The sequence below is a fragment of the Amycolatopsis circi genome (assembly GCF_003385235.1).
In the GTDB taxonomy this organism is placed as follows: Bacteria; Actinomycetota; Actinomycetes; order Mycobacteriales; family Pseudonocardiaceae; genus Amycolatopsis; species Amycolatopsis circi.
In genome coordinates this window covers 1-42,493 of sequence record NZ_PQIA01000082.1, presented here as the reverse complement: position 1 = coordinate 42,493, position 42,493 = coordinate 1, and the positions used below count along the sequence as shown (strand labels likewise).

Below are 42,493 nucleotides of genomic sequence, written 5' to 3'. Positions count from 1 at the left end.
CTCGACGGGCATGCGGTGAGGATGGCGGGACTGGGGGCGCCGGGGCGACTGAATTCGGGTCGGGGGCTGCCGCTGTGACCTGGTTCGGCGCGGTTGTGGACAATGGGGGTGTGAGCACCGATCCTTCGCCGTCCGAGTCCGAGGTCGAGCCGTCTGCGGAACCGCCTGAGCAGGAGGCTGCCGAGGGAGCTGCGCCGCTGCCCAAGCGGCGGGTCTGGGTGGTGTTCGCGGTCGCCGCGCTGCTCTGGGCGATCGACCTGATCACCAAGAACCTCGTGGTCGCCAATCTCGAGGGCAAGGAGCCCAAGCCGATCCTCGGCGGGCTGATCTACCTGCAGGTCATCCGCAATCCGGGCGCCGCGTTCTCGATGGCGACCGGCATGACCTGGGTGCTCGCGCTCGTCGCGCTCGGCGTCGTGATCGCGATCGTGTGGATCTCGCGCCGGCTGCGCTCGGTCGGCTGGGCGATCGGCCTCGGGCTCGTCCTCGCCGGCGCGCTCGGCAACCTCACCGACCGGTTCTTCCGCGAGCCCGGACCGCTGCGCGGGCACGTCGTCGACTTCATCTCCGCGTTCGCGCCCAACGGGCAGGGCTTCGCGATCTTCAACATCGCCGACTCCGCGATCTGCGTCGGCGGCGCGCTGATCGTGCTGCTGTCCCTGCTCGGCAAGGACTACGACGGCACCTCCACCCGCGGCAAGAAGAAGGAATCCGAGTGAGCGGGCGCATGCTGCCCGTCCCCGACGGGCTCGACGGGATGCGCGTCGACGCCGGGCTGGCCAAACTGCTCGGCCTCTCCCGCACCGTCGTCGCGGACCTCGCCGCGGCAGGCGACGTGCTCCTCGACGGCCGTCCGGCGGGCAAATCGGACCGGCTTTCCGCGGGCGGGCTGCTCGAGGTGACGCTGCCGGAACCAGGACGTCCGGCGGAAATCGTCGCGGCACCGGTCGACGGCATGAAGATCCTGCACGATGACGACGACATCGTGGTGATTTCGAAACCCGTCGGCGTCGCCGTGCACCCCAGCCCCGGCTGGACCGGCCCGACGGTCGTCGGCGGACTCGCCGCGGCCGGGCTGCGCATCTCGACGTCCGGCGCGGCCGAACGACAGGGCGTCGTGCACCGGCTCGACGCGGGCACCACCGGGGTGATGGTGGTGGCGAAGAGCGAACACGCGTACACCGTGCTGAAGCGGGCGTTCAAGGAACGGACCGTCGACAAGGGCTACCACGCCGTCGTGCAGGGCCACCCCGACCCGACGCGCGGCACCATCGACGCCCCGATCGACCGCCATCCCCGGCACGACTACAAGTTCGCCGTCGTCGCGGGCGGACGGCCGAGCGTCACGCACTACGAAGTGGTCGAGGCGTTCCGGGCGGCCTCGCTGGCACACGTGAAGCTGGAAACCGGGCGTACTCATCAGATCCGCGTGCACTTCTCCGCGCTGCGCCACCCGTGCGCCGGGGACCTGACCTACGGGGCGGACCCGGTGCTGGCCCAGAAGCTCGGCCTGACGCGGCAGTGGCTGCACGCGCGGACGCTGGGTTTCGCGCACCCGGCGGACGGCCGGTGGGTCGAGTTCGAGGCGGAGTATCCCGACGATCTGGCCAAAGCGCTGGAGATCCTGCGCGACGGGAACTAGGGACCTCGTGAGTGTTTTTGCCGGTTCTAACCGGCAGGAACACTCACGACGTCTTCCATCGCCTGGCTGCAGTAGCAGCGCCGTCCGCGCAGGTGCGCGGCCGGGCTGCCGCTCGTGTGCTGGCTGAGTGCTGCTCGCAACCCTTGTGAGTGGCTAGGCCGGTTAGAACCGGCGGGAACACTCACGAGTCCGCTAGCCGACGGCCCAGGTCAGGGTGCGCTCGTCCGGCTCCGGCCGGGGACTCCAGCGCACCGAGACCACCCGCGTCGCGGTCGGAAGGACGTAGACGGTGTGCCCGCCGAGCGTCTCGCCCGGCTGGACGCCGATCTTGTGCGGCGGCCGGGACGTCAGCGAAACCGGGGCCTTCGCGACGGTCTCGCCGCTGTCGGTGACCAGCTCGAGATAATTGTCCGGCAGCGAGGCGAACGGAATCGGCCCGCGATTGGTGATCTCGGTGTGCACGACGACCGCGCGCTCGCCGTCCTCGAGCCGGTAGCCGGCCGCGCCGAAGAGGAAGTCCGCGGGATCCTGGACTTCCAGCAGCTGCACGGAAAGCTGCTCGCCTTCGAGCCCCTGCGACTGCATCGTCTCGCCGATCCGCCCCTGCTTGGCCGGCGCGGCGGCGGGCCGGGGTTCGTCGCCGCGGGCCCAGGAAGCGGTCTGCGGGACGCCCCACGTGCTGACGGCCGGGTCCGGAGCCGGGTACGGCCCTGACTGTCCATTGTAGACGTTCGTAGGGGCCTGGCGCGGCAGGCCGGTCTGCGCGGGGGAGTAGGCGCCGGACATCCCGTTCGGCCCGGGGGGATACGCGCCGGAAATCCCGGCCGGTCCGGGAGCGTACGCACCGGAGACTCCGGGCATCCCGGGCGGGTAGGTGCCGGTGGTCCCCGGTCCGGGCAGGCCGTGCGGTCCCGGCGAACCTGGTCCGGTCGCGGGAATCCCGGTCTGCCCGGGTGGATACGCACCGGAGGTCCCCGGTCCGGGCAGGCCGTGCTGGCCGGGGGGATGCGGGCCGGAATGTCCCGGCATCCCGGCCGATTCGGGTATCCCGGTCTGCCCGGTCTGCCCGGGCGGGTGCGGGCCGGACGCGCCGGGAGAGCCGCCCGGCATCCCGGGCGGCGGCGCCATCCCGCCCGAGGCCGGAATCCCGGACGACGCCGGACCGTTCGGCATCGGCGCCGCGGGCGGACCGGAGGGCATGGAGCCCGGTGCCGAAGCGGGGCCGGACGGCATCGAGCCGGGCATCCGGGGAGCCCCCTGCATCGGCGCGGCGGGGAACGGCGCCGACCCGGGCCCGCCGGGATACCCCGGAGCCTGCGGCCGCTGCCACGACGCCGGAGCCGCGGAGATCGCCGCGCGGAGACCGTTGGGGTCGCTTTCGACCCCGACCAGCAGCGGCAACCCGCTGCCGGACAGCGCGACCAGCCGGTACGCGACCTCCCGCGGATCCATCCCGACCTTCGCCGCCAGCTCGTGCACAGCTCCCTTGCCCAGCTCGGCGAGCGCGGCGAGCAGGCGGATGTCTGCGGGATCGGTCACGGCCACTCCGGCAACGCTACCGCCTCGCCCGCCGGACCCGGCCGCACCACCGCGCCCGGCGCGCCCCGCCCGGCCGCAGCAGTCCGCGGACCCAGGAAGGTACCCAGGAAGGTACCCAGGAAGGTACCCAGGAAGGTACCCAGGAAGGTCTAGCCAGCACTTCGCCTTCCCCGCCCGGACCCGACCGCAGCGGACGGCGTAGCCAAGCCCAACCGGTGTTCGCCGTGCCGCCGACGCACTACGCACCGCAGCCGACCGGCCACGGAGTTCCATGCCACGGCACTCCCGTACGCCCGCCGAGGGACCGACCGTCGCGGGCACGGGCGTCCGCACCCCCGTCTCGATTAGGGTCGGAATCGCACCTTCTCCGCCTACCCTGGGGGTCCACGCCGATGTCCGTCGTTTCCGATCTCGCCGACGAGTTCGTCGAGGTGTCGTTCGACCACGAACCGCTCGACGCCGCCATTCTCGGCATCCGGCCGGACGCGCCGGGGCTCGGCGATCCGTCGGCCGCGGCGGAGGCGGCGTTCCGCGAGAAGATCGTCGCGATTCGGGAGCGCGTCGACGCCGTCGATCCGGCCGGGCTCGAAGAAGCCGATCGCGTCACTCGCGACGTCCTGCTCAGCTCCGTCGACGGAAACCTCGACCGGATGGACAGCCGGATCGTCGACTTCACCGTCACCGACCTGTTCGTCGGGCCCGCGTCGGGGCTCCTGTCCGCGCTGCCGATGGTCACGGTCACCGCGGAAACCGCCGAGGCGCATCTCGGGCGGCTCGCCGAGATCCCCGAGTATCTCCGCGCCGTCGCGCAACGGCACCGCGACGGGATCGCCGCCGGGCTCCTGCCGATCGAACGCCTGGTCAAGGCCGCGATCGCACACCTCGACCGCTACCTCGCCGAGCCCGAGAACGACCCGCTGCTGCGCCAGCCCGCCCCGGACGACGAGTTCGCCGCCCGCCGCGAGCAGATCCTCAACGACGTCGCCCGGCCCGGCTTCCGCGAGTACCGCGACTTCCTCGAGGCCGAGGTCCTCCCGCACGGCCGCCCGGACGACAAGGCCGGCGTCTCCTGGCTCCCCGGCGGCGACGAGATCTACGCCCGGCTCGCCCGCACCCACACCACCAGCAACCGCACCCCGCAGGAGCTGCACGACACCGGCCTCGCGGTGATCGCCGGCCAGGTCGAGCAGTACCAGGCCCTCGGCGAGCGCGTGTTCGGCACCCGTGAGCTGCCGGAGATCTTCGAGCGCCTGCGCACCGACCCGAAGCTCCGCTGGACGAGCGCCGAAGACCTCCTCGAAACCGCCCGCACAGCGATTTCCCGTGCCGAGGCCGAGGCGCCGAACTGGTTCGGCCGCATCCCGCAGCACCCGTGGACCGTCGAGGCGGTGCCGGAGGATTCCGCGCCCGGCGCGCCCCCGGCGTACTACATGCCGCCCGCCGCCGACGGGTCCCGCCCGGGCGTCTACTTCGCCAACACTCACCAGGCCACCGAGCGGTTCCGGCACACCGCCGAAGTCATCGCGTTCCACGAGGCGATCCCCGGCCACCACTTCCAGCTCAGCACCGCGCTCGGCCTCTCCGACCTGCCGCTGCTGCGCCGCATCGGCAACTTCACCGCGTACGCCGAAGGCTGGGGCCTCTACACCGAGCGCCTCGCCGACGAGATGGGCCTGTACTCCGAGGACGTGTCGCTGCTCGGCATGCTGACGATGGAGTCGATGCGGGCCGGGCGGCTGGTCGTCGACACCGGCCTGCACGCGCTGGGCTGGAGCCGCCAGCAGGCGGTCGACTACCTGGTGGAGCACACGCCGATGGCGCGGGTCGAGATCGAGGCCGAGGTCGACCGGTACCTCGGCTACCCGGGCCAGGCGCTCGCGTACCTGGTGGGGCGGCTGGAAATCGAGCGGCTGCGCAAGCAGGCCGAGCAGCGGCTCGGCAGCCGCTTCGACATCAAGGCGTTCCACGACACGATCCTCTCCGGCGGCTCCCTGCCGCTGTCGGTGCTGGACGCCGTGGTCACCGAGTGGGTGGCTGGCCACGGCGACACCGTCCTGGGCCTGGCCGACGAACTGGTCGAGCTGTCCTTCGAGCGGGAACCGCTGGAGCGCACCGTCCTCGGCCTCCCGGGCGACCACACGAAGCTCGCCGACCCGAGTCTCGCCGCGGCCGAGCGCGACCGGGCCAAGTATGCCGCGATCGCCGAGCGCGCCGACGCGATCGACCCGGCCGGGCTGACCGCGTCCGAGGTCATCACCCGCGAAGTGGTGCGCACGCACGCCCGCGGCGCGATCGACGCGATCGACTCGCGGCTGTCCGGCTTCGCGGTGAGCGACGGTTTCAGCTCGCCCGCGCTGAACCTGATGACGATCCTCCCCGCGCTGACCCCGGACGACGCGAGCCGGGCCCACGACTACCTCAGCAGGCTGGCGGCGATCGGCGGCTACCTCGACGGCGTGATCGAGGCGCAGCGGGCGACCGTCGCGGACGGGTTCGCGCCGCCGGACTTCCTGGTGCGCATCGGAATCGAATACGTCGAGCGGTACCTCGCGAACGAGGAGGGCGACCCGTTCCGCGTCACGCCGACGGTCGAGGTCGAGGGCTTCGCGGCGGAGTGCGACCGGCTGCTCGCCGAGGTCGTGCGGCCCGCGTACCGGCGCTACCGCGACTTCCTCGCCGAGGAGGTGCTGCCGGTTTCGAAGACGGACAGCCAGCCGGGCATCAGCCACCTGCCGGGCGGGCTGGAGAAGTACCAGGGCCTGATCCGCGTGCACACCACCACCGACCGCACCGCGCAGGAACTGCACGACACCGGGCTGCGGATGGGCGAAAAGCTGGCCGAGGAGTACCGCGAACTGGGCGCCCGCGTGTTCGGCACCGAGGAACTGGCGGAGATCTTCGACCGCCTCCGCAACGACCCGGAGCTGCGCTGGCGCGACGGCGAGGAACTGCTGGAAGGCGCTCGGGCGGCCGTCGTCCGGGCGGAAGCTGTTGCCCCGCAATGGTTCTCCCGGGTGCCGGACGCGAAGTGCGCGGTCGAGCCGGTCCCGGAGGCGGACGCGGCGAGCGGCACCATCGCCTACTACCTGCAGGCCGCGTTCGACGGTTCCCGCCCCGGCACGTACTACGCGAACACCTACGAGGCGAATTCGCGGCCGCGCTTCACCAGCGAGGGGATCGCGTTCCACGAAGCCGTTCCGGGCCACCACTTCCAGCTCACGTTCGCGCAGGAACTCACCGATCTGCCGCTGCTGCGCCGGATCGCGCCGTTCAACGCCTACATCGAGGGCTGGGGCCTGTACGCGGAGCGTCTCGCCGACGAGATGGGCCTGTACTCCGACGACGTTGCCCGCTTCGGCATGCTCGCGCAGGACTCGATGCGAGCCGGACGGCTCGTGGTCGACACCGGGCTGCACGCGCTGGGCTGGAGCCGCCAGCAGGCGGTCGACTACCTCGTCGAGAACACGCCGATGGCGAAGATGGAGATCGAGGCCGAGATCGACCGGTACGTCGCGAATCCGGGCCAGGCGCTGAGCTACATGGTGGGACGGCTGGAAATCCAGCGCGTCCGCGCCGAGGCCGAAAAGGCGCTCGGCGACCGGTTCGACATCCGCGCGTTCCACGACGTCATCCTGGGCAACGGAATCCTCCCGCTGTCCGCTTTGGACACCGTCGTCGGCGCGTGGATCGCGGAGGTCTCCGCGTGACCTGGCTCGACCTTCCGGCCGACACCCTCTTCGGCCTCGACAACCTGCCCTACGGCGTCTTCTCGCACGGCGAGCGGACCCGTCGGGCGGGCGTCGCGGTCGGAGACCAGGTGCTCGACCTGAGCGCGGCGGCCGAGGAGGAGTCCTTCGGCCGCCTGCTCGGCGCGGGCGTGCTGAACCCGTTGCTCGCCGCCGGTCCGGAGACCTGGGCCGACGTGCGGGCGCGGGTCCGCGAATGGCTCAGCGAACCGCGCCACGCCGACCGGATCCGGCCGCATCTGGTGCCCCGCAACGAAATCACGAGCCATCTGCCGGTGGAGGTCGCGGACTACGTCGACTTCTACTCCAGCGAGCAGCACGCGCTCAACGCCAGCCGGGTCTTCAGCGGCGGCGACGATCTGGTGCCGCCCAACTGGAAACACCTGCCGATCGGCTACCACGGCCGGGCGGGCACGGTCGTCGCGTCCGGCACTCCGGTGATTCGCCCGGCGGGGCAACGGAAACCGCGCCAGGCGACCGAACCGTCGTTCGGGAGTTCCAGACTGCTCGACTTCGAGGCCGAGGTCGGCTTCGTCGTCGGCGTGGGGACCGAACTGGGCGCTCCGGTGCCGGTCGACGAGTTCCCCCGGCACGTGTTCGGTGTCTGCCTGGTCAACGACTGGTCGGCGCGCGACCTGCAAGGCTGGGAAATGCAGCCGCTCGGGCCGTTTCTCGGCAAATCGTTCGCGACGTCGATGTCACCCTGGCTGGTTCCGCTCGCCGCACTGGAGCACGCTCGGGTGCCGCAGCCCGCGCAGGATCCGGAGCCGTTCGAGTATCTGCGCGCGGCCGAATCGTGGAGTCTCGATCTGGCGCTGGAAATCCGGATCAACGGCCACCTCGTGTCCAGCCCGCCGTTCGCCACGCAGTACTGGACGGCCGCGCAACAGCTCGCGCACCTCACGGTGAACGGCGCGAGCCTGCGCACCGGCGACCTGTACGCGTCCGGCACGGTCACCGGCCCGGCCAAGGACCAGCGCGGCTCGCTGCTGGAGCTGAGCTGGGGCGGTCGCGAACCGCTCGCGCTCGGGGACAGCGGCGAGACGCGGAAGTTCCTGGAGGACGGCGACGAGGTCGTCATCAGCGCCTCCGCGCCAGGTCCGGCCGGCGCCCGGATCGGGTTCGGCGAGGTGCGCGGGACGGTGGCGCCCGCTGTGGTGTGACCCACGCCGTAGCGCCGTCACCCGAGCGGCCGCATAATGAGCAAACGCTTAGTCACAGTCGACCGGCACGGGAATGAGGGATCGATGAGGATCGGCACCGGCGTCAGCTACTCGGGCGGGTTCGCCGAAAGCGTCGCGGACATCGTGGAGCTGGAACGCGTCGGGCTCGACATCGTGTTCGTCCCCGAGGCCTACAGCTTCGACGCGGTGAGCCAGCTCGGTTATCTCGCCGCGAAGACCGAGCGCGTCGGGCTGATGTCGGGCATCTTCCAGATCTACACCCGCACCCCGAGCCTCACCGCGATGACCGCGGCCGGGCTGGACTTCGTGTCCGACGGCCGCTTCACCCTCGGTCTCGGCGCGTCCGGCCCGCAGGTCATCGAGGGTTTCCACGGCGTGAAGTACGACGCGCCGATCGGCCGCACCCGCGAGATCATCGAGATCTGCCGCCAGGTGTGGAAGCGCGAGCGCGTCGTGCACGACGGCAAGCACTACACGATCCCGCTGCCCGCGGACCAGGGAACCGGCCTCGGCAAGCCGCTCAAGCTGATCAACCACCCGGTGCGCGAGCGGATCCCGGTCGTGCTCGCCGCGCTCGGGCCGAAGAACGTCGCGCTCGCCGCCGAGGTCGCCGAGGGCTGGCAGCCGATCTTCTTCCACCCGGAGAAGGCCGCCGACGTCTGGGGCGCCTCGCTGGCCGAGGGCAAGGCCAAGCGCGACCCGGAACTGGGCGAGCTGGACGTGTTCGCCGCGCCGCCGCTGGCCATCGGCGACGACGTCGACCACTTGCTCGACTGGGTGCGCCCGGTGTTCGCGCTGTACATCGGCGGGATGGGCGCGCGCGGCAAGAACTTCTACAACACGCTGGCCTGCAACTACGGCTACGAGGCCGAGGCGAAGAAGATCCAGGACCTGTACCTCGACGGCAAGAAGGAAGAAGCCGCCGCGGCGGTCCCGACGGAGCTGCTGCGCGCGACGTCGCTGGTCGGTCCGGCGGGGTACGTGAAGGAGCGGCTGGCGGCGTTCAAGGAGGCAGGGGCGACGACCCTGGCGGTCAACCCGCTGCAGCCCGGACGCGAGGCGCGAGTGGCCGCCGTCGCCAAGCTGAAGGAGCTGCTCGGATAGGTCCGGTATGATGCGGGCCACTGGGGTGTGAAAAAACCGCACTTTGGGTCGATGCCGCCGTCGAAATGCCGTCAACTCCCCGCGCGGGGCGCGAATTCGGGAGTAAGAACGGGTTCAACGGGGAATCCGGGCGGGGCGAAAGCGAGGTAGACCGGGCTGTGCGCAGAATCGAAGGATCCGCCGCCGCGGTGCTGGACGTCGGATCGTTCAGTGCCCGGCTTGTCGTGCTCGAACCCGGCGGATCCCCGCTCGACCCGGCGTTGACGCACCAGACCCGGCTGCGGCTCGACCGCGAACTCGACGCCGACGGACGGCTCAGCGAGTGCGGCATCGCGGCGATCGCGAAGGCCGTTTCCCGCGGGATGGAATTCGCTCGCGAGCACGGCGTCAAGGACGTGTTCCCGCTGGCCACGTCCTCAATCCGGGACGCGGTCAACTCCCGCGAAGCGGTCCGCGAGGTCGCCCGCGAAACCGGCGTCGAACTGCGCTTCCTGTCCGGCCGTCGGGAGGCGGAGCTGACCTACGTCGGCGCGCGCCGCTGGTACGGCGCGTCCGGCGGCCCGCTGCTGGCGCTCGACATCGGCGGCGGCACGGTCGAGCTGTCCGCCGGAGCCGGCGAACAGGCCACTTTCGCGCGGTCGCTGCCTCTGGGTGCCCGGTCGGTCACGCGCGACTGGCTGCCCGCCGAGCCGCCGGTGCGCAGCAAGCACGTGCGTGCGCTGCGTGACCACGTGCTGGAGGAAGTCTCCGCCGCCCTGGGCGACGTGAAGGACGAGCTGGCCGAACACCGGGTGGTCGGCTGCTCGAAGGTGCTGCGGCAACTGGCCCGATTGGCGGGCGACCGCCCGGGCAAGGCCCGCGAGCTGCACCTGGACGACGTGCGCGCGTGGATCCCGCGGCTGTCAGCGATGCCGTTCGCGCGGCGAGCGCAGCTGCCGGGGATTTCGCGCCAGCGGGCGCAGCAGGCACTCGGCGGCGCGGTCGTCGCGGAAGCCCTGCTGACGGTCGCGGGCGGGAAGCTGACGATCTGCCCGTGGTCGACGCGAGACGGGCTGCTGCTGACGTTGTTGGACCAGCTCACGGACGCGACCGGTAAGCAACGTTCGCGTCCGGCCGCGTGAACTCCCTGGTGCGAGGGCGATAAACCGGGTATCCCGGAACCATGACCCAGCGCAGCGAATTCCGTCCCCGCGACCGGTCCGAGGACGACGACGAGGACTTGCCGTTCCCCGCGCGCCGGAAACGCGAACTGCCGGACTCGGACGAGCTGCCCGGCGAGGTGGCCAACGCACCGGGGCCGGATCTGAGCCCTTCTCGGACGGATGAGGTGCCTCGGGTGCCGGGTACGGAGGAAACGCCGTCGTGAGTGGCAATCCCGGTTAGAACCGGGATTGCCACTCACGAGTCAGCTTCGGTCGAACTGTCGTACCTTCGAGGCGTCGCGGCGCTTCGGTGCCCGCCCGATCGGCTGGACCGGCGCGGGCCCCGGGTCCAGTTTCGGGATCGGCAGCTCCACCGGCTCCTCGGCCAGCGTGAACCGCTCGCCGTGGTGGATCAGGTCCAGCGGCGGTCCGTTGAGCACCCGGTACGTCGCCGCGTCGTGCTGGATCGACACCTGGAACCGCGTTTCGCGGAAGGCGAGGCGGAAGGTGAGGCCGCCGAGTTCGTCCGGCAGTCGCGGCGCGAACGACAGCTGGCCGCCGTAGTCGCGGAACCCGCCGAATCCGGCCACGGCCGCTTGCCAGGCACCGGCCAGGGACGCCATGTGCAGGCCGTTGCGGACGTTGTTGTGCACGTCGTGCAGGTCGGTCAGCGCGGCTTCGGCGAGGTAGTCGTACGCCAGCTGCAGGTGCCCGACCTCCGCCGCGATAACCGCTTGCGTGCCCGCGGACAGCGAGGAATCCCGGACGGTCCGTGCTTCGTAGTAAGCGAAGTCGCGGGCTTTTTCCTCCGGGCTGAACGAATCGCCGCACAGATGCAGGGCGAGCACGAGGTCGGCCTGCTTCACGACCTGCTTGCGGTACAGGTCGAAGTACGGGTAGTTCAGCAGCAGCGGGTAGAAATCCTCGTCGGTGGCGGCGAAATCCCACTCGTCGTGCTGCAGGAAGCCTTCCGACTGCGGGTGCACGCCGAGTTCCTGGTCGTACGGCAGCGCCATCGCATCCGCCGCGGCGCGCCAGGAATCGATCTCCGCAGTGTCCACTTCGAACTGTTCGGCGACGTCCGGATGCCGCCGGCACACGTCGGCCGCGGCGAGCAAGTTCCTGCGCGCCATCAGGTTCGTGTAGACGTTGTTGTCCGCCACCGCCGAGTACTCGTCAGGCCCGGTGACGCCGTCGATGCGGAAGTGCCCGTGGTGGTCGAAATGCCCGAGGGACGCCCACAACCGCGCGGTTTCCAGCAGCAGTTCCGCGCCGCAGGTGCGCTCGAAATGCGTGTCCTGGGAGGCGTTCACGTACCGCACGACGGCGTCGGCGATGTCCGCGCTGACGTGGAAAGCCGCAGTGCCCGCTGGCCAATAAGCGGAACATTCGGCCCCGTTGATGGACCGCCACGGGAAAGCCGCGCCGCGTAACCCGAGCTGGGTCGCGCGCTCTTTCGCTTTGTCTATTGTGGAGTGTCGCCAGCCGAGCGCGTCACGGGCGGCGTCCGGCATCGTGTACGTCAGCACCGGCAGCACGAACGTCTCGCTGTCCCAGAACGCGTGCCCGTCATAACCCGGCCCGGTGAGGCCTTTCCCCGCGATAGCACGGGTTTCCCCGCGAGCCCCGGCCTGCAGCAGGTGGAAGAGCGCGAACCGGACGGCCTGCTGGAGTTCCGGGTCGCCGTCGATCTCGATGTCCGAAGTGGCCCAGAAGTCGTCGAGGAACTGGCGTTGCTCGGCGGCAAGGCCCTTCCAGCCGGTCTGGCGGGCGCCCGCGAGCGCGGCCTCGACCTGCGCGCGCAGCGCGGGAGCGGATCGTTGCGCGGACCAGCCGTAGGCGAGGAATTTGGTGACCCGCAGCCGTCCGCCCTTGGGCACGTCGACCGCGGCGGTGAGCCGGGCGAGGTCTTCCTCGGCGTGGATGCGCGTGCGCAGGCCGTCGTCGACCTCGATTTTGTGGTCCATCGCGGCGGCGACGCGCAACCCGGACATCCGCGTCTGGTGCACCAGCACGGCCTGGTAGCCCGCGGCGTGGCAGAACTCGCCGACCAGCGGCGCGTCGAGCGCGGCGGCGACGCGCGGGTCGTGCGTGTCGGACTCGACCGGTTCGTTGGCCAGCAGGTCGGACTGCACGACGAGCTGCAGGTCCTCGTCGAGCGGTTCGACCTCGTAGCGGATCGCGGCGACCGCACGCTGGGTGAAGGACACCAGCCGTTCGGTGGTCACCCGCACGCGCCTGCCGGTGGGGGAGGACCATTCGGTGACGCGGCGCAGCGTGCCCCGGCGGAAGTCGAGCACGCGGTCGTGCGCGGTCGCGATGCCGTAGCGCATGTCCAGCGGCTCGTCCTCGACCAGCAGCCGGATGATCTTCCCGTCAGTCACGTTGACGACGGTCTGGCCTTCCTCCGGGTAGCCGTAACCGCCTTCGGCGTAGGGAAGTTCGTGCTGCTCGTAGAAACCGTTGAGGTACGTGCCCGGCAGCCCGCGCGGCTCGCCCTCCTCAAGGGTGCCGCGCAGGCCGATGTGTCCGTTCGACACCGCGAAGGCGGATTCGGTGCGCTGCAACGCTTCCACGTCGAGGCCGCGCCAGCGCAGCTCCCACGGCGAGCATTCGTAACCGAGTTCCGTCACTTGTCCTCCAGCAGGTCGGCGAGGTCGTCCACCACGACGTCGGCGCCGTGCGAGCGCAGAGCGTCCGCCTGGTTCTCCCGGTTCACGCCCACGACGTAACCGAAACCGCCGGCCTTGCCCGCCTGGACGCCGGATTGTGCGTCCTCGAACACGACGGCCTGCTTCGGATCCACGCCGAGAGCCTTGGCCCCGGCCAGGAACGAATCGGGCGCTGGCTTGCCTTTCAGGTGGTCGCGGCGGATGACCAGGCCGTCGACGCGGGCTTCCACGAAGCGGGACAGGTCGGCCGCGTCGAGGACTTTGGCGCCGTTCGCGGACGAGGTGACCACAGCGATCCTGAGTCCGGCTTCCTTCGCTGCTTCCAGGTAGCGCACGGAGCCTGGGTAAGGGTTTACGCCGCGTTCGTCGATGATCTTCAGGACCAGTTCGTTCTTGCGGTTGCCGATGCCGTTCACGGTCGGCGCGTCCACGGCGTCGTCCGGGGTGCCTTCGGGGAGTTCGATTCCGCGGGAGTGAAGGAATTCCCGTACGCCGTCGGCTCGCGGGCGGCCGTCTACGTAGGTCGCGTAGTCGGCGTCGGTGAATTCTTGGAAGTTCGCGGCGTCCCGGGAGCGCAGGTATTCGTCGAACGTCCGTTTCCACGCCTCGCGGTGGAGCACGGCCGTCCCGGTCAGTACGCCGTCCAGGTCGAAGAGGCAGGCGGTGATGGTGTCGGGCAGTCCGATCATGCCTGCAAGGTACCGGTCTCGGGGGAGGTTTGCGGGCTGTTGGGGGTTCGGCTCGTCGCCTGGCGGCGACATTGCCTCGTTGGTTGCGTGGGGCACCCCGTTGCCCATTGTGCTGACGGTTCGGGGGTGCTTGTCAAGGCGGGAAAGATGCCTTGACAAGCACCCCCGAACCGCAGGGAGGCTTCGTATCGGGGTGCGGGGGTGGTGTGGGTGCCTCGATTGTTGGGTGCGTTGGTTGCGGTCGCGGTCGGGTGGTCCGTGAAGGGCTCCTTGAGGGAATCTGAGTCTGTGAAGGGGCCCCTCACGGACAGTTGAGGGTCGTGAGGGGAACCCTGAGGGACTCAGAGTCTGTGAGGGTTCCCCTCACGGAACGTCAGGCGGCGCCTACGCGGCGGTCGAAGACCAGGCGTTCCGCAGCGCGCAGGCCGACGCTGATTGCGCCGGTTAGGACGCCGTCGTCGCCTAGTTCGCCTTGCACCACAGTCGTGGTGAGTGGGGTGAACGCGCGAAGTGCTCGGTCGATCGGCTCCAGAAGCAGGTCTGCCGCCGTTCCGACGCCGCCGCCGAGCACGATCAGTTCGGGGTCGATTACCGCGGCTACCGAAGCGACTGTGTACGCGAGTCGGTCTGCCTCCGCGGAAACCGCGCGTTGGGCCAATTCGTCACCCTCGCGGGCGAGGCGGAAGACCTCGCGGGCAGATCGTGCTGTGCCCAAGCCAAGTTCGCGGGCCCCGCGGACCACCGAACCTGCGGCGGTGGCCTCTTCCAGATGTCCGCGCGCGGGCGGCTCGGCGGGTTCGTCGGTGACGCGTGTGCGGCCGTAGGGCAGATAGCCGATCTCGCCCGCCGCGCCGGTTGCGCCGCGGAAGACCCGGCCGTCGACCATCAGGCCCATGCCGACACCGGTGCCGATGGTGATGCAGCCGACCACCGACGCTCCGCGCGCGGCGCCGCTTTCCCATTCGCCGACCGCGGTGAGGTTCGCGTCGTTCTCCACCACCAGTTCCGGCCCGAGCACCTGCTCCAGGTCGTCGAGCAGCCCCGGACGGCCCCAGCCGGGCAGGTTCGGCGCGTGCCGGAAACAGCGTTTGACCGGGTCCGCGACGCCGGGGGAGCCGAGCACGCGGACCACGATGTCGTCGTTCGCGAGACCCGCCTCGGCGACGATGTCCGCGGCCAGTTTGCCCAGCGCGGAGATCAGCGCGCTGCCGGACCGGGCCGTGTTGCGCACGTCGCGCCGGGCGACCGTGGTGCGGCCCAGGTCGGCGACCGCGACCCGGATGTGCTCGCGGCCGATGTCCAGGCCCAGCACGTATCCCGCGGTCGGGTCCGCCTCGTAGAGCACCGCCGAACGGCCGGTGCCGGTGGACGTGTGCCCGGTCGCGCGGGCGAGCCCGGCGGCCTCCAGCGCCAGCAGCGCCTGGCTCACCGTCGGCTTCGACAGCCCGGTGTCCTTCGCCACCTGCGGCCGCGTCGCGGGCCCGCCGCGGCGCAGCAGGTCGAGCACCGCCCGCTGGTTGATCATGCGCATCCCGGCCGGGGTGCCGACCGGTGGTGTACCCGCCCCTGCCACCTGCTGAGTTTCCTTCCCGTTCGGACTTCCGTCCTGCCACGGTAACCGGATTCGCCCCGCTTTGGCAGGAAAGTTTCTTTTCTTCCGGCTCGGAAGGGCAGGCGGACGTCCCGGCCGACGATACGGGCTCGGCGGCCCGAACCCGGGGACGGCACGCAGGGTTCGCCCTCCGCTAGTTGACGGGCTCAGGCGTCGGGCAGCCAGTTCCCGTGGAAACCGGCGGGCACGCGGCCGGGCAGCGGGACCGTCGCGACCGGATCTGCTTCGATGTCCTGCGCGTCGAGCACCACCAAGTCGCTGCGGTCGTTCGGTCCGTCGTAGACGTACGTGAGCAACCAGCCCGCGCCGCCCGGACGGTCGTCCGCCGGAACGAACACCGCCTCGCCCGGGATGTGTCCTTCCGCGAACAGATGCTCGCGCGCGGCGTTCGTGTGGAGGTCGTAGCGACGAAGCGCGAGCGGACCTTCTGGGCTATGCCGCCCGGTGACGTGGCCGAAACGGGCGTCGAGCCCCGCGAGCCGATCGTCAATGCGGGGAAACTCGCCGCTGCGGTCGTCGATCAAATCCTCGGTTACCGTGCCCGCGCGCGGGTCGATGGTCCACCGCCACAGCACGCCCTTCGGATCCGGGACGCCGGGCCGGTACAGGTGCTCGTATCGCACGACGTGCAGCACGATCCGGCCGTCGGCGGTGTCGTGCGCGTTGAGGGTGTGGAAGACGTAGCACGGGTCGACTTCGAACCAGCGCACGCCGTCCTCCGGGCGATCGCGGCTGAGCAGGCCGAGCCGCGCGCCGTACGTGTCGCTCCAGCGGAACGGCATGCCGCCGTCAGTCGCGTGGTCGAACACCACCGGCAGGTCGAAGAACACGACGTGCCGGCGGGTGAGCGCGAAATCGTGCATCATCGTGAGCCCGGGCACGTCGATCGGTTGCCGCAGCACGAGTTCCCCGGCGGCGTCGGCACGGTAGTAGCTCACGTGCGGGGCGGTGATGCTGCCGTAGCCGAAGAAATGCAGCTCGCCGGTTTCCGGGCAGATCTTGGGATGCGCGGTCATCGCATCGGCGAGCTTGCCGTCGAAATCGTAGACGCCGACGGTGTCGAGATCCGTGGTGATTTCGTACGGCAGCGAGGATTCCACGAGCGCGAGCGTGCGTCCCGCGTGATTGACGACATGCGTGTTGGCGACGCTCGCTCGGAGGTTCCGTGTGCCGTCGGCGTTGTAGAGCACCGGATTCGGAACGTCGAAGCTCTCGGTGCGCACCCAGCGGTTGCGGTACCAAGCCGCGCGGCCGTTTTCGAGCCGTACGCCGTGCACCATGCCGTCGCCGGTGAACCAGTGTGCGCTGTCTTGACGTGGGTTCGGCCCGTTGCGCAGATACCAGCCGTTGAGTTCCGGTGGCAGCGCACCCGTGACCGGGAGGTCGTAGGCGGTGAGTTCGTCGTGGACCGGGGCGTAATGGCCCTCGAGGTGAAAGTCGGTGGTAGTCATTGATTCACGCCGCTTTCTGGGCACGAGCCCGGACGATGCGCGGGTAGCGAATGGTGAACGAGATCGGGATCGCGAAGCCGAGAACCTTGATGATGATCAACGCGACGGTGGCGTGCGGCGCGTAGTGCAGCAGCACCGCTTCGGCGATACCGGCGATTGTGAAGCTGGCCGCCCACACGGCGGTGATCACGACGTTGACCCGGTGGAACACTGCCGTCCGGGCGATGTCCGGCGGGACCATGGTTTTCGCGATCCCCAGAGTGAACGGCCGCTTGGCGGCGAGCGAGCCCCAGGAAGTCAGCGCCAGCCAAAGATCGGTAAGCGCGCCGACGTAATCCCTGAGCGGCGAAGCCGGATCGCTGAACGACCAGATCGCGAGACCCGCGAAGAAGACGACTGCGGAGACCTCGATGAACAACGTGTCCCAGCCCTTGCCGCGCCGGCGTTCGAGCAGGAGCAGCCCGCCCGCGAGCACCAGCCCGGTCAGCCCGGACCAGCGCCAGTCGGCCTGCGTGGACACGATCGCGAAGGCGATCCACGGAAGGAAACTCTTCAGGTAGTTCATCGGGACCCCTCGCTCACATTCCTGTGGTGACATGTCAAAGCTAGAACGTCCGGACTGGACATGTCAATAGTGGAAGGTAGGCTGGGCGCATGACTTTGCGACACGCGGTGCTGGGGCTGCTCGCCAGCGCCCCTGGAAGCGGCTACGACCTGCTGAAACGCTTCGAAACGGCGATGTCGAGCGTCTGGACTGCCACGCAGAGCCAGCTGTACGGGGAACTGGGCAAGCTCGAGGGCGCCGACTTGATCGAGGTCTCCGCGGAAGGCCCGCGCGGGCGCAAGGAGTACGCGATCACCGACGCCGGGCGCGAGGAACTGCGCAAGTGGCTGCTGGAGGAGAGGCCGCCGGCCGCGCGGCGGAACGAGATGCTGCTGCGGGTGTACTTCCTGGGCGAGGTCACGCCGGAGGAGGCCCGCGAATTCCTCGGCAGGCAGGGCGCTTTCGCCAAGAGGCTGGTCGACGAACTGGCGGCCTTGGAAGCCTCAGTCGACTGGGATGACAGCGACCTGTCGCTTTACGGCCGGCTGGCCCTGGAATGGGGCAAGCGATACGCGGCGATGGAACGGGATTGGTCGGAGTGGGCGGCGGAGACGGTCCGCGCGGCCCGCGGATGACGGGGAGGCGACGGTGACCGACAGCCAGGCGCGCCATTGCGGCGACGAGGCCGTATTCGCCCAAGACGTTCGGGACGAGGGCGAGCCGGAGGCCGAGTTCAATCCCGGCATCGCCGCCCGGTTCCCGCGCAAGAACGCGGCCGCCGGAGTGCTCGCCCGCGACGAACACGGTCGAGTTCTGTTCGTCCGCCCGACCTACAAGCCGTTCCTGGAGATTCCAGGCGGCTTGGTCGAGGACGGCGAATCACCGCTGGCGGCGTGCCGTCGAGAGGTCCGCGAAGAACTCGGCATCGACCTGCCGGTGGGATGCCTGCTCGTCGTCGATTGGCTGCCCGCGCACGGCGTTTGGCGGGACAGCCTGCAGTTCGTCTTCGGCGGCGGCGTGCTGAGCCGCGAGCAGATCGACGCGATCCGCCTGCCAGCGGACGAATTGAGCCGGTTCGAGTTCCTCGGGCTCGAGGTCGCGCAATCGCAATTGCGGCCGTCGAAGGCTCGGCGAATTGCTCTGGCGCAGCAAGCGTTTCTGGACGGCGAGACTGTCTACAGCGAGTTCGGCCGGAGGCTCGACGAGCACGAACCTCCGGCCGGGTGACCGGTTCTCAGCCGTCGGAAGAGCGCTTCCAGAGGTTGATGCCCTCCTCGACCGCGTACTGGTCAATCTCCGCCAGTTCCTCGTCGGTGAACGACAAGTTGTCCAGCGCGGCCACGTTGTCCTCCAGCTGCTTCACGCTGCTGGCCCCGATCACGAGCGACGTCATCCGCGGATCCCGCAACGCCCACGCCAGCGCCAGCTGCGCCAGCGTCTGCCCGCGCCGCTCGGCGATCTCGCCCAGTGCCCGGATCTTGCCGAGCTTCTCCTCGGTGATCGTGTCCGGATTCAGCGACTTCCCTTGCGCCGCCCGAGAATCCGAGGGAACTCCGGAAAGGTACTTGTTCGTCAGCAGTCCCTGCGCCAGCGGCGAAAACGCGATGCACCCAGCACCGGCCTGCTCCAACGTCCCGAGCAAGTCGTCGGCCTCGGTCCAGCGATTGAACATCGAATACGACGGCTGGTGAATCAGCAGCGGCGTGCCCAGTTCCCGCAGCAGCTGTGCGGCTTCCGCGGTCCGCGCGGAGTTGTAGGACGAGATCCCGACGTACAACGCCTTGCCCGACCGAACCGCCCGGTCGAGCGCGCCGACAGTCTCCTCCAACGGCGTCTCCGGATCGAACCGGTGCGAGTAGAAGATGTCGACGTAGTCCAGCCCCATCCGCCCGAGCGACTGGTCGAGGCTGGCCAGCAGGTACTTCCGCGAACCCCACTCGCCGTACGGCCCGGGCCACATGTCGTAGCCGGCCTTCGTCGAAATGATCAGCTCGTCCCGGTACGGCTTCAGATCGCTCGCCAGCAACCGGCCGAAGTTCTCCTCGGCGCTGCCGTAGGGCGGGCCGTAGTTGTTGGCCAGGTCGAAGTGCGTGATGCCGAGGTCGAAGGCGCGCCGGACGATCTCGCGCTGAACGGTGAGCGGGCGGTCGTTCCCGAAGTTGTGCCACAGCCCGAGCGAGATCGCGGGCAGCTTCAGGCCACTGCGCCCGCAGCGGCGGTAGGGCATCGAGTCGTAACGGGCATCAGCGGCAGCGTAAGTCACGGCGCGATGCTAGCCCGCGACGCGCGGCCGAGGTCCGCGCACAGCGGGTACGCCCGCGCCCGGTGCGAAAAAGCCGGTTTTGCGCTCGGCATCCCATTTGACTCCGTACTATGCGGGCTGTGGTGCCCATCACGGCCGGGCTGCCCGACAGCGAACGAGGGAGGAACTCGCATGGCCGGTTACAAGGTCATCACCGGCGCCTTGCGCACCGAAGCGAAAAAGTGGGATCCGCACGCGGAAAAGATCGCCGGCGTGCACACGGCAGTTTCCGGCATGACGCTCGACACGTCGGCCTTCTGGATCGGCGACGGCGTGAACTTCCTCCTCACGGCCGCGGTCGCGCAGATCGACAAGTCCGCCTACGACAAGCTCCAGCAGTTCATGGAGCAGAAACTCTCCACGGCGGGCGCGGACATGGGCCACATCGGCGACGTGCTGGTCAAGGCGGCCAACACCTACGACCAGAACGAGGAAGTCGTCGAACTCGACCTCAACGACTGGTCGAAGAAGATTCCGGAGGGCGGGTCGTGAGCGAGGACGCGGAGAGCACCACCGCCGAGTTCAAGAAACTGATCGACCAGCTGGTCCAGTGGGTCAACGACATGGTCAACGGGTTCCGGGAGTTCGTCGGCAAGTGGGCGGATTCCGCGTGGCGGTACGTCCTCGGCCCGGCCGTCGTCGCCTTCGACCGGGGAATGCAGGCGCTCAACGAGAAGATCACGAAGATCGTCCAGGACATCCAGAAGATCCTCGACCATTCGACCCCGATCGTCTCGATCATCGTCCAGGGGTTCTCCTGGCTGGAGAACGCCCAGCGCCCCGCGGCCCAGATCCAGGGCGTCGTCAAGGAGCACCCGGACGCGAACTTCGGGCATTGGGAAGGCGCGGCCCGCAACGCGTACAACGACGCCGTCGACCTGCAGCACGGCGCGCTGGGCGCGATCAAGACCAAAGCGGACAACATCAGCAGCTGGCTGCTCGACGTCGCCAAGGCGAACATCATGTTCGTGAAGGAGCTCGGCGACGCCTTCGCCGCGATAGCGGGCGAGTTCGTCGCCGTCCTGGTCGACGCCGGGACCATTGTCGGTGCGCTGGAGGCCATCGGGAAAACCGGCGAACTCGTCGAGAAGCTCGTCACCACCGCGGGCGAGCGGCTCACCAAGGTCGTGGAAATGTACAGCGAGGCGGTCGGGCGCACGCGCGACGCCACCAGCATCCAGTACGACGCCGCGGAATTTCCGCACGACAAGTGGCCGAGCCTGGCCGGCTAGTCTCAGGAGGGGAGCGACAATGACCGACCCGGTCGCCTCGGCGAGCATTCTCGACGCGGGGCTGGAAGCACTTCGGGACATCGGCGCGCGGCTCGATCGGGCCCCGGCGCCGCAGCCGCCGCCGACCGTCGCCGAACCCGTGCTGGTCGGCACCGGGAACGCTCGCGGTTTCCGCGCGTCCGACCGGACCGGCGTCGTCGCGATCACGCTGGACGAGGACCTCAAACTGGTCGAAGCCACCGTCCTGGACCACTGGAAATCCCGGGTCGAGCCGGCTTTTCTCGGAGAAGCGCTGACGGAGGCGTACCTGTCCGCGTTGGACGCGGCGGTGCAGGCAAGATCCGAACGTCTGGCCGCGGAAACGCCGCCTGCCGCGGCTCCTGCGAGCGAGGCGGGCGGTCCCGTGGTGTTCCCGACGCTCGACGAGGTCGTCGCGGCAGCCAGGGCCAGCCGGGAGCGCAACGAGAACGAACGGCTCCGGCAGCAGCGGGAGCGCGCTTCGGCCGCGGAGCCGGAACCGCCGCGCGAGGTCAGCGGGAGCTTCGGCTACCTGACCCTTCGCGTCCAGGGCGGCGCGATGATCTCGGCGACTCCGAACGTCAGCGCGCTGGCCAACGCCGGCACGGCCAACGTCCAGGAGGACATAGAAGCCGCGTTCGGCAACGCGGGACTGAAATCACCGCACGCCGTCTCGGAATCGGGCAGTGTCCGCCCGGACAAGTCGGCCGGTCGCGAGTTCGACGACGAAGAGGACGCGTGGCGAGGGTTCCATGGCAATGATTAAACGGCTCGCGCTCGGACTGGCGGTCGTCGTCGCGGCGGCGGGATGCAGCGGTGCCGGCCCGGCGGAGACGTTCGCGAAGACGAACGCCTGCGAGCTGTTGGCAACTGCCGCGCGGGGCACGCCGATCGACCCGCAGCGCAGCGAGTACAAGCTGACGGAATCCACCCCGGCCGTGACGACGGGAGGCGTGGGCGGCTGCCGCACCGAGTGGAACCCGCCGCGCGGCAAGCTGACCGGCGGCGACCTGGCCGCGACTCTGGACCTGGCCGAGGCGGAGGACTGGAGCGGGCACAGCGAGCCGAGTTCCCAGGGCGGGCACGAAATCCGGAAGGACACCACGAAAGGCGGCGGCGGATGCCGGTATCAGGTCCAGATCCCCGGCACGGATTCGGCGGTGCGCATCTGGTACCTCGACCGGTCTGTGAGCAACGAAGGGTCCTGCCCGGTGGCGAAACGGTTGGTGGACCAGGCCATTCCCAGCCTGCCGTGACGACGTTGCCGGTGCTCGGCATACATCGGAGGAACAGCGGGCTTCACGACGCTCTTGGGTGGCGAGCCCAGAGGGCTTAGGTCCGATGTCTGGTCGCCGGGACGTCTTCGGTGGCGACCGCCCAGTACAGTGCGGGTGAGCGATCGCTTAGGAGGCCACGTGGGCACCGGGTTTTTCTCGTCCGTCGACGACGTGTCGGCGCAGCTGGCCGAGGCCGGGTACCTCGCGTCGACCGCGGTCGCGACCACGGTGTTCCTCGCCGACCGGCTGGGGAAGCCGCTGCTCGTCGAGGGCCCGGCCGGGGTCGGCAAGACGGCGCTGGCGACGGCGGTCGCCGAGGTCACCGGCTCGCGGCTGGTGCGGTTGCAGTGCTACGAGGGCATCGACGAGGCCCGCGCGCTCTACGAGTGGAACCACGCGAAACAGCTGCTGCGGATCACCGCGGGCCGCGACGAGACGTGGGACGAGGCGCGCACGGACATTTTCGGCGAGGAGTTCCTGCTGCGCCGCCCGCTGCTCACCGCGATCTCCGGCACCGAGCCGACCGTGCTGCTGATCGACGAAACGGACAAGGCCGACGTCGAGATCGAGGGCCTGCTGCTGGAGGTGCTCGGCGATTTCCAGGTGACCGTGCCCGAACTCGGCACGATCACCGCGACGCAGCAGCCGTTCGTGGTGCTGACGTCGAACGCGACGCGCGAGCTGTCCGAGGCGCTGCGGCGGCGGTGCCTGTTCCTGCACATCGATTTCCCGGACGAGGATCTCGAACGCGAGATCGTCCGGCTGAAGGTGCCCGGCATCGAGGCCGCGCTGGCGGATTCGGTGGTGCGGGTGATCGCCGCGCTGCGGGCGATGGACCTGCGGAAACTGCCGTCGGTGGCGGAAACCGTCGACTGGGCGCGCACGCTGCTGGAGCTGGGCGCGGGCGCGCTGGACGAGCGCGTGGTGCGCGAAAGCCTCGGCGTCGTGCTGAAGCACCAGGACGACATCGCGAAGGCCGGGGCCGGGCTGAGTCTCGACCAGGTGCTGGACGCGTCATGACCGCCGCGCCGGGCCTGACCGGACGGCTCGCCGAGTTCGTGCGGGCCTTGCGGGCGCAAGGCATCCCGGCCGGTCCGGGCGAGACGGCCGACGCGGCAGCCGCGCTGGAGGTGCTCGGCCTGGACGACCGCGAGCTGGTCCGCGAAGGGCTCGCCGCCGCGCTGGTCCGCCGGGGCGGGCAGCGGTCGGTCTTCGATGCCGCCTTCGACCTGTACTTCCCGGCCGGCGTCGGCGCCCCGGAGCTGGCCCGCGAAAACGCGCCGCAGGACCGGGAGGAACTGCGGGAAGCGCTCGCCGCCGCGTTGGCCGAAGGCGACGACCAGGCGCTGGACCAGCTCGCCGGAATCGCCGTGGACCTGCTGGGCCAATACGGCGTCGGAACCGGCCCGGGCGGCGGGTACTCCGCGCACCAGACGCTGGACCGCCTGCAGCCGCAGACGCTCATCGCCCGGGTACTCGCCGCGATGCGCTCCTCCGGCGCCCCGGACGAGTTCACCGACCGGCTCACCCGCGACGAGATCCGCCGCCGCGTCGAGGGTTTCCGCGGCCGGGTGCGTACCGAGGCGCGCCGCCGAGCCGCCGAACTGCGAGGCCGCGAACGGATCGCCAAACACGCGATCGCCCCTGCCGCGGATCGCGTCGACTTCCTCATCGCCAGCCGTACGCAATTGGCCGAACTGCGGCGGACCATCCAGCCGCTGTCCCGCAAACTCGCCACCAGACTTGCCGCGCGCCGCAAACGCACCACACGCGGTCAGATCGACTTGCGCCGAACGCTGCGTCGTTCACTCTCTACTGGCGGCGTGCCCTTGCGCCCAGCCTGCCGGCACCGACGCCCCGGCCGCCCGGAAATCATCCTCCTGTGCGATCTTTCCGGTTCAGTGGCGGGTTTCGCGAACTTCACGATGCTCCTGGTGCAAGCATTGCGGGACCAGTTCAGCAAAATCCGCGTCTTCGGTTTCGTAGACAGCACCGACGAGGTAACGCACCTCGTCGACACCGGTGCCGCCGATCCCGAACAGCTCGGCGCACGAATGCTCAGCGAAGCAGCGGTAGTCCGCTGGGACGGCCACAGCGATTACGGCCGCGCGCTAGGGCAATTCACCTCGCACTGGCTGGACGCCGTCGGCCCGCGAACGTCTGTGCTCATCCTGGGCGACGCCCGAACGAACGGCGGCGACCCGAATCTCGACGCCGTCCGCGCGATTCGCTCCCGAGCACGGCATGTCCACTGGCTGAATCCCGAACGCCGATCCCTGTGGGGGACCGGCGATTCGGCCGCACCGGACTATGCGGAGCTGGTGGAGATGCACGAATGCCGGACCGCGCAGCAGCTGGGCGTGCTCGTCACGCGCCTTCTGCCGACCTGAGCCAGTCGTCAATCTCCTTGTGCAGCAACGTTTTGGTCTCCTCCGGCGCGAACGACGCCGTCACCGCGTTGTTCGCCAGCTTGGCCAACGTCGCGTCGTCGCAACCGAAAACCTCACGCGCACGGGTGAATTCGTCGGTGATCGTGGTGCCGGTGACGTCCGGGACATCAGTGTTGAGCGTGACCCTGAGCCCCGCCTCGATCAGCCGTGGCAACGGATGTTCCGGCAACGTCGGAACCAACCCGAGCGCGACGTTCGACGACGGACACACCTCCAGTGCGATCCCGCTTTCCGCTACCTGAACCGTCAGATCCGGATCCTCCACAATGCGGATTCCGTGCCCGATGCGCTCCGCGTCGCCGATTTCGATCGCCTCACGGATGCTGTCCGGCCCAGCGTCCTCGCCAGCGTGGTGAACGAGGTGCACCCCCGCCTCCCGCGCCCGGACGAACACCTCGCGAAACGGAGCGAGCGAGTGCCTTTCCTCGCCGGCCATCCCGATCCCGATGATCTCTTCGTGCCGCTTGGCCAGCTCCAGCGTTTTCATGGCGCGTTCTACCGACCGCCGCCGCGAATGGTCGAGAATCAGCCGCCATTGCAGCCCATGCTCTTGCCCGCCGTCCGACAGTCCTTTAAGGACCGCGTTGAGCGGCATCTCGAGGTCTCCGAGCCGTTCCCCGTGCGAGGCAGCGGTGAACGTGACCTCGACGTACCGAGTCCCCTGAGCGGCTTCGTCCGCGCAGAACTCGCGCGCGATCCGCTCGAAGTCTTCGGCTTCGCGGAGACACGACCGGGTGAGACTGTTGCGATCGGCGAACGCCCGGAACCCCTCGAACGCTTCGGGCTTCTCCGGCAACTGGACCCCGTGGGCGGCCGCGAATTCCTTGAGCGTGCCGGGACGGATGGTGCTCTCGAGGTGGACGTGGAGGTGCACCTTGGGCAGGGCGGAAAGATCGCGCACGCAGTGGATGATGCCGGGTTCGGGCACCTTCTGTCATCCAGGTTTCGCGCCGGGAACCCCGGGCGGCGGGGCGACGTTGGGCAGGTGACGGAGGTTTCCGCAGGGGAAGGGCTTTGGGCGATGGCTTTGATGAAGAAACTCAGCATGCTGGCCGGTGCTGCGGGCGCGGTGTCGTACGTGCGCAAGAACCCGGAGAAGGTCAACGAGGCCGTGGGGAAGGCAGCGCGCTTCGTGGACGAGAAGACCAGCGGCCGATACCACTCGCAGATCGCGGGAGCGGTCCGAAAGGTCTCGGACACGACTCGCCCTCGGGCGGCTGAGTGAGGCTTGGCCTGACGGACGCGGGTGTGCAGGAGGCTCGCGCGCGTCAATCGCACGTCTCGGATGGCGGCAGCTTCAAGCGACTCGGTAGGCGGCAGCACCGTTGTGCAGGAAGCGGGCGCGGCCGTGCCCGTCGGAGCCGATCAGGGACAGACCTGGTGGCTGTTGAGCTTCGGTTCGGCGGTGATGAGCGCGCTGTCGTTGAGACGGACGACCTCGACGCGATTCGCAGGCTTGCCGGGCGGTGCCTGGGTGGTTCCGTTGCGTGGGCGGTAGGTGAGGAACGCTCGGTCGTTCTCGACGGCAAGGGTGATGTCGTGCGAGGTAGCGCGATAGGTGCCGCACATGCGAGCCGCGTCGATGGGTGCCGGGTTCGCGGGTGGCACGGGCAGTGGTGCCGTGCCGACGCCAGCGACGTCACGGAGTACCGCGCTGAAGAGTTCGTGGGCCAGCGGCTCAGCGTCCGCGCTGTTGGTCAGCACAGCCATCGCCACGCCGGCCGCGGGCACGACGCGCAGGAACGCCTTCTGGCCTTTGGAGACGCCGGTGTGGCCTACGACGCCGTCCCGGTACAGCATCCAGCCGAGTCCCCAGCCGACGACGCCGCCACCGAAATCCGGGACGGATTCGAGTTGAGGCTCGCGCAGTCCCGCGAACTCGTGGTCGGTGAGGTGCAGGCGGACGAATTCCAGAAGGTCGCGCGCACTCATCGCGAGATGCGAGCCGCTGGGCGTGGAGAAATAGCGGACTGCCCAGCTCTTCGTCGGCGCGAGCTTTCCTCCGGTCTCGACATGCCCGACCGCAGCGCGGTGCAGGAGCGCGTCGTACGTGTCGACGGCGACCGTGGAAAGACCCAACGGCACCGCCAAAAACTCGCGGAGCGCGTCGTGGAAGGGCCTGCCGCGCAAGACCTCCACTAGCCTGCCGAGCACCGAGTATCCGCTGTTGGAGTAAGAGAAAACGCTGCCCGGAGGAAAAAGATGATCTGCGTCGGCGAGGGCGCCGACGAACTTCTCGATCGCGTCGTCGTTGCGACCAGTATCGACGAAGTGGTTGCTGTCGATGCCGCCAGTGTGGGTGAGCAGGTGACGGGCGGTCAGGGCCTCGGTGGCGGCCGGGTCGCTCAGCCGGAAACCGGGCACATAGTCACGAACGGGACGGTCGAGATCCAGCAGGTCGTCGTTCACTAGTTGCTGGACCAGCGTGGCCGTCCAGATCTTGGTGATCGAACCGATCTTGAAGACCGAGTCGGTCGTGGCCTCGACTTGTGTGTGGAGGCTCAGCACACCTGCGGCCTCGTCCCGGATCTCGCCGCCGGCCAGCACCGCGACCTGTGCGCCTGGTACGTCGTGCTTCGCGATGAGCTCGCTCAGGTCCCACCCCATCCCGTCAACCTAGTGCTCAGCTTCAATGCGCGGCTTGAGGGGCGGGAGTCAGCGCGCGCCTAGCAGGTCTCCGCGCGAGGCCGATTGCCCCGGCGGCGTTTTCAGGCCGCTAGCTGGCGCGAAGACAGCTGGGATGAGACGCGTGCACCGGGTGCTGAACCCGGAGTCGCGCTACATCTCCATAGGTTGACCGCTGATGCGTTGACGTGCTCGAGTGAGTCGGTGAGAGCCTCGTAGGTGACTCGCACGCAATCTCACTCCTCGGCCTGCGTTCCCGGCTAGGCAGTCTTGACCTCGGCTCCGCCCCAGTCTCACTCCTCAGCCAGCGTCGCCAGCACTCCCTCCCCGTACTTGGCCAGCTTGCTCTCGCCCACCCCGCTCACCGTGCCCAGGGCGTCGAGCGTTGTCGGCATCAAGGTGGCGATCTGGCGCAGCGTGGCGTCGTGGAAGATCACGTACGCCGGGACTCCTTGTTCCTTCGCCGTCGCCCCGCGCCAGGCGCGGAGACGCTCGAACACCGGTGCCGCTTCCTCGGGCATCTCGACCGGAGCGGCCGCCGGCGTGCGGCGAGACGTTCGCGGGGCGCGCGCCGGGCGTTCGGGTTCGCGGCGCAGCTGTACTTCTTGGGAGCCGTTCAGGACCGCGGTCGAGCCTTCGGTCAGCACCAGTGACCCGTAATCTCCTTCGACCGCAAGCAGGTTGCGTGCCAGCAGCTGCCGCACCACCGCGCGCCATTCCGGTTCGCGCAGTTCGGTGCCGATACCGAAGACCTTCAGCGTGTCGTGCTGGAACTGGGTGACCTTCGGAGTCGTTTTGCCGAGCAGGATGTCGATGATCTGGCCGGCGCCGAAACTTTGCCGCCGTTCGTTGCGCAGACGGACCACTGTGGACAGCAGTTTTTGCGCGGGAATGGTGCCGTCCCAGCGTTCCGGCGGGGTGAGGCAGGTGTCGCAGTTCCCGCACGGCTGGCCGGACTGCCCGAAGTACGCGAGGATCTGCGTGCGCCGGCATTCGACTGTCTCGCACAGTCCCAGCATCGCGTTCAGGTGCTGGGCTTGCAGGCGGCGGTGCATCTCGTCGCCCTCGGACTTGTCGATCATTTTGCGCAGCTGCATCACGTCTTGCAGCCCGTACGCGAGCCAGGCGGTGGACGGCTGCCCGTCGCGGCCCGCGCGGCCGGTTTCCTGGTAATAGCCTTCCACGGACTTCGGCAGGTCCAGGTGCGCGACGAACCTGACATCCGGTTTGTCGATGCCCATGCCGAACGCGATCGTGGCGACCACGACGAGCCCTTCCTCGCGCAGGAACCTCGCCTGGTTCGTCGCGCGCGTCGACTTGTCGAGCCCCGCGTGGTAGGGGAGCGCTGGAATTCCGTTCTGCACCAGGAAATTCGCTGTCTTCTCCACCGATGCGCGGGACAGGCAGTAGACGATCCCGGCGTCGCCCTGGTGCTCGGTGCGCAGGAGGTCGAGCAACTGCTTCTGCGGCGAGTTCTTCGGCACGATCCGGTATTGGATGTTCGGCCGGTCGAAGCTCGCGACGAAATGCTTCGCGCTGTCCAAGCCGAGCCGCTGCGAGATTTCCTTGTGCGTGGCCTCGGTCGCGGTGGCGGTGAGCGCGATCCGGGGCACGTCCGGCCAGCGTTCGTGCAGCGAAGAAAGCATCAGGTAGTCGGGCCGGAAATCGTGGCCCCACTGGGAGACGCAGTGCGCCTCGTCGATCGCGAACAGCGCGATCTTGCCGCGGTCGAGCAGCCGCACGGTGGATTCGACCGACAGCCGTTCGGGCGCGAGGTAGAGCAGGTCCAGTTCGCCCGCGACGAACGCGTTCTCCACCTCCTGCCGCTGTGCGAAATCCTGGGTGGAGTTGAGGAATCCGGCGCGTACGCCGACGTTGCGCAGCGCGTCGACCTGGTCCTGCATCAACGCGATGAGCGGCGAGATCACCACGCCGACGCCCGGCCGCACCAGCGCCGGGATCTGGTAGCACAGCGATTTCCCGCCGCCGGTGGGCATGAGCACCAGCGCGTCGCCGCCGGAGATCACGTGCTCGACGATCTCCGCCTGGTCGCCGCGGAACGCGTCGTAGCCGAAGACTCGCTGCAAGGTCTCGAGAGCGGGGGAACGGGTGGCCTGCTCGGCCAGGTCGGGGTGCGCCACGCGGCCGATTCTAGGGCGGCGGGCCGTCCGGTCGAGCCTGCCCCGCCGGGTTCGGCGCGAGAGTCCCCATCGCGCTGGCCGTTTTCGGCACCTGCGGCGGGTCCGGTCGCACAGGGTGAACAGCAGGGCGACTGGTGACAGCCGGGATGACGGGACCCTTCACGCCACCCTCGTGACAGACGGTACCGAGCTGGTGGTCCCAGTGCCGTTCGCGTTCGGTCCCGAGGCGCACAATGGATCCGTGGGTTTTCCGATCAATGACCTGACCGGGTACTTCTCCGGCGAATGGCAGCTCGCGCGCGAAATCGTCGACGTCGACGGAGTGCCGATGGGCGAGGCGAGCGGTCGCGCGACGTTCACGTCCGACGACGGGGTGCTCGTCTATCGCGAGTCGGGAGAGCTGCAGCTTGGAGCGCATCGAGGACCGTTCGTCCGGACACTGCACTACCGACCGGCTGGAGGCTCCCGCGCCGCGGTGCACTTCGACCACGGTGGGTTCTTCCACGATCTGGATCTGGCGACCGGGGAGTGGACGGCTGATCATCCGTGTGCCGCCGACTGGTATCGAGGCACGTACCGCGTGCTCGACGACCGCCGGTGGGAGCAGGAATGGGTGGTGACCGGTCCGGCCAAGGACCACGTGATCACCAGCCGGTTCACCCGCGTGAACAAGTGACCCTCGGCGGGGGCAGTGCCTGATTCCGCACTGTCTCGCTCGGGATCCGGCGGATATCGAAGCGAATGTCCCCGCGTGGACTACTTGCGCCGGTTGCGCAGAATCACCAGCAGAACCGCTATCGCTGAAACCGCGCAGGCCGCGGTGATCACCATGCCCGCCCAGGCGGGAATCGCGATACCGGCGATGTTGTCGAAGCCGGGCAGGGCGCGGGGCGCGGTGATCGCCACTGGGCCCTCCGTTCGCGTCTTCGGCGTGCGTTGTCGCTTTCGCCGCGGATATTACCGGACTCCGGACGATGCTGTCAGATCCGAAGTGGACGGTCGCGGTCACCGCGGGTAGTTAGCCGATTTTCCCGTGCTGAAACCGGTTCGGCGCGTGCGAGTGGTCCCCTCGCGCCGCTCGAGTCACGAGGCTGGGCAGAGGCGGATCTTCGAGGCATGATCGAGGCAAGCGCACGACGACGAAGGAGGAGCGCGAGATGAATGTGGCCGATCTGCTCGTGGACGGATTCGGCCGGGTGCGGGAAGTGGTGCACCAGGCAGTCGACGGGCTGACCGCGGAGCAACTGGCGGCGCGACCCGGCCCGGAGGCCAACTCGATCGGCTGGCTGGTCTGGCATTTGGCGCGGGTGCAGGACGACCATGTCGCAGGCGTCGCGGGCACCGACCAGCTCTGGACGGCAGCGGACTGGCGCGAGAAGTTCGACCTGCCGTTCCCGGCGGGCGACATCGGCTACGGGCACAGCAGCGAGGACGTGGCCCAGGTGCGGCCGGAGTCGCCGGATCTGCTCACCGGCTACTACGACGCCGTGCACGAGCACACGGTTTCCTGGGTGGCTGGCCTCGACGCGGCGGCGCTGGACAAGGTGGTCGACGAAGGCTGGAACCCGCCGGTGACCCTGGGAGTCCGGCTGGTCAGCGTCCTGTCCGACGACCTCCAGCATGCCGGACAGGCCGCCTACGTGAGGGGGTTGCTGCTGGGATGACCGTGCTGGGGTGATGACGCGCCGGGAGAACGACGGGGGAGGCAGGGCGGTGAGGCAGGCCGCGTACGGCAGTGGGCTGGTACCTGCGTGGCGAGAGCCGGGTTCGATGGATGCGTAACCCGCCTGCTGCGGACTTGTGCGCTGTTCGTGCGGACCGGTGACATCGCGACGCCGAGTTGATAAAGCTGGCGCGGTCTCGCATGGTTCCTTGCCGTGCTGCCGCACCTTCGCGCTGCGAGACCTCAGGGCGCGCAACCTCACCGGCTGCGAGACCTCGAAGGCGCAACCTCGGCGGCTGCGAGACCTCGGCAGCTGGAGCCTCACTCGTACTCCGTTCCCCGGTGGTCGGGCAGGCGTCGCGGGCCGGGGCCGTCTTGGCCTAGTTGGTCGTTCGGGTTGGCCAGGCGGCATTTGGCCAGGGACATGCAGCCGCAGCCGATGCAGTCGTTCAGTTGGTCGCGGAGTTGTTCCAGTTGGCGGATGCGCTGGTCCAGGTCGGAGCGCCAGCAGGACGAGATGCGGGACCAGTCGGCGCGGGTCGGGGTCCGGTCGTCCGGCAGGAGGGCCAAGACCTCGCGGATCTGCGCCAGCGGCATGCCCACCCGCTGCGACATGCGGATGAACGTGACCCGCCGCAGGGTGTCGCGGCGGTAGCGGCGCTGGTTGCCCGCGGTGCGCCTGCTGCGGATCAGGTTCTCGTCCTCGTAGAACCGCAGGGCCGACGCCGGTACGCCGCTTCGGTGGGAGAGTTCGCCCACGGTCAGTTCGGGCAGCTCCGTTTTCGTCATGCGCTCAGCATAGCTTGACTTAAAGGGAGCTTGAAGTTCGAGACTCGCTTCCGGAGGCGGGAACCTGTTCCGCCCCGGGAAAAAGGAGAATAACGTGTCCGAAGCTCCCGTCCGGCTCGCTGTGCTTGTCGGCAGCGCCAGGGAAGGGCGGTTCGCCCCCACGGTCGTGCGCTGGTTCGCCCGCCAGGCCGACCGGCACGGCGATCTCGTCGCCGACGTCATCGACGTCGCCGAGATTTCCCTGCCGCTCGCGATGAACGGCGAGGGGGCCGCGCCCGTCGCGGCCCGGCTCGAGGCGGCGGATGCGTTCGTCGTGATCACGCCGGAGTACAACCACAGTTACCCCGCCTCGCTCAAGAACGTCCTCGACTGGTTCCGCGGCGAGTGGCACGCCAAACCGGTCGCTTTCGTGTCCTACGGCGGGATCTCCGGCGGGCTGCGTGCGGTCGAGCACCTCCGGCCGGTCTTTGCCGAGCTGCACGCGGTGACCATCCGCGAGACCGTGAGCTTCCACGGGGCGCACGGACGGTTCGGGGAGAACGGCGAGCCGGTCGACCCGGAGGCGGAGACCGCGGCGCAGGCGTTGCTCGATCAGCTCGAATGGTGGGCCCGTGCGTTGCAGGACGCTCGGTTGGTGCGGGCTTATCCGGCATAGCTGGCTGCTGCGCGGGGTGGGGAAGGCTCGGGCGAGTTCCTGACCGTCGGTGCCTGCCGTCGGTGCCTGGCCGCCCCGCGCTAGTGCCCGCCTACCGGTACACGCCCCGCCGGTGCCTGCATGCCGGTGCCTGGCCGCTGTTGTCTGGCGGCCGGTGCCTGGCCATCAGCGCCCGCCCGCCGGTGCCTGGCCGCCGTTAACTGGCCGGCCGCCGGTGCCTGGCGACCAGTGCCTGCATGCCGGTGCCTGGCCGCTGTTGTCTGGCGGCCGGTGCCTGGCGACCAGTGCCCGCCCGCCGTTGTCTGGCCGCCGGTGCCTGGCCGCCTGCCGGTGCCTGGCAAGCAGTACCTGCTTGCCAGTACCTGCTTGCCGGTGTCTGCCCGCCAGTGCCTGGCGACCAGTGCCTGGCGGGCAGCGCCCGCCAGCGTCGGACAGCGCCGGATAGTGCCTGGTGGTGCCCGACGGGCAGTGCCTGGCGGGGCAGTAAATGCTGGCCAGCGCAGCGGGCAAACGAAGACGCGACGCTCGGGCTGCCCGGCATAGCTCACCGCCGTGGAACGGGCTCGACCTCCGCTGCTGTCAGGCGGAGGTTGAGCCTGTTCGAGCCGCCTCTGTACGGCGGAGGTTGAGACTGTTTCGAGCCGGTGCTGTGCGATGGAGCTTGAGGCTGTCTCGCGCCGGTGTTGTGCGATCGAAGTCGAGACTGTTTCGCGCCGACGCTGTACAGGGAGATCGAGCCTGTTCCGAGCTGATACCGCCAGAGGCGGCCGAGCCCGTTCCGAACCGACCCTGCCGGGAGAGCGGCGAGTCCAAACGGTGTGCCGGAGAACCGGCGCAGTTGCGGCAGTTCCAACGCAAGCGACGCAGACCGGAGCATGTTCCGCAGATACTGTCCAGAAAAAGTGGCGAGTCTGAGGAAGTGCCGGTACGGCACGCGGGCTACCGGCACGGATCAGCCACCTGCTCCACTGTGGAGTGCCGAAGCATGGTCCCCGCCCCGGTGAGCAGCGAGCCCGGGACGGTGCCGCAAACCAGTGCGACATTGGCAAACGGCACCGCACGGGGCAGGTGAAAGCTCAACCCGCGTAGCTGTCCAAAGTGGACCGACGGGCGAAAGCGGGCGCATGCTCCGGCCGCAAACCAACGCCGCCCAGATAAGCCGTAATCCCGGAAAGCGCCGGAAACCGCTGCAGCATCCGCATCGGTGCGGGCAGCCGGTTCAGGGTTCCGTCGAGTGCCGGGCGCAGCAGCATTCCGTGCTCGCCCCTCTGGCTGGACTGCACCGCGACAGTCGGCAGCAACCGGCGGCGGCGTACGGCAGCCAGGCGGGACACCGGAACCTCCCCGCGCAGCAACGGTTCAGCGAGAAGTCGGGCGGTGGCGACGGCATCTTGCACGGCCAGGTTCACTCCGACGCCACCCACCGGCGACATCGGGTGTGCCGCATCGCCGATGCACAGCGCGCCCGGTGCGTGCCAGCGCGGCAGGAGGCCCATCGTCACTTCGAGCAGCTTCACGTCGTCCCACGAGCGTACGGCGGACAACTGCTCGGACGTCCAGCCGAACAATTCGCCCAGCCGGGAGCGGAATCCGGAGATCGGGCCGGAGCGCAGTGCGGCATCCGCGCCGCGGGGGATGAGGTACGAGGTCTGGTAGTAGTCGCCGCGGTCCATGGTGACTGAGGCGTATCCGGGGCCGAACCGGGCGAACACCCCCGGCTCGCCCGGTTCGGCTTTCGGCACCCGCACCTGCCAGACGTCCATCGGGACGTCCGACTCCCGCAGCGCGAGGCCCAGCTCCCGGCGCACTGTCGACCAGCGTCCGTCGCAGCCGACGGTGAGCGGGGCGGCTAATTCGTGGACTGCGCCGGTGTCGTCGCGGTAGCGGACTCCGGTGACGCGTCCGTTCCCGCGGAGCAGTGAAACGACGGAAGCGCCCATGCGCAACGAGAATTTCGGTTCGGCGGCACCGGCTTCCGCCAGCAGGCCCAGGAATTCGGCTTGCGGGACCATCGCGATGTGCCGGTGCGGGCCGCGCAGTTTGCTGAAATCGGCGGCTACCACCGTCTCTCCGCCGATCTCCATTGTCATGCGTTCCAGGACCGAACGCGACAGCGCGGCGAACTGGGTGCCCAGGCCGAGTTCGTCCAGCAGTCGCAGGGTCGACGGGTGCACGGTGTCGCCGCGGAAGTCCCGCAGGAAATCACGGTGCTTCTCCAGCACCACCACCTCGACCCCGGCCCGCGCCAGCAGCAGGCCCAGCATCACGCCCGCCGGCCCGCCCCCGGCGACCACGCATCCGGTCCGTTCCATCGGGACCTCCAATCTTAGAGACACTCTAAGTTTAGAGTAACGCTAAGATTCACGCCATGACCGGGTTGCGGGAAGAGAAGAAGCGGCGGACCCGCCAAGCGCTGATCGAGGCTGCGCTCACGCTGTTCGACGAGCAGGGTTACGACGGCACGACTGTCGCCGAGATCGCCGCGCGGGCGAAGGTTTCTCCGGCGACGTTTTTCAACTACTTCGCCACCAAAGAGGACGTCGTGTTCGCTGACCAGCATCTTTACGACGAGGTCGTGGACAGGGTCTTCGCCGCGGCGGGGCCGGACGAGCAGGTTGCCGAGCTGGTCACCAGGACCGTGCACGCGCTGGCGACGGCGGATGCGTGGAGTTTTCCGCTCGACCATCCGCTCACCGAGGTGCGCACCCGGCTGCTCGCCGCGGTGCCCGCGTTGCGCGCCGGATACCTGCTGCGCAACGCCGTGGTGGGCGATCGGTGGGCGGGCAAGCTCTATGAGACCTGCGAGCCGCAGTTGGATCGGGTCGAGGCGGCTGCGTTGACCGGCGCGGTGTTGGGCGCGTTGGAGGCAGCGTTGCGGCAGGTGCCGGACGGCAGCAGCGCGACGGAAGTCGTCCTGGCGACCGTCGACCGGGTCGTGCTCGGGTTCTTGCCCAAGGCGAAAAGCTAGTTGCAGTACAAGGATTCGAGCTTGGTGTCCGAGGCGACGACGGTGATCCCATTGCCGATCGACTGTCCGGACGCCGCTAGCGACGCGGACACGGTGCAGACCACTTGCTGCAGCCCGATCGGGTACAGCAGTTTCATCGATTCGGAGACGGACACGGTGACCGGCTGGGCCGAGGTGTCGACTGTGACGTGCCGACCAGGCGAGAGCATCGAGTAGAAGCCCTCTTGTTCTTCTGTGCGAGTCGGGCCGCCGAACAGTTCCGTCAGCACCGTCGTGGGGGTCGCGTCCCTGGCCCAGGCGCGCTGCACCGGGCTGAGCTGTCCCGCGTAGACGAAGTAGAGGGTGATTTGCGGACGCGGCGCGCCCAGCTGGAAGCCGCCGGGGGCATCTCCGGCGGGGATCACTCCGGTCGGCTGGACGCCGCAACCGGCGAGGAGCAAGACCGAGACCAGCGCCAAGAAGAGCCGGGGCAGTTTCATCGCTCCTCCTGCGCGGTGCGGGGAAGTCGGAGCGTGAACCGCGCCCCGTCGCCGGTGTTTGCCGCTTCGATGCCGCCTCCGTGCAGCCGGGCGTTCTCCAGCGCGATCGACAAGCCGAGGCCGCTGCCGTCGGATCGAGCCCGTGACGTGTCGGCCTTCGCGAAGCGGTCGAACACCTTCGGCAGCACCTCCTCGGGGATTCCCGGGCCGTGGTCGGTGACAGCGAGCGAAACCGTCGCGTCGTCGGTGCTCAGCTGGATTTCGACCGGCGGAGCGCCGTGGTGCAGGGCGTTGCCGACGAGATTCGCGATGACCAGGTCGAGCCGCCGCGGGTCCGCGGGCACGGTGACGCTGGGCAGATCGGCCACCACGGAGTCGGTCCAGCCGCGCGCGGCGAGGCTGTTCTTCACAGCCTCGGCCAGGTCGACCTCTTCGACCCGCAGTTCGGCCCGTCCGGCGTCGAACCGGGAGATCTCGACCAAGTCCTGCACGAGCCGGGTCAGCCGGCGCGTTTCGGACGACACCAGCCGCGCCGCCACCGCGGTGTCCGAGGGCAGCTGGTCGGCGTCCTCGTCGAGGACGTCGGTCACCACGTTCATCGCGGCCAGCGGGGTGCGCAGCTCGTGCGAGACGTCGGCGACGAACCGGCGCGCGTCGGCCTCCATCTCGCGCAGCGAACCGACGGTGCGTTCCAGCTCCGCCGCGGTGTGGTTGAACGTGGTGACGAGCTGGGCCAGCTCGTCGGAACCCTTGGCGGGCAGGCGCACATCGAGCTGCCCGTCGCCGAGTTTGCGGGCCGCCGAGTTCAGCGCGCGCACCGGCTGCAGCACCTGCCGCGCGGCCAGCAGCGCCAGCGCGACTGCGATCGGCAGGGCCAGCGCGGTCATCTGCCACGCGCGCGTCGCCAGCTGGTCGATCGCGGCCTGCTGGGCGGCCAGCGGGACCGTCTTGTAGACCTCGATGCCGGTGTGTTCGCCCTGCGCAGCGCCGTAGCGCAGCAGCGGCATCCCGATGTAGAGCACCGGGCGCCCGCTCTCGATGACGCGCTGGAACTGGATGCTGGTCCCGCCCGCGACCGCGGTGCGCAGCCCGGCGGGTATTTCCGCCGGATTCAGCCCGACGCGCGAATGCAGCGACCCGAACACGACGCTCGTGACGCCCTTGAGCGAACTGGCCATGTTGTCGAGCTGCTGCTGGTCGGGCGGGAGGGTCAGCTGCGGCAGGTACGTCCGGACCTCGTCGCGCAGCTGCACCATCGCAGGGTCCTGCACGCCGGCCAGGATCGTGTTGCGCGCGGACACGTAGCTCGCGCCCGCCGCCGCGCCCGCGCCGACCAGCGTCATCGCCGCGAACGCCAGCACCAGCCGCAGGCGCAGCCCGGACACCCACGACCGGAGCCGCTTCACGACCTGTCCCGCTTCACGAGCGACCGAACCGGTAGCCGAAGCCGCGGACGGTCTGCACGTGGTCCGGCCGCGCCGGAACGTCCTCGATCTTCGCGCGCAGCCGCTGTACGCAGGCATCGACCAGGCGGGAATCGCCGAGATAATCGTGCCCCCACACCGAGGCGAGCAGCTGGCTGCGGCTGTACACCTGGCCTGGCGTGCGCGAGATCTCCAGCAGCAGCTTCAGTTCGGTCGGCGTGAGCGAGACCTGCTCGCCGTGCTTGCGCACCAGCATTCCGGCCCGGTCGATCACCAGGTCGCCGTGCTGTTCGGGGCCGGTGGCCCCGGGTTCGGCGGCGGTGCGGCGCAGCACCGCGCGGATCCGGGCGTCGAGCACGCGCGGTTCGATCGGCTTCACGACGTAGTCGTCGGCGCCCGCTTCGAGTCCGGCGACGATGTCGAAATCGTCGCTGCGCGCGGTGAGCATGATGATCGGCACCTGGCCGAGCGCGCGGATCCGGCGGCACGTCTCGAATCCGTCGATGCCGGGCAGCATCAGGTCGAGCACCACGAGGTCGGGCGCGCGTTCGCGCAGCTGGGTGACGCCGTCCTCGCCGGTCGCGGCGGTGTGCACCGTGTGTCCCTGACGGCGCAGCGCCAGCTCCATGCCCTCGCGGACGGACGGGTCGTCCTCGATCACCAACACCACAGCCACAGCCACAGGGGCCATTATTCGGAACACCCGCGGATTCGCGCGAGCCGGGCGGATCTTGTAGCGAAACCATGACACAGCTCTGACGAGATCCCGAAATCCGGCGGCCAGTCTTGAAGGCATGGCAGTGCTGACTCCTGAAACGCCGACCGTGCCCCTGTCCGCGCCCCGGCACGCGCTCGCCCCTCGACGGCGTTCGCGGACCGCCGTGCTGGTCGCGGCCGCGATCGGGTTCGCGGGCGCGTTCGTCGTCGCCTACCTGCTGTTCGTGCGGACCGAGGCCGGGCAGCGAGCCGAGGACGGCGTCGTCCGCCTCGCGCAGAACCTTCCGCGGTCCACTGTGGACTGGGCGCGGCCGCTGGCCGGGATCGACGGGGTCGAGGTGTTCGGCGCGGCCGGGATCGTCATCGTGGCGCTCGCCGTGCTGCGCAAGCGGTTCGCGCTCGGGGTGACCGCGCTGGTGTTGTACTTGCTGCCGCTGGCCGCCGCGCAGCTGCTCAAGATCTACCTGCTGGACCGGCCCGACGTCGGCTCGGCGGGAGCGCCGCACCACAACAGCTTTCCGAGCGGGCACGTGAGCGCGGCCACCGCCGTGCTGCTGGCACTGGCCGTGGTGCTGCCCGCGCGGTTCCGGACCTGGGTGCTCGCCGTGGGTGCGCCCGTCGTCGCCTGGGTGGCCGCGGCGACCGTCGCGCTCAGCTGGCACCGGCTGTCGGACACCGTGGGCGCGTGCCTGCTGGTGGCCGCGGTGGTGTCGGCGGGCGCGGCGGTCGTCTCGGCGCGACGTCCGGACGGCGGCCGGATCCCGGTGGCGCTGACCGGGGTCGCGCTGCTCGGGCCGACCGTGGTGGTGCTGGGCGGGTACGTGGTGCTGGCCTCGGCGACGTCGGTGCCCGCTCGCTTTGTGGCGGCGCTGGTACTGGCGGCCGTGAGTGCGGTGGCGGTGGTGTTGCTGGCGGCTGGACCACTCCGGCGGGTGAACTTCGACCCGTCCGGGGCGCGGAACCGGGTGCGTGAAGCGGAGTCTCGGCAGGGGTTGTGAGTGCCGGCGCCGGTTCTAACCGGGATTGCCGCTCACGAGGGGTTCCGGCGCGGTTTGATGCGCACCGCGGGCAGCGGGGGAGCGGGCAGCCGCGCCGGGCCGCCGGGGTACGGGTCGATCGCGCCGAACTGGTCGGAGTTCGCCTCCCAGGCCTCGCGGTACTCGGCGATCTCGTCGTGGCTGCGGCCGACGAAGTTCCACCACATCAGGATTTCCTCGCCGAACGGCGGGCCGCCGAGCACGATCGCCCGCGCCGGGGCGGACCCGGGGTTGTGCAGGTGGAGCGTGGTCGCGTTGATGCCGAGATAGCCGAGCTGGGCCTGCTGCAGCGGGGTGCCCGCGAAGGTGACCTCGCCGGTGTCGAGCAGGACGCCGTGCTCGAAGGACGGGTCCGCGTCGAGACTGAGGCTCGCGCCTGGGTCGAGGACGATTTCCGCGCCCAGCAAGGGAGTGAAGGTCTTCACCGGCGAGGTTTCCCCGGCGAGTGAGCCGAGGAAGACGCGCGCGGTGGCCCCGTCGAGCCGGGTGGTCGGCGGGGCGTAATGCTGGAAGTCGCGGGCGGTGTGCCGGTGCTCGTCCGGCAGCGCGACCCACAGCTGGACCCCGTGCAGCGTCGTGGTTTCCGGCGTCGACACCTCTTCGTGGCAGATGCCGTGCCCGCCGGTCATCAGGTTCAGCTCCCCGGGCCGGACCATCGCGTGCGAACCGAGGCTGTCGCGGTGCTCGATCTCGCCGGTGAACAGCCAGCTCACCGTCTGCAGCCCGGTGTGCGGATGCGGGCCGACGGACATGCCGCCGCTGACGGAGGTGTCGTCGGGACCGTAGTGGTCGGCGAAGCACCACGCGCCGATCAGCGAGCGCTGGCGTTGCGGCAGGGTGCGCCGCACCGGCATGGCCCGCGGGCCGCCGAGCGGGACGGAGCGGGCGTCGAGGATCTCGACCTTGCCGGGATCGACGGGGTCTCCGCCGCACGCTAGTTCGGCCGGTTCGGTCTCGACGTTGCTCATGCCTGACACGATAACCGGCGTTGCGCGAGTTCCTGCCCAGCTGTCTGTGAGGGGAACCCTGAGGGACTCTGAGTCCGTGAAGGTTCCCTTCACGGACAGCTGGCGGCGGTCAGCGGACGACGAGGTTGCGCAGCCAGTCGAGTGCGGTCGGGAGAGCGTTCAGCACCGAGATGTGCCCGTCGCGCGGACGCGACCACAGTTCGGCGTCGGGGAGATTCCGCAGGAGCCATTCGCTGTGGCCGAACGGGACGATCTGATCCTCGCCGCCGTGCACCAGCAGCACCGGAACCCGCACGTCGGCGACGGAGAATCCCCACGGCGTCACATACGCGAGGTCGTCGTCGGCTTCGGCGGCCACGTCACCGGCCGCGCCAGCGTCCTGACCCAGCGGGCCCCACGTGCCGCGCAACGCCGCCCAGTCCGCGTCGGTGAAGCTCGTCGGGTCGAATTCCTGCGTTTCTCCGTGCTGCAGCCGGGTTTCGCGGCCTTTGCGGGCGGCACGCAACGAGCTATCGTCGACCATCCCGCCGTACCAGTCGTAGTCCTCGGAGAACGGCGCCAAACCGGCCAGGCACACCGCCGCCGTAACCCGATCTGGCAGCTTCGCGGCGCAAGCCAGCGTGTGCGGGCCGCCGCCGGACGCTCCCATTACCGCGAACCGCGGCAGGTCCAGTGCGTCCGTCAGTTGCCGTACGTCCTCGGCAGCCGACCCCACCGTCCGGCCGACCTGCGGAGTGGACCCGCCGTACCCAGGCCGACCGTAGGAAACCACCCGAAAGCCCCGTGCGGCGGCGGCCTCCACCACGGGCGGCAGCAAGCGACCGGATTGCGGAGTTCCGTGGTGCCACACCAGCGGAAAGCCGTCGCCGCCGCTGTCGTGCACTCGAAGATTCCTGCCGTCCCGCAGTGGTAGATCAATCGTCCCCATGCCGAGAACTCTAGCCACCCCGGCGCGCTCGATCGGCGAAATTGTCCCAAGCCTGCCGCACCAGCGCGGGATGCGCGAGAAGGTCCGACGCGGTCCGGGCCAGCGCTGACGCCGTCGCGAGCAGCACCGTCCGGGCTCGCGGCGACCCGGTCGCCTCGGCGAACGCCCGGCTGCCGACCGCACGCACCGGATCGTGGAGCGCGACCGACGGATGGATCGTCGGCATCCGCACGCTCAAGTCGCCCACCGCGGCCCGGCCGGGCACCGCCGCGGCGCCCGACGGGGACGCGTGGATTCCGCACGCCGCGAGATGTCGGGCGAAATGCCCGGACAGTACTGGATTGTCCTGGAATCGCGCGTGAATCGGGCCGAACCGTTCGACGTTCGCCTTGGTCCCGGTCGCCATCGCGGCACCCTCGGCGGCTGCGGTCACTTCGGTGACGACCCGGCCGAGCGACTCCGAATCCGGTGCGCGCAACCCGAAGCGGGCTTCGGCGAAATCGGGCACCAAGTCGGTCGATTCCCCGCCGTGCGTCACGATGCCCTGCACTGTCGCACCCGCCGGAAGCCGGGCTCGCAGTGCGGCGATCGCGGTGAATACCTGCACCAGCGAGGCGACTGCGTCGGTGCTGTCCTCGGGCGCTGGACCGGAATTGCCGTGCACGGTCACCCGCAGTTCGGTCCGCGCGGCGAGCGGCGCGGCGGCCCAGGTGTGCACGCCGGGCTGGAAAGTCAGCACCGCGTCGATCTCGTCGGCAGGACGGTCGGTGACCACGACGGAACCGGATTCCAGCGTCCGGGCTGTCGCGAGCGCGGCGCCGATGATCGCCGCGGCGACGAGGTTGTGCCCGAATTCCCGAAGCCGGTCGGACGGAAGCAGCAGGGTCACGCACGGCCGTCCGGCGCCGTACTGAGCGGTGCGGCCGGTGATCTCGAAACCGGCTTCGGCGAGCTGCCCGAGATCCGGCTCCTGGTCGCCGGCCGGTTCGCGGGACCAGGCCCAGAGCCGCTCGGCGAGCAGCTCGATCTCGTGGTCGGTCCGGTCGTGCCGGTCCTCGTCGGACTCCATGCCGCCCAGGTACCCCGCGGGCAGCGATTCGATCCCCTTCGAAAGTGGGTAATTCGGCCGTGTGCGCGGCGGAGCCGGTGCGCGATCGTCACTGGTATGACAGCGGGAACCTACCGGGTGCTGCCGGCCGAGGTGTCGGCGATCGTGAAGAACGTGGAAGGCCTCGGCTCAGCGGCGTTCTCGGCCGTGCGCGACCTCGAGACGCTCGTGATCGACGCCTTGTCGTTCGCGGGCATCGGCAGCGGGGTCGCGGCGGCGAACACCTTGCTGCAGTCGAAACTCGTGTCGTCGCTCGGCGATTTCGTGAAGCTGATCGAACAGGTCAACGGCAAAGTCCAGCACGCGGCGCAGAACTACGCCGACGCCGACACCGCGGTGGCCCAGGGCTACGGCGGCGGAACGGGGGGGGGGGGGGCGGGGGCGGCC

General features: G+C 69.5%; 40 protein-coding genes and 1 pseudogene. 22 read left to right on the top strand and 19 right to left on the bottom strand.

The window, feature by feature from the left end:
- Window positions 1-110: 110 nt before the first annotated feature.
- On the top strand, window positions 111-719 hold the full coding sequence (gene lspA / locus D0D37_RS29445; protein WP_116203847.1) for a signal peptidase II: 609 nt from the start codon (window positions 111-113) through the stop codon (window positions 717-719).
- Window positions 716-1,642 carry an RluA family pseudouridine synthase gene (locus tag D0D37_RS29440; RefSeq protein WP_116203846.1) on the top strand — a complete coding sequence of 309 codons (927 nt, stop codon included), beginning with the start codon at window positions 716-718 and terminating at the stop codon, window positions 1,640-1,642. Before lspA ends, D0D37_RS29440 begins: the two co-directional genes overlap by 4 nt.
- Before the next feature lie 192 nt (window positions 1,643-1,834).
- On the opposite strand, the gene D0D37_RS29435 is transcribed toward D0D37_RS29440, so the two are convergent.
- Window positions 1,835-3,181 carry an AsnC family protein gene (locus D0D37_RS29435; protein WP_244223718.1) on the bottom strand — a complete coding sequence of 449 codons (1,347 nt, stop codon included), beginning with the start codon at window positions 3,179-3,181 and terminating at the stop codon, window positions 1,835-1,837.
- Window positions 3,182-3,573: 392 nt separating this feature from the next.
- On the opposite strand from D0D37_RS29435, the gene D0D37_RS48145 reads away from it, so the two are divergent.
- The 5 genes from D0D37_RS48145 to D0D37_RS29410 all read left to right on the top strand — a co-directional run bounded on the left by D0D37_RS48145 (window position 3,574) and on the right by D0D37_RS29410 (window position 10,581).
- Window positions 3,574-6,888, top strand: a complete 3,315-nt coding sequence (locus tag D0D37_RS48145) for a DUF885 domain-containing protein (protein WP_116203844.1) — start codon at window positions 3,574-3,576, stop codon at window positions 6,886-6,888.
- A complete protein-coding gene (gene fahA / locus D0D37_RS48140; protein WP_162834526.1) occupies window positions 6,885-8,090 on the top strand; it encodes a fumarylacetoacetase in 1,206 nt (401 codons plus the stop codon). The genes D0D37_RS48145 and fahA overlap by 4 nt, the downstream gene beginning before the upstream one ends.
- Before the next feature lie 84 nt (window positions 8,091-8,174).
- Window positions 8,175-9,215, top strand: coding sequence for an LLM class F420-dependent oxidoreductase (locus tag D0D37_RS29420; protein ID WP_116203842.1), 1,041 nt, complete (start codon window positions 8,175-8,177; stop codon window positions 9,213-9,215).
- A 158-nt stretch (window positions 9,216-9,373) separates the two neighbouring features.
- Entirely contained in the window at window positions 9,374-10,336 is a 963-nt protein-coding gene (locus D0D37_RS29415; protein WP_116203841.1) for a Ppx/GppA phosphatase family protein, read from the top strand.
- Window positions 10,337-10,377: 41 nt separating this feature from the next.
- Entirely contained in the window at window positions 10,378-10,581 is a 204-nt protein-coding gene (locus D0D37_RS29410; RefSeq protein ID WP_116203840.1) for a hypothetical protein, read from the top strand.
- Between the two features lie 39 nt (window positions 10,582-10,620).
- Here D0D37_RS29410 and D0D37_RS29405 read toward each other — a convergent pair whose 3' ends face one another.
- The 5 genes from D0D37_RS29405 to D0D37_RS29385 form a co-directional block, all read right to left on the bottom strand.
- Entirely contained in the window at window positions 10,621-12,990 is a 2,370-nt protein-coding gene (locus D0D37_RS29405) for a glycoside hydrolase family 65 protein (protein ID WP_116203839.1), read from the bottom strand.
- Window positions 12,987-13,718 (bottom strand): HAD family hydrolase, encoded by a 732-nt coding sequence (locus tag D0D37_RS29400; RefSeq protein WP_116203838.1) that lies wholly within the window; start codon window positions 13,716-13,718, stop codon window positions 12,987-12,989. Before D0D37_RS29400 ends, D0D37_RS29405 begins: the two co-directional genes overlap by 4 nt.
- Before the next feature lie 373 nt (window positions 13,719-14,091).
- Window positions 14,092-15,291 carry an ROK family transcriptional regulator gene (locus D0D37_RS29395; RefSeq protein WP_116203837.1) on the bottom strand — a complete coding sequence of 400 codons (1,200 nt, stop codon included), beginning with the start codon at window positions 15,289-15,291 and terminating at the stop codon, window positions 14,092-14,094.
- 185 nt (window positions 15,292-15,476) lie between these two features.
- Window positions 15,477-16,781: a carotenoid oxygenase family protein gene (locus tag D0D37_RS29390; RefSeq protein WP_116203836.1), complete on the bottom strand. Its 1,305-nt coding sequence runs from the start codon at window positions 16,779-16,781 to the stop codon at window positions 15,477-15,479.
- A gap of 4 nt (window positions 16,782-16,785) precedes the next feature.
- Complete coding sequence (locus D0D37_RS29385; protein ID WP_116203835.1) at window positions 16,786-17,346, bottom strand: hypothetical protein; 561 nt, start codon at window positions 17,344-17,346, stop codon at window positions 16,786-16,788.
- Window positions 17,347-17,435: 89 nt separating this feature from the next.
- Here D0D37_RS29385 and D0D37_RS29380 point away from each other — a divergent pair, with 89 nt between their 5' ends.
- Together D0D37_RS29380 and D0D37_RS29375 are read left to right on the top strand one after the other, a co-directional pair.
- On the top strand, window positions 17,436-17,960 hold the full coding sequence (locus D0D37_RS29380; protein ID WP_116203834.1) for a PadR family transcriptional regulator: 525 nt from the start codon (window positions 17,436-17,438) through the stop codon (window positions 17,958-17,960).
- Between the two features lie 13 nt (window positions 17,961-17,973).
- Entirely contained in the window at window positions 17,974-18,552 is a 579-nt protein-coding gene (locus tag D0D37_RS29375; RefSeq protein WP_116203833.1) for an NUDIX domain-containing protein, read from the top strand.
- A gap of 7 nt (window positions 18,553-18,559) precedes the next feature.
- Here the strand turns inward: D0D37_RS29375 and mgrA are convergent, their stop codons facing one another.
- Window positions 18,560-19,588: an L-glyceraldehyde 3-phosphate reductase gene (gene mgrA / locus D0D37_RS29370; RefSeq protein WP_116203832.1), complete on the bottom strand. Its 1,029-nt coding sequence runs from the start codon at window positions 19,586-19,588 to the stop codon at window positions 18,560-18,562.
- Window positions 19,589-19,759: 171 nt separating this feature from the next.
- Between mgrA and D0D37_RS29365 the strand changes: the two genes are divergently transcribed.
- The 6 genes from D0D37_RS29365 (at window position 19,760) to D0D37_RS29340 (ending at window position 24,544) form a co-directional block, all read left to right on the top strand.
- Window positions 19,760-20,119, top strand: coding sequence for a hypothetical protein (locus D0D37_RS29365; protein ID WP_116203831.1), 360 nt, complete (start codon window positions 19,760-19,762; stop codon window positions 20,117-20,119).
- Complete coding sequence (locus D0D37_RS29360) at window positions 20,116-20,859, top strand: hypothetical protein (protein WP_116203830.1); 744 nt, start codon at window positions 20,116-20,118, stop codon at window positions 20,857-20,859. The genes D0D37_RS29365 and D0D37_RS29360 overlap by 4 nt, the downstream gene beginning before the upstream one ends.
- A gap of 19 nt (window positions 20,860-20,878) precedes the next feature.
- Window positions 20,879-21,643, top strand: a complete 765-nt coding sequence (locus D0D37_RS29355; protein WP_116203829.1) for a hypothetical protein — start codon at window positions 20,879-20,881, stop codon at window positions 21,641-21,643.
- Window positions 21,636-22,133, top strand: coding sequence for a hypothetical protein (locus D0D37_RS29350; protein WP_116203828.1), 498 nt, complete (start codon window positions 21,636-21,638; stop codon window positions 22,131-22,133). The genes D0D37_RS29355 and D0D37_RS29350 overlap by 8 nt, the downstream gene beginning before the upstream one ends.
- A 159-nt stretch (window positions 22,134-22,292) precedes the next feature.
- Window positions 22,293-23,174, top strand: a complete 882-nt coding sequence (locus tag D0D37_RS29345) for an AAA family ATPase (protein ID WP_116203827.1) — start codon at window positions 22,293-22,295, stop codon at window positions 23,172-23,174.
- On the top strand, window positions 23,171-24,544 hold the full coding sequence (locus tag D0D37_RS29340) for a vWA domain-containing protein (RefSeq protein WP_116203826.1): 1,374 nt from the start codon (window positions 23,171-23,173) through the stop codon (window positions 24,542-24,544). The genes D0D37_RS29345 and D0D37_RS29340 overlap by 4 nt, the downstream gene beginning before the upstream one ends.
- On the opposite strand, the gene add is transcribed toward D0D37_RS29340, so the two are convergent.
- Window positions 24,522-25,505, bottom strand: a complete 984-nt coding sequence (gene add / locus D0D37_RS29335; RefSeq protein ID WP_116203851.1) for an adenosine deaminase — start codon at window positions 25,503-25,505, stop codon at window positions 24,522-24,524. The two genes, D0D37_RS29340 and add, sit on opposite strands and share 23 nt — an antisense overlap.
- Window positions 25,506-25,625: 120 nt before the next feature.
- Here add and D0D37_RS29330 point away from each other — a divergent pair, with 120 nt between their 5' ends.
- Window positions 25,626-25,829, top strand: coding sequence for an antitoxin (locus D0D37_RS29330; RefSeq protein WP_116203825.1), 204 nt, complete (start codon window positions 25,626-25,628; stop codon window positions 25,827-25,829).
- A 140-nt stretch (window positions 25,830-25,969) separates the two neighbouring features.
- On the opposite strand, the gene D0D37_RS29325 is transcribed toward D0D37_RS29330, so the two are convergent.
- Together D0D37_RS29325 and recQ are read right to left on the bottom strand one after the other, a co-directional pair.
- Window positions 25,970-27,211: a serine hydrolase domain-containing protein gene (locus D0D37_RS29325; protein ID WP_208720196.1), complete on the bottom strand. Its 1,242-nt coding sequence runs from the start codon at window positions 27,209-27,211 to the stop codon at window positions 25,970-25,972.
- Window positions 27,212-27,522: 311 nt separating this feature from the next.
- The gene (gene recQ, locus D0D37_RS29320; protein ID WP_208720195.1) at window positions 27,523-29,370 is read right to left on the bottom strand and encodes a DNA helicase RecQ; all 1,848 of its coding nucleotides are present in this window, start codon (window positions 29,368-29,370) and stop codon (window positions 27,523-27,525) included.
- Window positions 29,371-29,611: 241 nt separating this feature from the next.
- On the opposite strand from recQ, the gene D0D37_RS29315 reads away from it, so the two are divergent.
- Window positions 29,612-30,046, top strand: a complete 435-nt coding sequence (locus tag D0D37_RS29315) for a DUF6314 family protein (RefSeq protein ID WP_116203849.1) — start codon at window positions 29,612-29,614, stop codon at window positions 30,044-30,046.
- Between the two features lie 80 nt (window positions 30,047-30,126).
- Here D0D37_RS29315 and D0D37_RS46895 read toward each other — a convergent pair whose 3' ends face one another.
- A complete protein-coding gene (locus D0D37_RS46895) occupies window positions 30,127-30,276 on the bottom strand; it encodes a hypothetical protein (protein WP_158684569.1) in 150 nt (49 codons plus the stop codon).
- Window positions 30,277-30,527: 251 nt separating this feature from the next.
- On the opposite strand from D0D37_RS46895, the gene D0D37_RS29310 reads away from it, so the two are divergent.
- Entirely contained in the window at window positions 30,528-31,034 is a 507-nt protein-coding gene (locus D0D37_RS29310) for a mycothiol transferase (RefSeq protein ID WP_116203824.1), read from the top strand.
- A 320-nt stretch (window positions 31,035-31,354) separates the two neighbouring features.
- Here D0D37_RS29310 and soxR read toward each other — a convergent pair whose 3' ends face one another.
- A complete protein-coding gene (gene soxR / locus D0D37_RS29305; protein WP_116203823.1) occupies window positions 31,355-31,822 on the bottom strand; it encodes a redox-sensitive transcriptional activator SoxR in 468 nt (155 codons plus the stop codon).
- A gap of 94 nt (window positions 31,823-31,916) precedes the next feature.
- Between soxR and D0D37_RS29300 the strand changes: the two genes are divergently transcribed.
- Entirely contained in the window at window positions 31,917-32,477 is a 561-nt protein-coding gene (locus D0D37_RS29300; RefSeq protein ID WP_116203822.1) for an NADPH-dependent FMN reductase, read from the top strand.
- Between the two features lie 1,076 nt (window positions 32,478-33,553).
- On the opposite strand, the gene D0D37_RS29295 is transcribed toward D0D37_RS29300, so the two are convergent.
- Window positions 33,554-34,789: an FAD-dependent oxidoreductase gene (locus D0D37_RS29295; RefSeq protein WP_116203821.1), complete on the bottom strand. Its 1,236-nt coding sequence runs from the start codon at window positions 34,787-34,789 to the stop codon at window positions 33,554-33,556.
- Window positions 34,790-34,845: 56 nt separating this feature from the next.
- On the opposite strand from D0D37_RS29295, the gene D0D37_RS29290 reads away from it, so the two are divergent.
- Window positions 34,846-35,445: a TetR/AcrR family transcriptional regulator gene (locus tag D0D37_RS29290; RefSeq protein WP_116203820.1), complete on the top strand. Its 600-nt coding sequence runs from the start codon at window positions 34,846-34,848 to the stop codon at window positions 35,443-35,445.
- Here the strand turns inward: D0D37_RS29290 and D0D37_RS29285 are convergent.
- From D0D37_RS29285 to D0D37_RS29275, 3 genes are all read right to left on the bottom strand, one after another.
- Window positions 35,442-35,924, bottom strand: a complete 483-nt coding sequence (locus tag D0D37_RS29285; RefSeq protein ID WP_116203819.1) for a hypothetical protein — start codon at window positions 35,922-35,924, stop codon at window positions 35,442-35,444. The genes D0D37_RS29290 and D0D37_RS29285 overlap by 4 nt on opposite strands.
- Complete coding sequence (locus D0D37_RS29280; RefSeq protein ID WP_244223719.1) at window positions 35,921-37,267, bottom strand: sensor histidine kinase; 1,347 nt, start codon at window positions 37,265-37,267, stop codon at window positions 35,921-35,923. Before D0D37_RS29280 ends, D0D37_RS29285 begins: the two co-directional genes overlap by 4 nt.
- 76 nt (window positions 37,268-37,343) lie before the next feature.
- Window positions 37,344-38,024 carry a response regulator transcription factor gene (locus tag D0D37_RS29275; protein ID WP_116203848.1) on the bottom strand — a complete coding sequence of 227 codons (681 nt, stop codon included), beginning with the start codon at window positions 38,022-38,024 and terminating at the stop codon, window positions 37,344-37,346.
- A 118-nt stretch (window positions 38,025-38,142) separates the two neighbouring features.
- Between D0D37_RS29275 and D0D37_RS29270 the strand changes: the two genes are divergently transcribed.
- On the top strand, window positions 38,143-39,063 hold the full coding sequence (locus D0D37_RS29270; RefSeq protein WP_116203817.1) for a phosphatase PAP2 family protein: 921 nt from the start codon (window positions 38,143-38,145) through the stop codon (window positions 39,061-39,063).
- A gap of 32 nt (window positions 39,064-39,095) precedes the next feature.
- On the opposite strand, the gene D0D37_RS29265 is transcribed toward D0D37_RS29270, so the two are convergent.
- The 3 genes from D0D37_RS29265 to D0D37_RS29255 form a co-directional block, all read right to left on the bottom strand.
- The gene (locus D0D37_RS29265) at window positions 39,096-40,070 is read right to left on the bottom strand and encodes a pirin family protein (RefSeq protein WP_116203816.1); all 975 of its coding nucleotides are present in this window, start codon (window positions 40,068-40,070) and stop codon (window positions 39,096-39,098) included.
- A 109-nt stretch (window positions 40,071-40,179) separates the two neighbouring features.
- The gene (locus D0D37_RS29260) at window positions 40,180-40,998 is read right to left on the bottom strand and encodes an alpha/beta fold hydrolase (protein ID WP_116203815.1); all 819 of its coding nucleotides are present in this window, start codon (window positions 40,996-40,998) and stop codon (window positions 40,180-40,182) included.
- Window positions 40,999-41,008: 10 nt separating this feature from the next.
- The gene (locus D0D37_RS29255; RefSeq protein ID WP_116203814.1) at window positions 41,009-42,067 is read right to left on the bottom strand and encodes a peptidase dimerization domain-containing protein; all 1,059 of its coding nucleotides are present in this window, start codon (window positions 42,065-42,067) and stop codon (window positions 41,009-41,011) included.
- Window positions 42,068-42,163: 96 nt separating this feature from the next.
- On the opposite strand from D0D37_RS29255, the pseudogene D0D37_RS29250 reads away from it, so the two are divergent.
- Window positions 42,164-42,493, top strand: a pseudogene (locus D0D37_RS29250) (hypothetical protein); the annotation flags it as partial.

Coding starts and splice junctions, on each gene's coding strand:
- D0D37_RS48145 (WP_116203844.1), top strand. CDS start 3,574: ATGTCCGTCGTTTCCGATCTCGCCGACGAGTTCGTCGAGGTGTCGTTC.
- D0D37_RS29420 (WP_116203842.1), top strand. CDS start 8,175: ATGAGGATCGGCACCGGCGTCAGCTACTCGGGCGGGTTCGCCGAAAGC.
- D0D37_RS29410 (WP_116203840.1), top strand. CDS start 10,378: ATGACCCAGCGCAGCGAATTCCGTCCCCGCGACCGGTCCGAGGACGAC.
- D0D37_RS29400 (WP_116203838.1), bottom strand. CDS start 13,718: ATGATCGGACTGCCCGACACCATCACCGCCTGCCTCTTCGACCTGGAC.
- D0D37_RS29390 (WP_116203836.1), bottom strand. CDS start 16,781: ATGACTACCACCGACTTTCACCTCGAGGGCCATTACGCCCCGGTCCAC.
- D0D37_RS29385 (WP_116203835.1), bottom strand. CDS start 17,346: ATGAACTACCTGAAGAGTTTCCTTCCGTGGATCGCCTTCGCGATCGTG.
- D0D37_RS29380 (WP_116203834.1), top strand. CDS start 17,436: ATGACTTTGCGACACGCGGTGCTGGGGCTGCTCGCCAGCGCCCCTGGA.
- D0D37_RS29365 (WP_116203831.1), top strand. CDS start 19,760: ATGGCCGGTTACAAGGTCATCACCGGCGCCTTGCGCACCGAAGCGAAA.
- D0D37_RS29355 (WP_116203829.1), top strand. CDS start 20,879: ATGACCGACCCGGTCGCCTCGGCGAGCATTCTCGACGCGGGGCTGGAA.
- D0D37_RS29350 (WP_116203828.1), top strand. CDS start 21,636: ATGATTAAACGGCTCGCGCTCGGACTGGCGGTCGTCGTCGCGGCGGCG.
- D0D37_RS29340 (WP_116203826.1), top strand. CDS start 23,171: ATGACCGCCGCGCCGGGCCTGACCGGACGGCTCGCCGAGTTCGTGCGG.
- D0D37_RS29330 (WP_116203825.1), top strand. CDS start 25,626: ATGGCTTTGATGAAGAAACTCAGCATGCTGGCCGGTGCTGCGGGCGCG.
- D0D37_RS29325 (WP_208720196.1), bottom strand. CDS start 27,211: ATGGGGTGGGACCTGAGCGAGCTCATCGCGAAGCACGACGTACCAGGC.
- D0D37_RS29310 (WP_116203824.1), top strand. CDS start 30,528: ATGAATGTGGCCGATCTGCTCGTGGACGGATTCGGCCGGGTGCGGGAA.
- soxR (WP_116203823.1), bottom strand. CDS start 31,822: ATGACGAAAACGGAGCTGCCCGAACTGACCGTGGGCGAACTCTCCCAC.
- D0D37_RS29295 (WP_116203821.1), bottom strand. CDS start 34,789: ATGGAACGGACCGGATGCGTGGTCGCCGGGGGCGGGCCGGCGGGCGTG.
- D0D37_RS29290 (WP_116203820.1), top strand. CDS start 34,846: ATGACCGGGTTGCGGGAAGAGAAGAAGCGGCGGACCCGCCAAGCGCTG.
- D0D37_RS29285 (WP_116203819.1), bottom strand. CDS start 35,924: ATGAAACTGCCCCGGCTCTTCTTGGCGCTGGTCTCGGTCTTGCTCCTC.
- D0D37_RS29280 (WP_244223719.1), bottom strand. CDS start 37,267: ATGACGCTGGTCGGCGCGGGCGCGGCGGCGGGCGCGAGCTACGTGTCC.
- D0D37_RS29270 (WP_116203817.1), top strand. CDS start 38,143: ATGGCAGTGCTGACTCCTGAAACGCCGACCGTGCCCCTGTCCGCGCCC.
- D0D37_RS29265 (WP_116203816.1), bottom strand. CDS start 40,070: ATGAGCAACGTCGAGACCGAACCGGCCGAACTAGCGTGCGGCGGAGAC.
- D0D37_RS29260 (WP_116203815.1), bottom strand. CDS start 40,998: ATGGGGACGATTGATCTACCACTGCGGGACGGCAGGAATCTTCGAGTG.
- D0D37_RS29255 (WP_116203814.1), bottom strand. CDS start 42,067: ATGGAGTCCGACGAGGACCGGCACGACCGGACCGACCACGAGATCGAG.